A 57,671-nucleotide genomic window follows, 5' to 3' on the forward strand; every position below is an offset into this window, starting at 1 on the left:
GCACGTTGACCAGGCGGGTGTCGGCCGCGTGCCGATAGCCCCAGACCTGCTCAAGCAGCACCTCGCGGGTGAAGACCTGGCGCGGCTTGCGGGCGAGCGCGACCAGCAGGTCGAACTCCAGCGGAGTGAGGTTTATGGTCTCCTCCTCCCGCTTGACCGAGTGCCCGGCGACGTCGATGGTGATGTCGCCGATCTGCAGGATCTCCGGCGTCGGCTCGTCGGTGCGGCGCAGCCGGGCGCGGACGCGGGCCACCAGCTCCTTCGGCTTGAACGGCTTGACGATGTAGTCGTCGGCTCCGGACTCCAGGCCGAGCACCACGTCGATGGTGTCGCTCTTGGCCGTCAGCATGACGATCGGCACACCGGACTCGGCGCGGATGCGGCGGCACACGTCGATGCCGTCGGCGCCGGGCAGCATCAGGTCGAGCAGCACCAGGTCCGGCCGGGTGTCACGGAAGGCGTCGAGTGCCTTGTCCCCATCGGAGACGAAGGAAGGTTCGAAACCCTCCCCGCGCAGCACGATGCCGAGCATCTCGGCGAGAGCGGCGTCGTCGTCGACGACCAGCACGCGTCCTTTCATGGCCCCTCATTCGTTTTACGCAGTTTGGGAGTTTTCGGGGTAAGCGGCACGGTTGTCGAAGATTACCCTTGTCGAGCCACTGGATGACACAGCCCGACCAGCAGACATCCGAGTACCAGATTTTAGGCGCACACAACGTAAGGCTCGCAGGAGCACCCCCGCGCGGCCCCCTCCGGCCCCGGCGACTGCGGACGCCAAGCGGAGGTGGTCACGTTCCCAGTCTGAGGTAAACGACCGCGTCTCGGCCATCCCTCGGGGATCTCCGCCGGTCTCCCGGGGTGAAACCGCGCCGTGATCTCCCGATCAGCACAACCAGTGTGGCCACATGTCAGGATTGGGATATGTCAGACGGTCACGGCTCCACTCCCGACACGCCACCCGGCTGGGCGCCCAACCAACCTCCGCCGTACGGCGACGCTCCGGGTTCGCCGTGGACCGCCCCCGGCGCCGGTCCCGGCACTCCCCCGGCGCCGCCCCCGCCACCATCGCCGCCGCGGCAACCGCAGGGCGAGCAGCCTCCTCCGCCGTACCAGCACCATCCCCACAGCCCCTACGGTCCCTACGGCGGGCAGCCGCCGTACGGCTACCGCCCGCAGCCGCCCGTGCTGCGCCCCGGGATCATCCCGCTGCGCCCGCTCGGCCTCGGCGACATCCTCGACGGCGCGATCAAGTTGATCCGCTCCAATCCGAAGGCCGTCCTGGGCCTGTCGGCGATCGCCGCCGCGCTGAGCGCGATCCCGGTGGCGATCGGCCAGGCGATCACCCTGGGCAGAATGGGCACGGTCCTGAGCAGGGATCCGGCCGCGCTGGAGGGCAGCCCGCCGCAGGTGGGCTTCCTCGCCGAGTACGGCGCGCCCCTCGCCTCCTACGCGGTGCAGTTCGTCGCGGTGACCATGCTCACCGGTGTGCTGACCCGGATCCTGGGCCGCGCCGTCTTCGGCGGCCGGATGACGGTGGGCGAGGCCTGGCGGCTGACCCGCGGCAGGGTGCCCGCGCTGTTCGGGGTGGTACTCGCCCAGGTCCTGCTTCTGCTGATCCCCCTGGCCGTGGCGGTCGGGGTGATCTACACGCTGGTGGCGGTCGGCGCCGACATCGGGGTGGTGGTCGGCGTGGGGGTGCTGCTGACGCTGGCCTTCCTCGCCTACTCCCTGTCCGTCACCACCGGCCTGGCGCTCGCGGCTCCCGCGACGGTGCTGGAACGGCGCGGCGCCATCGCCTCCCTGAGCAGGTCCTGGTATCTGGTGAAGGGGGGTTTCTGGCGGACCCTCGGCATCCTGCTGCTGACCCAGCTCATCGCCGGACTGGTCGCCATGGTGCTCTCCATCCCGTTCACCATCGCCGGAGGCGTCGTCGGCGTCCTCGGGCAGGAGACCATCGGCTCGCAGATCGGCGCGGCCGTCCTGATCGCCATCGGCGGCACCATCGCGGCGATGATCACCTATCCGTTCCAGGCCGGGGTCAACGGACTTCTCTACGCCGACCGCAGGATGCGCGCCGAGGCGTTCGACCTGGTGCTGCAGACCGCGGCGATCGAGCAGCAGCGCCAGGGCTGGGTGCACGCGACGGCCGACGACCTGTGGGACCCGTCCGCCACGCCCGGCGGCCCCGGGCGGGGAGCCCCGTGGTCCGGTTCCTGACGGTTCTCCTCGACAGGGCGCCTCTCGACGCCACGGCGGCCCTCAACGCCGTGGTGTCCGCCGACGTCACGGTGCCGATCGACGTCGACCGCGGCCAGGCCCGGCGGGAGGCGGTCCTTGAGCTGCTCAGACCCGAGTACGCCAAGGAGTCCGCACTCGACCGCGTCACGCGGAACGTGAACCAGTTCATCGGCGACCTGCTGGACCAGGAGTCCGTGGGCGTCGTCGGCGGCGTGGCGGCGCGGATCGTGCTCGTCGCGCTGGTGATCGCCGCCGCCGTCGCCCTGGCCGTGGTCGCGCGACGGACGACGCGGGGCGGTACGGCACGGCAGGAGGGGATCTTCGGGAACGGCCGCCGCACCGCGGCCGAGCACCGTGACGCCGCCGAGGCTCTGGCCGCGGAGGGCCGGTGGGCCGAGGCGATCCGCGAACGGCTCAGGGCCGTCGCCCGTGATCTGGAGGATCGCGTCATCGTCGACTCCACGCCTGGCCGTACCGCGGGAGAACTCGCCGCCGAGGCCGGCCGCGCACTGCCCCGTCTGGCCGCCGAGCTGGCCTCGGCGGCCAGGGTGTTCGACGACGTGACCTACGGCGAGGTGCCGGGCACGGCCGCCGGCTACGAGGTCCTCCGCGACCTCGACGACCACCTGCGCGCCGCCCGCCCCACCCCCGCGCCCGCAGCGAAGGCGGTGTCACCGTGAGATCCCGCTCTCACCATGGAGGCGGACGTCACGCGAGGAGGCGTCCCCTCGGGAACCTCGCCGGACACGGCCGCTCGATGAGCCCGGCGCGCACCGCGCAGGCGGTCCCGTCGTGAGCCTCGGCGTCGCCCGGGGAGCGGAAACCCCGGGAGCGGGGCCGGGGACGGCCCCGCTGTCCGGTTCGACCTCCACCTCGCCGACCGCGAGAGGCGTCTGGCGCGGCGGCCGGGGCATCCTGCTGGTCGCGCTCATCGTGATCCTCGGCGCCGTCGCCGGCGTGCTGCTCAGCGGCGGATCCGGCGGGGGCAGGCCGCTCGACCCCGCCGACACCTCGCCCTCCGGCGGCAAGGGCCTGGCCCAGCTGCTCCGGGCCAACGGCGTGCGGGTCGTCCGGGTCACATCGGTCCAGGAGGCACAGGCCGCCAACCCGGGGAACAGCACGCTGCTGCTCACCGACACGTCCTTCCTCGGCGAGGAGGAGGCCAGGCTGCTCACCGCCATGTCGGCCGACCGGCTCGTGGTCGGCGCGCGGTCACACCTGGGGATCCTCGCCCCCGGGGTGATGCCCGGCCGGAGCGCACGGACCCGCTCACGCGAACCCGGGTGCGCGTTGCCGGCCGCGACCAGGGCGGGCAGCGCCTACCTGGGTGGCGTGCTCTTCGACGCGCCCGCCGGAGCGGCCCGCTGCTATCTCGCCGACGGCATGCCCAGCCTGGTCGGCTATACGGACGAGGGCCGGACCGTCACGGTCGTGGGTGACGGTCAGTTCATGACCAACCTGCGGCTCGCCGAGGACGGCAACGCCGCGCTGGCGATGAACCTGGCAGGGGCCAGGCCCACGCTGATCTGGCTGACCGCCCCGGAGACGGTTCCCGGCGCCACGGGCGGGAAGGGCCTCTACGACCTCGTTCCCCCGGGGGTCAAGTGGGCCGTGGCGCAACTGGCCCTCGCGGTGGTGCTGCTGGCGCTCTGGCAGGGCCGCAGGCTCGGCCCGGTGGTGACCGAGCGGCTGCCCGTGGTGGTCAGGGCCGCCGAGACCGTGGAGGGCCGGGCCCGGCTCTACCGGGCCAGACTTGCCCGCGACCGGGCCGCCGCCGCCCTCCGCACCGGTTTCGTCGACCGGATCACCCCCCGGCTCGGGCTGCCGTCGGCGGCCGGGCCGGACGCGAAGGTCGGCGCGATCGCCGAACGGACCGGACAGGCGGCCGCCTACGTGGGCGCCGCGCTGTACGGCCCGCCGCCGACCGACGAGGCGGGGCTGATAGCCCTGGCCGCATACCTGGACATGTTGGAAAGGCAGGTCAGAGAGTCGTGAGCGAGCGCAGCGAGCCGGCCGTCGGATACCCGGGGTCCGGGACCGGCGGAGGCGGCCTGGAGGGCACGCCACCGCGGAACAGCGGGCCGGCCGTACCGCCCTGGTCAGGTGGACCGGCCGGACCTGGCGACCCGGCGGAAACGGGGTTCGGCGGGGCCGTGCCCGGAGCGGACGGGGCCAGGGACGCGCTGGGCGCGCTGCGCGCCGAGGTCTCCAAGGCCGTCGTCGGCCAGGACTCGGTGGTCACCGGGCTGGTGATCGCCCTGCTCTGCCGGGGCCACGTCCTGCTCGAAGGCGTGCCGGGCGTCGCCAAGACCCTGCTGGTCAGGACGCTCTCGGCCGCGCTCTCCCTGGACTTCAAGCGGGTGCAGTTCACCCCGGACCTGATGCCGGGCGACATAACCGGCTCCCTGATCTACGACGCGAAGACCTCGGAGTTCGAGTTCCGCCAGGGCCCGGTCTTCACCAACCTGCTGCTGGCCGACGAGATCAACCGCACGCCGCCCAAGACCCAGGCGGCGCTGCTGGAGGCGATGGAGGAACGGCAGGTCAGCGTGGAGGGCAGCGCGCGCAAGCTGCCCGAGCCGTTCATCGTGGCCGCCACCCAGAACCCGGTCGAGTACGAGGGCACCTACCAGCTCCCCGAGGCGCAGCTTGACCGGTTCCTGCTCAAGCTGACCGTGCCGCTGCCGGAGCGCGCCCAGGAGATCACGGTGCTGGAGCGGCACGCATTGGGCTTCGACCCGCGCGACCTGTCCCGCGTCAGGCCCGTGGCCACCATCGAGGACCTGGACGCCGGGCGCGCGGCGGTCAGCCAGGTGCACGTCGGCCCCGAGGTGCTCGGCTACATCGTGGACATCGCCCGGGCCACCCGGCACTCGCCGTCGCTCCAGCTCGGTGTCTCACCGCGTGGCGCGACCGCGCTGCTGGCCGGGGCCAGAGCCTGGGCCTGGCTGTCCGGCCGCTCCTACGTGACCCCGGACGACGTCAAGGCGCTGGCCAGACCCGCGCTGAGGCACCGGATCCAGCTCCGTCCCGAGGCCGAGCTGGAGGGCGCGAACGCCGACGGCCTGATCGACGCCATCCTCGCCTCCGTCCCCGTCCCCCGCTGACCGATGGCACTGACAGGACGGGCCGCGCTGCTGGCCCTACTCGGCACGGTGGCCGTGCTGTTCGCGCCCAGCCCCGCACTGGCGACGGCGGGGGTGGCGCTGCTGCTCCTGGCCCTCGTCGCGGTGGATCTGCTGCTGGCCGGAGGCGTGCGCGGGCTGCGCTTCAGCCGCGCGGGCGACCGGCTGGTACGGCTCGGCGAGACCGCCACGGTCGAGCTGATCGTGGAGAACCCCGGCCCCCGCCGGGCCCGGGGCGTACTCAGAGACGCCTGGCCGCCCTCCGCCGGGGCCACGCCGCGGCGCCTGGCGCTGGACGTGCCCCCGGGGGAGCGCCGCCGCCTCGTCACCACGCTTACCCCCACCCGCAGGGGCGACCGCGAGGCGGTCACGGTCACCGTGCGCACGCTGGGCCCGCTGGGCGTCGCGGGCCGCCAGGGCTCCCACCGGGTGCCGTGGTCGGTCCGGGTGCTGCCGCCGTTCCTCAGCCGCAAACACCTGCCGGCCAAGCTGTCCAGGCTCAGGGAGCTGGAGGGCAGACATCCGTCGATGGTCCGGGGGCAGGGCACCGAGTTCGACTCGCTCCGTGAGTACGTGGTCGGCGACGACGTCCGGTCGATCGACTGGCGGGCCACCGCCCGCCGCAACGACGTCGTGGTGCGCACCTGGCGCCCCGAGCGCGATCGCCGGGTGCTGATCGTCCTGGACACCGGGCGCACCTCGGCCGGCCGGGTGGGCACCGCTCCGATCCCGCGGGCGGGAGAGCCCCCCAGAGGCGGGGACCTGTACGGCGGGGCGGCGGTCGTGCCGGGCTGGCCCCGGCTCGACTGGTCGATGGACGCGGCCCTGCTGCTGGCCGCGCTGGCCACCCGCGCCGGTGACCGGGTGGACTTCCTGGCCCACGACCGCGCGGTGCGGGCCTGGGTGTCCGGCGCCGGCCGTACCGAACTGCTGTCGACGCTGGTCAACACCATGGCCCCGATCGAGGCCGAGCTGATCGAGGCCGACTCGGCGAGCATGGTCGCGGCCGTCCTGGCCCGCGCCAAGCGGCGCTGCCTGGTCGTCGTGCTGACCGACCTGAACGCGGCGTCGCTGGAGGAGGGGCTGCTGCCGATCCTCCCCCGGCTCTCCTCCCGCCACCTGGTGCTCCTGGCGGCCGTCTCCGACCCCCAGGTCGCGGTGATGGCGGCCGGGCGCGGCACCTCCGAGCTGGTCTACAACGCCGCCGCGGCCGAGCGCCAGAACGCCGACCGGCGCAGGATCACCGCCCGGCTGCGTCGCCACGGTGTGGAGGTCGTGGACGCGGCCCCCGAGCAGATCGCCCCCGCTCTGGCGGACGCCTATCTGGCCCTGAAGGCCGCGGGCCGCCTCTGACCGTCGCACGCCCATGCCCCCTTCGAGCCCACGCCCCCTCCGCTCAGCACCCGGGGGAGCCTATCCGGCGCTCGGTGCGAGGTCGGGGGCCCGCTCAAGGTCACCGGTCTCCCTGGCGGCCAGGGCGCGGCGGCCGAAGAAGATCACATAGGCCAGGAACGCCGCCTCCGCGACCACCCCGATGCCGATGCGCGCCCAGGTGGGCAGGCCCGAGGGGGTGACCAGGCCCTCGATGAGCCCGGAGACGAACAGCACCACGACCAGGCCCAGCGCCACGCTCATCACCGCCCTGCCCTGCTCGGCGAGGGCCTCGGTGCGTTTGCGGGGGCCGGGGTTCACCGCCGTCCAGCCGAGGCGCATGCCGACGGCCGCGGCGAGGAAGACCGCGGTCAGCTCCAGCAGGCCGTGCGGGGTGATCAGGCCGAAGAAGATGTCCAGCTTGCCGCGTGAGGCCATCAGCCCGGCGGAGACGGCCACGTTGGCCGCGTTCTGCCACAGGATGTAGGGAATCGGCAGGCCGAGCAGGACGGCCATGGCGATGACCTGCATCGAGACCCAGGCGTTGTTGACCCAGACCTGACCGGCGAAGGAGGTCCCCGGGTGCTCCGAGTAGTAGTCGGCGAAGTCGTGGTCGACGAGCTGAGTGATCTCCTCCGGCGTGCCGACCGCGGCCTGGACCGCGGGATCACCCGCCACCCAGACGGCGACGACCGTGGAGACCAGGAGGAACGCGGCGGCGGTGGCGAGCCACCACCAGCGGGCCCGGTAGGCGACCACCGGGAAGGAGACCGTGAAGAAACGGATGAACTCCCGCCAGGCGGGGGTATGGGCACCGGTCACCGCCGAACGCGCACGGGCGACAAGCGCCGACAGACGTCCCACCAGGATCGGGTCGGCCTGCCCCGAACGCACGATGGACAGGTGCGTGGCGACCCGCTGGTAGAGGTCCACCAGCTCGTCGACCTCGGCGCCGTCCAGCGACCTGCGACGCCGGATCAACTCCTCCATACGATCCCAGGCCGGGCGGTGCGCGCTCACAAAGACGTCGATGTCCACCCGGAAAGCGTAGCCACATCCCCGATTTCCCCACTCCACCCGGACCGGGCCCGCCCGGCACCGGTCGACCAGGGCCGCGAATATCCCTGTTCCCGAATAGGTGGGGAACTCTCCGGGGCACCGGACGATGCCCTGGAGCCCACCTCCGCCGCCGGGCCGTCTTCGGGTGGATCATCGGGTCGAACACCCGGCGAACGGATGCCACCGGGAGGCGCTCACCGCATTCTCATCGTCAGGCCGCCCCCTTGGCCGCCACTGTCAGGGCGCGTAGTTCCCGGGCGGCGGGCAGGGTGCGGGCCTGCTCGGGGAGCGCCTCGATGACGTGACCGATGATCCGGCGCCGGTAGGGGGTGATCGGCGGCCCTTGAACGCCGGTGAGGGCATGGTCGAGGCCCTCGGAGACCTCGCGTTCACGGATCAGGCTGTGTGCCCGGATGAGCCGGAGATTGGCGATGCCGTGGACGAGCGCGGGCGAATAGAGGGCGTACGCGCGGTCCGCGGCGCGTACGGCCTCCCGTGTGTCGCCCAGCAGGGCGAACACCTCCGCCTCGGTGAAACGCAGCGCTCTTTCGGTGAAGCCCCAGTAGGTGAGCTCGTCGGCGGTGGCGCGGTCCGGCAGCCGGTCCCATGTCGTCCGGAGATCATCCAGCGCCGTACGGGCCGCCGCTCCGTCGCCTCCCCACTCGGCCGACTGCGCGGCGAGCATGGTCGCGCGGGCCGCGTAGGTACGTGCGAGCGCGGCGCTGGGCACGCCGCCCGAGATCCGTATGGCGTCATCGAGCAGACGGAGGCTGAGCTGGGGAGGGTAACCGGAGGCGAACGAGTTCCACGCCTCCGAGGCGCGCACCGACACCCGCAGATCACGATCCCCGGAGGCGTCGGCCGCACGACGGGCGGTCCGCTGCGATCGCCGCGCCTGGCTCGTGGCACGGATGTGGGTGAACTCCCCCGAAAGGGTCTGGGCGAGCGAGACGGTAACCCGCAGCAGCCCACTGTTCCTCATCGGGGTCCAGGGACCCCGCAACATGCCGGAGAACGCCTCGTCCTCATCCGTCACCTGTCCTCATCCGTCATCGGCGAGGACCCTTTTCGTCTCTCTCGGCCCACAAGGTCCCTGTTAGGTTGAGAGCGGAGCGCGAATCGTGGGAATCCGGTGGAAGCGATCGGCGACGGCCGACGCCACCGGGAAGGCGCGGCCTGACCGAGCAACCGAGCATAGGTAGGGTGCTGGTGTGTCCGATGTCGTAACCGGCGAGGCCGTTGTGGTCGAAGTCCGGATCGCCCAGCTGCCGAGCAGAGCCGCGGCACTGCTCATCGACATGCTGGTCCAGCTGGTGGCGCTGTTCGGCGCGTTCCTCCTGCTCGGCGCCCTCGCCCAGGACCTCGACATGGCGCTGACCACGATGATCTTCATCGTGTTCACCGTGCTCGTGATCGTCGGCTACCCCGTGATCTTCGAGACGCTCTCTCGGGGCCGCAGCCTGGGCAAACTCGCGCTCGGGTTACGGGTGGTCAGCGACGACGGAGGCCCCGAGCGCTTCCGGCAGGCCCTGTTCCGCGGACTGGCGGGCATGCTGGAGTTCTGGATGCTCAGCGGCGCCCCCGCGCTGATCAGTTCGTTGATCTCGGAGCGCGGCAAGCGGCTCGGCGACATCTTCGCGGGCACCATCGTGATCTCCGAGCGCGGTCCCCGGCGGTACGGCCCGCCGCTGGAGATGCCACCGCAGCTCGCCGCGTGGGCGGCGACGCTGGAGCTCTCCCGGCTGCCGGAGGGGGTGGCCGCCACCGCGAGGCAGTACCTCACCCGCTGGCACGATCTGTCGCCCACCGTCCAGCACGAGATGGGGGTGCGCATCTCCACCGAGATGTCGGCCTTCGTCTCCCCTCCCCCACCGGCCAGGGTGCCGCCGTTCGCCTACCTGACCGCCGTGCTGGCCGAGCGCCGCCGCCGCGATCACGTACGGCTGGCGCAGCAGACCGGCATGAGGCCGCCCGCCCAGCAGTGGCCCGGCCAACCGGCGCCCTACCCGCCGCGGCCCTACCCGCCCGGTCCCGTGACCGCGCCGCCCACGCCACCGTCACCGCCTCCCGCGCCGTCCCCCTCATCCGAGACGGCTCCGATCACCCCGGGCGGCTTCGCCCCGCCCGCCTGAGGTCCGGGCGCGCTCGGCGCCGAGGTCGGGGTTCACCGCGGACCAAGGGACGCTACGGGGTCACGCGCCGCGTCCGGCGAGTGCGGGTGAACGCCTCCGGTCAGGGCCGGCGGATCCCGTTGAGGACACCGTGGCCGGTCGGTCGACGGGCCGGATCCCACCGGGAGGCGCTCACCTTCGACATCACTGTCAGTCGTCGTGGCCGTGGTAGGACGCCTGGGTCTGCACGTTCAGCCGGTCCAGGTGAACCCGCCTGGCCGGGTCGGTACGGGGGTCACTGATCTTGAGGACGTCGAGTCCGTGGTGGAAGTCGCTGCCGTAGATGTAGCCGTTGTAGTAGTAGGCCGACCAGATGCCGCCCCTATTTCCGTTGGGCTCGGGGCCGCGCTCGAAGAAGCCGATCTCCTTCGGGTCGGCGGAGTCGGTGAAGTCGATGATGGAGACGCCGCCCTGGTACCACGCCTGGACCAGGATGTCGCGGCCCTTGACCGGGATCAGCGAGCCGTTGTGCGCGACGCAGTTCTCGGTGTCGGCCTGGTAGCGGGAGATCTTGAAGTAGCTCTTGAACACGAGCCCGCCGCCGGTGATGTCGTAGATGGCGTCGGCACCGCGGTTGGGCCCGGTGGTCTCGTTGCAGGTGGCCGCGCCGCCGCCCCCGAGCTCGTCGGTGAAGATGACCTTGGTGCCCTCGTTGTTGAACGTCGCCGAGTGCCAGAAGGCGAAGTTCGGGTCGGTGACGTGGGCCGTGACCACCGGATTGGCCCGGTCGGAGATGTCGAACAGCACACCGTCACCCATGCAGGCGCCGGCCGCGACGTCCCTCTCCGCGTAGACGGTGATGTCGTGGCAGCCGCTGGTGGGTATCAGCAGGCCGGGCTGGGTCTCGTTGCCGCCGTCGGGGAAGACGACCGGGGTGCTGACGACCGCGGCGTCGGTCGGGGTGCGGAGCGGTACCTTGATGATCGAGATCTTGTCGTGTGGCGGCGCGCAGTCGGGGAACGTCGCGTTCGGGTTGTAGGAGGAGACGTACAGGTAGACGTTCCGCCGGTCCCTGCCCTTGCCGGGAACGAGGGTCAGGGTGTGCGAGCCGCAGTTGGTCTCGACGGACTTGATGTACTTCGGACTCTTCTTGTCGGTGATGTCGAAGATCCGGACACCCTCCCACGACTCCTTGATCGACGCGCTCTGCGAGGTGCTGCTGCAGGAGTCGTTGTTACGGGAGGAGTCGACCGCGGTGAACAGCAGGTTCCCGTAGACCGACACGTCCATCTGGGAGCCGGGGCAGATGACGGCGCTGACGGCCTTGGCCTGCTTCGGGTTCTCGATGTCGTAGATCGAGAACCCGCCGTAGTTGCCGACATAGGCGTAGTCGCCCTGGAAGGCGATGTCGGAGTTGATCGTGCTTCCCAGCCCGATGGGCTTGGGCACGTTGGTCACGTGCGACACGTTCGGGCTGGTGACGACCTGTCCCGGCGGCGGGATGTCGGCGGCCTGGGCGGGCGCCGTGGCCAACGCCATCGCCACCGCCACCGCCGTCGCGACCGCGCCCATGACCGGGAACCGGCCCCCCAGGCCCTTCCCGAGAGGAGATACCACTACGAGCCTCCTTCCCTATGTGCCACAAAGGTCACATAAACGACTAAATGGTTCACCTCAACGGAAGATCAGACAAGCTGTCATAGTGTCAGTAAATTTTTCCGATATGCGGCCTTTACCGGGTTTCCCGGAGAAGGTTAAGGTCTTCTCTCACCGGAGTGTGAAAAAGGAGGCCTGGTGCGCGTAGCGCCCGTTCTTGTCGTCCTGGCCGGCCTGTCCCTCAGCGCGTGCACCGCCGACCCGGCGCCGCCCTCCGCGGGCTCCATCGCCCCTGTCATCGCGCCCGGGAGGCCGGGCGAGCCGGCCAGGACGATCGGTCCGAGCGAGGCCGCCACGGCCGTGCCGACCCCCACGGCCAACGCGGCGGACGTGAGATACGTACAGGACATGATCGTCCATCACCGGCAGGCCCTCGACATGGCGATCCTGGCTCCGGCGCGCGCCGGCACCCCGAGGCTGAAAAGCCTGGCCTCGCGCATCAAGGACTCCCAGCTACCGGAGGTCCAGGTCATGACCTCCTGGCTGCGGGAGCAGGGCCAGCGCCTGCCGGACCATCACGCGGGCCACGCCGGCATGCCCGGTATGGCCACCCCCGAGCAGATGGAGGCCCTCGCCGCCGCCTCGGGAGGGGAGTTCGACCGGCTCTTCCTCCAACTGATGATCGCCCATCACCGGGGCGCGCTGACGATGTCCGAGCAGGTGCTGACCGCCGGCTCACACCTGAGGATCGAGGAACTGGCCAACGAGATCGCCGCCACCCAGGCCGGTGAGATCCGCCGGATGCTGGAGATGCGGACGGCCGCCTGAGGGCGGGAGAGGACGTCAGGAGCCCAGGCGCCAGGAGCGGAGGTAGCCCTCCTGCTCGGAGGTCAGGCTGTCCACCTCGATGCCCGCGGCGGCCAGTTTGAGCCGCGCCACCTCCACGTCGACCTCCTCCGGCACGTCGTAGACCCCCGGGGCCAGCCTCAGGCGCTCGCGGGCCAGCCAGGCCACCGCGAGCGCCTGGGCGGAGAAGGACATGTCCATCACGGCGGCCGGATGCCCCTCGGCGGCCGTCAGGTTCACCAGGCGGCCCTCTGCCAGCAGCAGAAGCCTGCGGCCGTCGGCCAGGACGTACTCGTCGGTGTTGGGGCGCACCCCCGGGTGCATGGCCCCGGCCAGCTCGTCCAGCGCCCTGACGTCGATCTCGACGTCGAAGTGACCGGCGTTGGCCAGGATCGCGCCGTCCTTCATCAGCGTCAGATGCTCGCCCCTGATGACGTCGCGGTTGCCGGTGACGGTGACGAACACGTCCCCCACCCGGGCCGCCCTCGCCATCGGCTGGACGTCGTACCCCTGGAGCGAGGCGTCCAGCGCCTTGACCGGGTCGATCTCGGTGATCACCACCCGGGCGCCCAGGCCCCTGGCCCGCTCGGCCACGCCCCGGCCGCAGAAGCCGAACCCGGCGACCACCACGGTCTTGCCCGCCAGCAGGGTGTTGGTGGCGCGCATGATGCCGTCGAGGGTGGACTGGCCCGTGCCGTACCGGTTGTCGAACATCCGCTTGGTCCGGGTGTCGTTGACGGCGACGACCGGGAAGCGCAGGGCGTGCTCGGCGGCCATCTGCCGGAGCCTGATGATCCCGGTCGTGGTCTCCTCACAGCCTCCGGAGACCGTCTCCAGCAACTCGGTCCGCTCGGTGTGCAGGATGTTGACCAGGTCGCAGCCGTCGTCGACGACGAGGTCGGGGGAGATGTCGAGCGCCCGGTGGATGTGCCGGTAGTAGGTCTCCCGGTCCACCCCGGCCCTGGCGTGCACGGCGATGCCGTGGCCGCTCAGCGCCTCGGCGACGTCGTCCTGGGTGGAGAGCGGGTTGGAGGCGGCCAGCGCGATCTCGGCGCCGCCCGCCTTCAGCGCGCCCATGAGCACGGCGGTCTCGGCGGTCACATGCAGGCACGCGGCGACGCGCAGCCCGTCCAGCGGACGCTCGGCCGCGAACCGCTCCCCGATCGCGGTGAGCACCGGCATCGCCCGGGCCGCCCATCCGATCCGCCGCTCACCGGCGGCGGTCAGCGCGCTGTCCACGTCTCTCCCCGGATTGCCCGAGGGCCCCCGCGGAGCTCGCGGGGGCCCGGTGGAACGGTCGGTCAGTAACGGTAGTGGTCGGGCTTGTAGGGGCCCTCGACGTCCACGCCGATGTACTCGGCCTGGGCCTTGGTGAGCGTGGTGAGCTTCACGCCGAGCGCGTCGAGGTGGAGCCGGGCGACCTTCTCGTCCAGGTGCTTGGGCAGCACGTAGACGCCGACCGGGTACTGCTCGGTCTTGGCGAACAGCTCGATCTGGGCGATCACCTGGTTGGTGAAGGAGTTGGACATGACGAACGAGGGGTGGCCGGTGGCGCAGCCCAGGTTCATCAGGCGGCCCTCGGCGAGCAGGATGATGGCGTGGCCGTCGGGGAAGGTCCAGGTGTGGACCTGCGGCTTGACCTCCTGCTTCACGATGCCGGGGGTCTTCGCCAGGCCGGTGATGTCGATCTCGTTGTCGAAGTGGCCGATGTTGGACACGATCGCGTTGTGCTTCATCCTCGCCATGTGGTCGGCGGTGATGATGTCGAAGTTGCCGGTCGTGGTGACGAAGATGTCGGCGATGCCGACGACGTCGTCCAGCGTGGTGACCTGGAAGCCGTCCATGGCCGCCTGGAGCGCGCAGATCGGGTCGATCTCGGTGACGATGACCCGGGCGCCCTGGCCCCTGAGGGCGTCGGCGCAGCCCTTGCCGACGTCGCCGTAGCCGGCCACGACCGCGACCTTGCCGCCGATCAGCACGTCGGTGGCGCGGTTGAGGCCGTCGATGACCGAGTGGCGGCAGCCGTACTTGTTGTCGAACTTCGACTTGGTCACCGAGTCGTTGACGTTGATCGCCGGGAAGAGCAGCGAGCCGGCCTTGAACATCTCGTAGAGGCGGTGGACGCCGGTGGTCGTCTCCTCGGTGACGCCCTTGATCCGGGAGGCGATCTCGGTCCACTTCTTCTCGTCGGTGACGGTACGGCGGAGCAGGTCGAGGATGACCTTCCACTCCTCGGCGTCGTCCTCGGCGGCGGTGGGGACGGCGCCGGCCTTCTCGTACTCGACGCCCTTGTGGACGAGCAGGGTGGCGTCGCCGCCGTCGTCGAGGATCATGTTGGGGCCGTCACCGCCGGGCCAGAGCAGCGCCTGCTCGGTGCACCACCAGTACTCCTCCAGGGTCTCGCCCTTCCAGGCGAAGACCGGAACGCCCTGCGGGTCGTCCTCGGTGCCCGCCGGGCCGACGACGACGGCCGCGGCGGCGTGGTCCTGGGTGGAGAAGATGTTGCAGCTCACCCAGCGGACCTCGGCGCCGAGCGCGACCAGCGTCTCGATGAGCACGGCTGTCTGGATGGTCATGTGCAACGAGCCCATGATCTTCGCCCCGGCCAGCGGCCGGGCCTCGGCGTACTCCTTGCGGATGGCCATCAGACCCGGCATCTCGTGCTCGGCGAGCTGAATCTCCCTGCGCCCGAAGGCCGCAAGGGAAAGGTCGGCGACCTTGAAGTCCATGAATTTACCCCTCTGGTTGATGGTCTCGCTCGCCTCGCGCCCTCGCCGATCTCACGATCCTGCTTCGCTCCCGGGCAAGGCGGCCACTCCACCGGAAAAGTCGACGGTGTGAGTTTAGGTGGCCGACGCGGCGCGGCGCACCTTACGAACCGCTAATCTGACACAAGAATGTAAGATTCATCGGAAAGGCCGGAGAATGCGGATCACCGAGGCCGCCAGGCGGCTGGGCATGTCCCCCCGGATGCTCCGCTACCGCGAGGCGCTCGGCCTGCTCCCGCCGGTCAGGAGCCGGGGGGCGCACCGGCGGTTCGGCCCCGAGGAGCTCGCGGCCGTGGCCCAGAGCATGGAGCTGGAGAAGCGGTTCGACATCTCCCCCGCCGAGCTGTCCTTCGCGCTGCGGGTGCTGAGCGAGCCCTCGGTGGCGCAGGCCGTACGGGATCTGGGGCTGCGGATCGGCCGCATCCAGGCCCCGCGCCGGGCGCTGGACTTCGAGAAGGAGAAGGCGCTGCGCCTGCTCCAAGGTCGCTCCTAGGAGTGACGACGCCGTATCCCCCTGATCGAGACAATTCCTCCCATGGATGTCACCACCACGTTGAGCCGGGCCGAGAGGCGAATCTCGGCCTTCGACCTCCGGCGGGTCATCGAATCACCCCTCACGGACATCGTCGTCGCCGCCCTGCTCGCGGGCTTCGCCGTGCTGGAGACCGCCGGCATGCGCCACGGCACGATCGCCGTCCTGCCCGCGCTGCTGGCCACCGCGCCGCAGGCCGTCCGCCGCCGGCACCCCTGGCCGGCCCTCCTGCTGACCCTGCTCGGCGCCGGGCTGGGGGTGATCAACATAGGTCCGCCCAGCCTCCCCCTGGCCGTCGCCCTCTCGGGCGTGCTGTCCTTCTACACGCTCCTGCGCCGGCTCGGACGGAGAGGCGCATGGGCCCTGACGGCGCTCATCTCCGTCCTCGTCGTACTGTTCGACAGGGCGGTCGGTCTCCTGCTCGACAGGGCGATCGGTCTCCACTCCGGGGGCGGCGTCGTCGCGGTGTTCCTCGGCGTGATGATCGCGACCGCCCTGCTCGCGGACGTACGGCGGAGCCGCACCGAGATCAAGGAGGTGCGCGCCGACAACCTGGAGACCCTCAGGGAGCGGGCCGCGATGGCCGAGCGGGCCAGGATCGCCCGGGAGATGCACGACATCGTGGCCCACTCGGTGTCGTTGATCGCCGTCCAGGCCGAGACCGCGCCCTACACGCTCGACGACCTCGACGACCGGACCAGGCGGGAGTTCGCCGAGATCGCGACCTCCGCCCGCACCACGCTCACCGAGATGCGCCGCCTGCTCGGCGTGCTCCGCGCCGACGTCCCCACCGCCCCGGAGACCGCGCCACAACCGGGGCTGGCGCGGCTTCCCGAGCTGGTCGGGCGGCACGACGGCGAGGTGGACCTGGACGTGGTCGGCGAGCAGGTGCCGGTCCCGCAGGCCGTGGACGTCTCGGCCTACCGGATCGTCCAGGAGGCGCTGACCAACGCCCGCGTCCACGCCCCCGGCGCCCGGGTCTCGATCGAGCTCACCTACCGCCCCGCCCTGCTGGTGCTGCGGATCGTCGACAACGGCCCCGGCCCCGCCGCGGACCCGCCGGACGGGCATGCCGGTCGGCACGGCCTGGTCGGCATGCGCGAGCGCGCCCTGGCCCTCGGCGGCTGGTTCAACGCGGGTCCCGGCCCCACCGGGGGCTTCCTCATCCAGGCCGGCCTACCTCTGGACTGATCTCCGCCATGTCCCCCGTCACCCCCTCCCCCGGCACACCGGACACGCCGGACGCGCCTCAGGGAGGCCACCCCGGCGAGCCCGTCTCCTCCAACCGGCCCCGGCGGCCCCGGCGGGCCGGCCCCCCGCCCACCGCGGCACCGGACGGACGGATCCGCGTGCTGGTCGCCGACGACCAGCCGATCGTGCTCCGCGGGTTCTCCGCCGTACTCGACGCGCAGCCCGACCTCACCGTCGTGGGCACCGCCCCGGACGGCGCGCGGGCGGTCCGGCTGGCCGGGGAGACCCACCCGGACGTCGCGCTCCTCGACATCCGGATGCCGGAGATGAACGGGATCGAGGCGGCCCGCCGGATCCTGGAGAACGAGACGACCAGGGTCATCATGATCACCACATTCGACCTGGACGACTACGTGTACGACGCGCTCACCGCGGGGGCGAGCGGGTTCCTGCTCAAGGACGTCCGGGCGAACGACCTGGCCGACGCGGTCCGGACGGTGGCGCGCGGCGACGCGCTGCTCGCCCCGAAGATCACCAGGCGGCTGATCGCGGAGTTCTCCCGCCGGCGCCGCCCGGCACCGCCCGGCCCGCTGACCCCTCGCGAGACGGAGGTGCTGCGCCTGATCGCCCGGGGCCTGTCCAACGCCGAGATCGCGGCGCACCTCGTGGTCACCGAGCACACCGTCAAGACCCACGTGGCCCGGCTGCTGGCCAAGCTCGGGCTGCGCGACCGCACCCAGGCCGTCATCCACGCCTACGAGTCGGGGCTGATCGTCCCGCACACCTGAGACGCCCCGCACGCCGGCCGTCGCGGACCGCCTCCCCATGGGAGGACCCCGGGGACACGGACGTCCCCGGGGTCCTCGGGAACCTCAGAGGGAGCCGTTGACCCTGCTCTTGTCCAGATCCGGCTCCAGGTAGATGACGCGGGCCGCCGGCACGGCGGCGCGGATGCGCTGCTCGGCCTCGTCGATGCCCCGGGCCACCTCGGCCGCCGTCTCGTCGTGATCCACCGCGATCTTGGCGGCGACCAGGATCTCCTCCGGTCCCAGGTGGAGGGTGCGCATGTGGATGACCCTGGCCACCTCCGGCACGCCCTGGAGCGCGGTGACGATCTGCCTCTCGACCTCGGGGCCCGCGCTCTCACCGATCAGCAGCGACTTGGTCTCGACCGCGAGGATGACCGCGATGATCGCGAGCAGGACGCCGATCGCCATCGTGCCGACGCCGTCCCAGACACCGTCACCGGTGATCACGGCCACCGTCACGCCGAGCAGCGCGAGGATCAGGCCGACCAGGGCGCCAAGGTCCTCCAGCACGATGACCGGCAGCTCGGGCGACTTGGACCGCCGGATGAACTGGACCCAGGACTGGTCGCCGCGGACCGCGTTGGACTCCCTGATCGCGGTACGGAAGGAGAAGCTCTCCGCGACGATCGCGAAGATCAGCACCCCGAAGGCCACGATCGGCGTCTCCACCGGGCGCGGGTCGTGGATCTTTTCCCAGCCCTCGTAGAGGGAGAAGAGCGCGCCGATGGTGAACAGCACCACCGCCACCACGAAGGCGTAGAAGTAGCGCTCCCGGCCGTAGCCGAACGGGTGCTCGGCCGTCCGCTCCCGCTCCGCGCGCTTCCCGCCGACCAGCAGCAGCACCTGGTTGCCCGAGTCGGCCAGGGAGTGGATCGACTCGGCGAGCATCGACGACGAGGTCGTGACCAGATAGGCGCCGAACTTGGCCACCGCGATCGCGAGGTTCGCGGCCAGAGCCGCGATGATCGCTTTAGTACCGCCGCCCGCGCTCACGGCAGCCTCCACTCATATAGCGATAAAAGACGAGACAGGATACTAATGTGAAATTCTCGCCTTGAGTTCGGTGATGGCCGAAACCGGGGTCGGGTCGACCCCGTACCCGATGGCGAGGTATGTACTCGCGTAGTCGCCCAACTCTATGAGGGTCGCGAGCCGCTCCAGCGGATGCACCCCCTCCGCGACGATCTGGGTGACCGGAACGCCCCGGTCCTCGGCCAGCCGTACGGACGCCTCGCGGCGCCGTACCACCTGGGGGTGCTCGTCCACGTCGCGCAGCACGAACAGCCGCAGCGACCGCCCCGCCTCGTCGGCGAAGATGTCCCGCCTGGCCAGCGGGCCGTCGAACGCCACCACCTGATTGTGGTTGGCCTCCGGGATCTCCCCCCAGATCGCGGGATACTTACCGTTCTCGTTGAGCTGGCAGGCCCACCGGTAGGCGGCGACGGCGGCCGGCGAGGAGGAGCCCCAGATCATCGGCACCGTCTCGGCCAGCTCCATGGCCAGCGACTTGCCCGGGTTGATGAAGGACTCGCTCGTCGGGCGGCACCGGTGGGCGACGTCCTCCAGACGCTCCGCCGTGGCCTCGAACACCTCGTCGTCCACCTGGATCAGGCCCAGCTCGGCGGCGGCGACCACCAGCGGGACCGAGAGCGCCCAGACTGCGGTACGCGGCTGCCCTCGGGTGACGACCGGCACGAAGGCCGCACCCGACTGCCGGGCGACCGCGTGCAGCGGCGAGTCGGGCGCGCCCAGCACGAGCAGGCGGCACCCCCTGCGGACGGCCTCCATCGCCACCGCGAGCGTCTCCTCGGTCTTTCCCGAGCAGGACACCGCGATCACCAGGTCGGTCCCGCCGACCCAGCCGGGCAGCCGGTAGGAGCGCACGGTCACGATCGGCAGCGGGACACCGTGACCGCACACCGCGTTGAGGATGTCACCGGCGATGCCGGAGCCGCCCATACCGGCGACCACGATGGACCGCGGCCGGCCCCCCTTGGCCAGCGACCCGAGGCCCGCCTCACGCGCGGCCCGGTGGGAGGTGCGGACCTGCGCCGCCGAGGCCGCCACCGCGCGGAGCATGCCCGACGGGTCGCCGTCGGCCAACCGACCCTGATCGTCGAGCCGATCGGGCTCCCAGCTCACGACTTCCGCGCCTCGTCGACCAGCAGCACCGGGATGTCGTCCCGGACCGGATACACCAGGCCGCAGGAGGCCGAGGTGCACGACAGCTCGTCCGTCTCCGGCTCGGCGCGGAGCGGGGACTTACAGTGCGGACAGGCCAGGATCTCCAGCAGCCAGTCGTCGATCTTCACTCGCTCAGCTCCTCACGACAGCGAGAACTTCGTCCCTGATCGCTGCCATCTGAATCTCGTCGGCCGCCTCGGCGTTCAGCCTGAGCAGCGGCTCGGTGTTGGACGGACGAAGATTGAACCACCATCCGGGGCCGGAGACGGTCATGCCGTCCAGCTCGTCGAAGGTGACGCCGTCACGACCGGCGAACCTCCCGCGGACCCGCGCCGTCGCGGCGGCCTGGTCGGCGACGGTGCTGTTGATCTCCCCGGAGGCCGCGTAACGGGCGTAGTCCGCGAGGAGCTCCGACAGCGGCCGATCCTGCTCTCCGAGCGCGGCCAGCACGTGCAGCGCGGCCAGCATGCCGGTGTCGGCGGACCAGAAGTCCTTGAAGTAGTAGTGCGCGGAGTGCTCACCGCCGAAGATCGCACCGGTCCTGGCCATCTCCGCCTTGATGAAGGAGTGGCCCACCCGGGTGCGGATCGGGCGGCCCCCGTGCTCGGCGACGATCTCCGGAACGCCCCGCGAGGTGATCAGATTGTGGATGATCGCGGCGCCGGGGTGCTTGGCCAGCTCGCGGGCCGCGACCAGCGCGGTGATGGTGGACGGCGAGACCGACTCGCCGCGCTCGTCGACCACCCAGCAGCGGTCGGCGTCGCCGTCGAAGGCCAGGCCGATGTCGGCGCCGACGTCGAGCACGGCCTTCTGCAGGTCGCGGAGGTTCTCCGGCTCGATCGGGTTGGCCTCGTGGTTGGGGAAGGTGCCGTCCAGCTCGAAGTAGAGGGCGGTCAGCTCCAGGGGAAGCCCCTCGAACACCACGGGCACGGTGTGCCCGCCCATGCCGTTGCCAGCGTCCACCACGACCCGCAGCGGCCGGATCCCGGAGAGGTCCACCAGCGTGCGCAGGTGGTCGGCGTAGCCGCGCAGCAGGTCGCGCCCGGAGACGGTCCCGCCACCGTCACCACCGTCACCGCCCGCGCCGGACGCGAGCAGCGCGGCAGCCCGGTCGCGGATCTCGGCCAGCCCGGTGTCGCCGCCGATGGGCACGGCACCGGCCCGGCACATCTTCATGCCGTTGTAACGGGCCGGGTTGTGGCTGGCGGTGAACATCACGCCGGGCAGGCCCAGGCTGCCGCTGGCGTAGTAGAGCATGTCGGTGGAGCCAAGACCCACGTTGATCACATCGGCGCCGCGCGAGGTCGCCCCCCGGGCGAAGGCCGCCGCCAGTGGCCCGGACGAGGCGCGCATGTCGTGCGCCGTCACCGTGGTCCGCGCCCCGGTCACCTCCACGAAGGCCGCGCCGACCGCCTCGGCGGTCTCCTCGTCCAGTTCATCCGGTACGACACCGCGCACGTCGTACGCCTTGAAGATCTTGGCGAGGTCGCCCACTCCAGCTCCGCCCCTTTTTGTCGTCTCTGCTGGGCACAGCCTAGCCGGGTCAGCGGTCGCGCTGGGGCTGAGCGGAACGGAGCACCCGCAGATGCCCGCGGCGCCCAACCTCGACCCCCTGCCCCACCGGCTCGGTGCCGTTCGTCGGGGCGGGTCTGGCGGCCTCGCGAACCGCGTTGGCGAGGGCTTCGAGATCGTCGGTGCTGGGTGATACGCCGTCTGTGGGAAGCCGGACGACCTCCCAGCCGCGGGGTGCGGTGAGCCGCTCGGCATGCTCGGCGCACAGGTCGTAACAGTGCGGCTCGGCGTACGTCGCCAAGGGCCCGAGAACGGCGGTCGAATCGGCGTAGACGTACGTGAGCGTGAATACGGCGGGCTGACTACACGCGGTGCGGGAACAGCGGCGGACGGGGCTCACGGTGGGACCGTATCCGGTAAGCGTCCGAGGCGCCACTATCTGAGCGCTCTTAACGAGCGTGTCGCCACAATTCGGACACGTGTCCCGGCTTTGACCCGCCTGTACGGCTTACACCCGCCTGTAACGGCCCCTTCACACCTTCGCTCCGGGCGCGTCTAAGCTTGGCCCGTGAGCTCGGCATCCGGTAGACCTCGTCCCCCCCGCAGGCGCGACCGGCACGGTCGCGGTATGCGGGGTCCGCTGGCGCCCTCTCACGTGCCGATCGCCAAGTCTCGCAGCGAGCGCTTCGACGATCTCGTGCTGGACGCGGTGGACCGGCTCAGACCCCGCTGGAGCGACCAGCTCGCGGCCGTGGAGTTCGCGGTCGAGGACGTGCCCCCGATCATCGACCTGGGCGACGGCCCCGGACTGCTCAGCGGTGGGCCCATCCCGTTCGGCCGGGCCGAGCCCGCCGCCGGAAAGCGCCCCGCCGTCGTGATCATCTACCGCCGTCCCCTGGAGGCCAGGGCCCGCGACCGCGATCAGCTCGGCGCGATGGTGCACGACGCCGTGGTGGAGCAGATCGCCGGGCTGCTGGGGTTGTCCCCCGAGTCGGTGGACCCGGGATACGACGGGGACGACTGACCCCCGACCCGCACGCCCGAGCCCCCTCCCCGACTCCCGGTCCCGGTCCCGGGTTTCCGGCTCGCGGGACCCGGGAACACCGTACCCATCCACGAGATCCCGGGCTCGCCGACCCCGCCCCGTCCGGCCCCTCACGCCCGAGGGCGGCACGGTGGTCGCGGACTCCGCACACACGGGTCCCGTCCCCGCCCCGCGCATCGCGACTCAGGGCAGCACGGTGGCCGCGGACTCGGTCATCGGCGGGACCAGCGCCCAGATTCGGGCGGCGGCCAGCGGCTGGACGGTCAGCGCCAGCCCGCGCTTGATCCGCTCGTCCATCACCCGCCCGCCGTACACCGGGCCGGAGCCGGGGAGCGGCAGCACCGTCACCGCGAAGGCGCCGTCCACCTTGGGCAGGCTGACCTGCCGGGTGCGCGCGGCGGCGATCTCCACCTCGAACGGCTCCGGCGCCGCCCCCTCGCGCGGCACCACCCGTACGCTCACCTTCCCCGCGCCCTCCGGCGCGGTCAGCAGCAGCCGGGAGCTCTTCTCCCCGCCGGTGCGGTTGTCGGCGACCACACTGCCCAGGTCGATGGGGTCCGCCCCCGAGGTGAACGCCACATCGCTCTTCTTACCGGTCCCGGTGACGACCAGCCCGGCCACGATCGGGGCCTCCGAGGTGAGCATGAGCGCGGCGGGCCGATCGGCGAGAGCCTTCGACAGGTCGAGGACGGCGACGGACCCCGCGGGCACCTCGACCAGTTCCCGCCCCTTGAGCGCGTAGGTCCCGTCCGAGGTGAGCGCCTTGACCTCCACCAGGGTGCCGGCCTCGGTGACGGAGGCGACCAGCAGTTCGCGCCTGCCTCCGCCGCCGGGGACGCCCGGGACCACGACGCGGGTGGCCGGGGCCGCGGAGGCCGGCAGCCAGTCGACGCCCCGCCCGCCGTACATGATCGCCCGAGCCGCCGCGGTGACCCGGCCGGAGCCGGTGCGCACCTCGACCGCCATGACGAGCGGCGACGGGGCCAGGTCCTTGAGATCGATCGTACGACTCTCGCCCGGTCTGAGGATGATCGTGCCGCCGGAGTCGCCGACCACCATGCCCTCCCCGCCGTAGATCGTGATGTCCACGGCGGCCGGGGCCAGGTCGGGGTTGGCGAGATGGAGCGTGACGTCGGCGGCGGCGGGGCCCGGCCCGACCAGCCAGGTGCTCGCGGCCGGTTCCACACACCGCACCCCGGCCAGTCCCCGGTGTCTGCCCGAGGTCTCCCTGCGGGTCTGCGCCGACTCCAGGCCCGCCGCCATGCTCCCGGTGGCGGTGAGGACGAGCGACCCCGATCCGGCGGGAACCTTCTCCCGCCGGAGGACACCCGGGCTCTCCAGGGTGGTGAGGGTCCTGCCACCGGCGGCGAGCGTCGCGACACCCCGGCCGCCGTTGCCCGGCGGGGTGACGACACCGACGGTGGTGTGGCCGGAGTCGGGGCAGACGGCCGTCACGGAGGCGACGGGCACCTTCCGCAGCCCGGGGGCGGGGTCGGGCAGGGGCTCGGGCCTGGTCACGGAGGCCACGCCGTAACAGGCGAGCAGGGCCGCCAGGACCGGTCCGAGGAGACCGAACCGGTTCTCGGTCAGGAATTTCATCGGGTGGCGGGCTCCCTCACGGAGTCGGGCGTCTCGGACGGGGCACGGCCGTCGGCGTCGGCCCGCGAGCCGGGCGCGGCCAGTACCGAGACGATCAGCACCATCACGGCCTGGGCCCAGAGCCAGCGGCCGTGCCAGGGGTCGTCCGGGGCCGCCGACGCCGCCGAGGACCCCGGGACCGCCGGAAAGGCCGGGGCCGTCGGGAAGGTCGGAGCCGTCGGGGAGGCCGAGGGCGCCGGAAAGGCCGGGGGCGCCGAGGACACCGGGGCCGCCGGAGATACCGGAATCGCCGGGGACGCAGGGACCGGCTGGGTCAGTCGCCACACGCCCAGGGCGCGGGACAGGCTCATCCTGGCCAGGGCCGGCTGGGAGTCCAGCGCGCGGCTGATCTCCGGGGTGACCGGCGGGCTCACCACGACGAACCGCACGCCGTAGGAGGCCAGCACCCGCGCGTCGTCACCGCCCCGCCCCGAGACCAGCCCACCCGCCGCGACGGCGACCCGCTCGCGGTCCTGTGGCGGCGTGAGGATGTCGGCTTCGCCGATCAGCGGGGTACGGCCGCGCAGCACGGCGAAGCCGAAGCCGCTCTCCCCGGCGCGCAGGAGCAGGGTCCGCTCACCCCCGGAGGAGTTGACCGTCACCAGCGCCGGCAGCGCGTCGGGCACGTTCCCGCTGATCGGCCCCGCGACCCCCTCCCTGACCCAGCCGGCCGCCGCGAGAAGCGGCGTGGCGAGGGCGACCCCCACCACGGCGAACGCGGCGATCCTCCGCATTCCGCCGGCCGCCCGGAACTCGGCGACCCGGCCGGCTCCGAGCGCGGCGACCACGAGCAGGCCGACGGCGGCGAAGGCCAGCGGCACGCCCGGCCAGGCGGGAGCCTGTGCGTCGCCGTTCGGCGAGGTGACCGGGGTCCGGCTGACCAGGATCGCCACCAGCAGGCCGAAGATCGCGACCCCCCAGCCGATGGCGATGATCATGCGGTTGCCGCGCATCGGCAGCGTGGCCAGGCAGGCGGCGACGAGCCCGGCGGTCACCCAGAGCGGCGGCATGCCGGGGCCGCCGGGGCTGAGCATCAGCAGCGAGGGGACCGGCAGCGCGGCGTCGACCAGACCGGGCCGGTGCAGCCCGGCCTCCAGCAGCAGCCGGCCCGGACTGCCGACCACCTGGACCAGCCAGGGGAACAGCAGCGCCACCGGGACCCCGAACGCGACGATCACCGAGACGGCGAGGCCCCTGCGGGGGAGGGCCAGTACGGCCAGCGCGCCGAGGGTCAGGGCGAGCGGGTACACGAGCGGGGCGAAGGCCGTGCCGACGGCCAGGAGCAGTCCGAGACTCCAGGCGGCGCGGCGCCCCCGGCGGCCGCCCGTGAGCACCGCGACGGCCAGCGCCGCGTACCCCGGCAGCAGGACGAAGACCACGGCGGTGCCGAGCCGTCCGGCGGCGACCGCCCCGGCGCCGACCGGGAGGAGGGCGTAGCAGGAGGCCAGCCAGACGCGGGTCCACCGGCCGGGAACGATCGACCGGGTCGCCGCGTAGACGGAGAGCCCGGCCAGCGGCACGCAGCCGAGCAGAAGCACCCAGACCGCGAGCCAGGTCTTGCCGAACAGGACCGTGGAGAGCGCGGCGAGCACCGCGACGTACGGCGGGGCCCACCCGTCACCGCCCAGCCCCGCCGGATGGTGGTCGGCGACGTAGAGGTCCCACAGGTCGGAGGAGCCGCCGATCACCGGGACGAGCGCGCCACCGCCCAGCCGCGCGCCACCGAGAAGGCTCCGTTCGGCGACCAGCGTGACCACGGTCAGGGCCAGGAAGAGCAGCGTCCCCGGATTGCCGAGGAGGCGCCGCACCGCTCCCGTGTCGGTGAGGAGTTCCTCGCCGTCCTCCTGCGGGGAGGTCACCGCGTGGTGCCGCCCGGCGGATTCCGCGAAACCGCTTCCGGCCAGGTAGCTCTGGAACCGGTTGATCAGCCGCCGGTAGCCCGCGCCCGGTGGGGTGAGCAGCCTCGCGACCTCCGCGCGGTCCTGTCCGCGGCCCCCGGCGCGGGCCCTGCGAGCCTTGAGCAGCCGGACGGGGTGGCCGAGCACCGAGCCGAGCGCGACGATCTCGTCCAGCGCGTCGGCGGGCTGCTTGGCGATCAGGAACAGCAGGGTGCGCAGCAGCGAGCCGGCGAGGTTGCGGACCAGCGCCCAGGGCAGCGACCTGAGCGGCAGGTTCGCCATGACCACGAAGACGGCGTTGCGGCGGTCCAGACGGCGGGGGTGGTCGCCGCTGACGGTGATGCGGCGCCGCCGCCGGGCGGCCGCCTCGGCGTGCCGGGCGGCCGCCCCGGTGACGTTCCACACCCGGTATCCGGCGGCCCTGACGCGCCAGCACAGGTCGAGGTCGTCGCGGAAGATCGCCAGGAACGGGTCGAGTCCGCCCACCTCCTCCCAGACGTCCCTGCGGACCAGCATCCCCGCTGTGGAGACCGAGAGCACGTCCCTGACTCCGTCGTCGTGCTGGCCGTGGTCGAGCTCGCGCGCCTCCAGCCCGGTGTCCCTGCGGCCCGTCCGGCCGACGGTGACACCGACTTCGAGCAGGAACCGCGGGTCCAGCCAGTCACGGAGCTTGGGGCCGAGCACCGCGGCCTTGGGATCCCGGTCCGCGGCCCGCAGCAGGGCCTCCAGGGCGCCGTCGTCCGGCGCGCAGTCGTCGTGGAGCAGCCAGATCCACTCCTGTCCCCCGGTGGGCCTCAGCCGGTCGAGGACCTCGGCGACGGCCTGGCCGAAGCTCGTCGAGCGCGGGAGGGTGAGCACGGCGTTGGGGCCGAACCTGCCGGTCAGCAGCGCGGCGCTGTCGTCACGGCTGCCGTTGTCCACCCCGACGATCCGGTCCGCCGACCGGGTCTGCCGAAGGAGCGCGTCAAGGGTCTCCCCCAGCCAGCGGGCGCCGTCGTGGGACACGACGATCGCGGTGACGGTGGGAGGGGGGTGCGGGGAGTCGGTGCTGGACATACGTCCCGTGTTCAGGAAGGGCTGTTGATCGGCGACAACGATACGGCACCCTATGTCGGACTATGTCCGATGCACGAAAAATGGGTCACGTGACCGTCGGTCACGTGACCCATCGATATATGTTCAGGCGCCCTCAGTGGGCGCCCTGGACTGCCTTCTCAGATTCGTCAGACCGCCTCACGCTTGATCCTGCGGCGCTCCCGCTCCGAGAGCCCACCCCAGATGCCGAATCGCTCATCGTGTTCGAGCGCGTACTCAAGGCATTCGGCACGCACCTCGCATGAGCGACACACCTTCTTGGCCTCACGAGTGGACCCCCCCTTCTCCGGGAAGAACGCCTCCGGGTCGGTCTGCGCGCAGAGCGCGCGTTCCTGCCAGCCAAGCTGCTCTTCAGCGATGCTGTCCTGTGCGATGACCAGGTCGGCCACTGCACACCTCCCTGCCGCCCGCCCGCAAATGGAGCCCCCCTATGAACGCCCCCCTCTTACCCACGCCAGAGGAAGGCGTAACAACACGTGTGTAATTACACGCGCGTGGCCTGTGTGACGTCAAGCGGCATGCCGGTATCCGGGGAAAGACCTGCTCTCCCCGGTTCTGGGTCGTGTGCCTGCCATGGTGGCGATCGCCCGGACTCCCGTGACGATCACCTGGCCCGTTCAGTGCTCCCGGCGGTCGGAACCGTACCAGGACATGTTCTGCTCCTGACCGGGACCCACCCTCTCTCTATCCGGAGTTTCCTCCCCCGTGACCTGAGCCGAGCGCTCGGGCTTGTATATCGCGGTGGGGTCGATGGGCTGGGAGTCCCACGGTCTCGCGACGGGGCTGGGCCCGCTGAGCGGGTCTCCCCGGTAGGCGCTCGTGTCCAGCCGGGGCGCCGTCTCGGCCAGCGAATCCCACCGGTGGTCGCCCTGCTGGTACGGCTGCTGCGCCGGAGGCGTCTGCGGATGGCCGAACGGGTCGTCGTAGGAGCCGCCCGGCTGCGAACCGGTGTACTCCGGCCTCAGCTGCGGATCGGTGCCCTGTGACTGCTGCTGGTAGCTCTCCGCCTGCTGGTATGCCTGCGCCATCTGCTGGGAACGGGGGTCCACCGGGTCAGGCGCGGGCGCGGGCGCGGGCGCGGAGTAGCGCAGGTTCGGCTCGGTCTGGCGGCCGTACTCCGAGCCGGGGTAGCCCGTGGGCGGCTGGCCGTAGTCGTCGGGCGGAGGGGGGAAGGCGTGCTGCGCCTGGCTGTCGAAGGACAGAGGCGGATGGCTGTCGACCGACGCGTACGGCGACGCCACCGGGGCCTCCGGCTGCGATCCGTAGAACGACCCCTGCTGCTCCGGCTGCGGCGACTGCGGGAAGGAGTGCTGCGCCTGGCTGTCGAAGGACGGTTGCGGCCGGCTGTCGGCCGACGCGTACGGCGAGGCCGCCGGCTGCGTCCCGTAGAAGGAGGTCGGCTGCTCCGACTGGTGCGAGTAGCCGGTCAGCCGGGAGTCGGCCGGCTGGACGTAGGCGGGAGGCGACGGCTCGGCGTAGACCGCCGGGTCGGCGTAGACCGACGACTGGGAGCGTTCGGAGTAGATCGGCGGGTCGTAGACGGAAGGCGGCGGGTCGTACAGCGTGGCCTGAGCCTGCCCAGGGGCCTGGGGCTGAGCATGGGGCTGGGGCTGAGCGTCGGCCGGAACGTAGGAGCCCGGGGGGTAGGAGCCCGAGTTGTACACCTCGGTCGCGGCCGCGGGAGCCTGGTGGGCGGGCTGCGCCGGGGACTGGGCATGGGAGCCGGACCAGCCGCCGTAGGGCTGGCTCTCGGCCGGCTGCCCGTAGGGCGCGCCGTACACGTCGCCCGACGGCGCGGGGTAGCCGTGGGCCTGCTGCGGGCCGCCGTGCCCCTCGGCAGAGGAGGAGGCGGGGGCGGGAGGGAGCGCCGGCGGGCTGTAGGGCAGCTGAGGAACGGGCTGGAACTGCTGCTGAGGGTAGGCGTGCCCACCCTGCGTGGCCCGCTCATGCTGCTGGAAGCCCTGCGGGGCGCCCTGCTCCGGAGAGGGGAAGCCCTGCTGCGGCGTCTGCTCCGGGGAGCGGAGACCCTGCTGCGGCGTCTGCTCCTGGGCGTGGAAGCCCTGCTGCGGCGCCTGGTCATGTGACGGGAAGCCCTGTGGGGCGGCCTGCTCATGCTGCTGGAAGCCCTGCGGGGCGCCCTGCTCCGGAGAGCGGAGCCCCTGCTGCGGCGTCTGCTCCTGCGAGTAGGCGGGGCCGCCCTGCGCGGGGTCCTGCGGGTGGAAGCCCTGCGGCGACTGGCCGCCCTGGGGGTGGACGGGCGCACTTTGGGGGTGGACGGGCGCGCCATGCGGGAGGTGCCCGTGCGCGGCGCCGTACTGCTCCAGGGACCGCTGCTCCTGCGAACGGGGCTCCTGACGGGGCTCCTGGAAGCGGGGCTCCTGGGGGCGCTGCTGGCGGGATCGCCGGGAGCCGGTGTCGGCCCGGAGGTCGCCCGACGAGAGGGCGTCGCCCTGGGAGCCGGCCAGGGCCGCCTTCGGCAGCAGGTAGAACAGGGCGATCGCGGTCAGCGCGAGAGCCGGGAGGCTGCCGACCAGGAATTCCGCCTTCTCCCGCAGGACCGTCTCTCCGGCGAACAGGCCGCCGAACAGGCCGACCGTGCCGAACAGCACCGCCAGCCCGAGCGTGCCCACGGCCACCTGGATCGTGAGCCTCAGCCGTTCGATGGCCGGCCCGGCGTGCCCGGCCAGCAGCACGGCGCCGACGAGCAGCGCGGGGATCACCGGCGAGGTGAGGTCCTCCACGTGTCCGGCCGCGCGGAGCGCGAAGGAGGCGTCTTTGAGGGACGGCGTGCCGAACAGCAGACGCTCGATGCCGATGAGAACGCGCGTGGACGCCACGGCGACCATGAGCCACGCCGCCGGTTCTCGGAGCCGGTCAGCCTCGACATTGATCACAACTACCCCCAAAGGGTTCTTAGGTAAACCCGGGCCAAGTTTTGCACATGCCTGACTTAGGTGTCGGTCACCCCAGGAACCCTACGAATCTCATAAGTGCTTCATTGCATACTATTGACACATATTTCGGGCAGCCCGACAGGCACTCCTGCCAGCGGAGACGTCCCTCATAACGATCAAGACAAGGCGCTCCCGGCACACCGTCGATAGATCGCGAAGAAGAGGGAGGGAAGGCACGAGGAAGATCGGAGCACAGAGGTGACCGACGCGTTTCCCCACCACCCCGTCCCGCTGGAAACAGCCCCGCCTCCCCGAAACGGCCCCGTTCCGGAAACACCCGGGCTGTTCGGAGACCGCCACCCCGCGGCGACGGCTTGTCCGGCCACGGACCCTACCGTGACGGCCTCGTCTCCTCACCGATCCCCCGCCGGGGGCGAATCCACCGTCCGCCACCCGCGAGGCGCGGCTCGGACTCCGGGTCGAGGACCTCCCCGTGGCGCCAATCCCCTCAGCCCGGACGACCTGCGCGGTCACGTGGCCGACGGCCCGGCCCCTCACCCGCGACGCGCGGCTCGGACGAGGGCTTCACCGTCGGCGGCTGCCAGCGCGTGACCGGCGCCGGCGCCGTCCGCACGGGCGACGATCCGACCGGCCGCCACCCTCTGGGAAGAGCGTCCGATCACGACGTCTGGAGGGTGCCGCCCAACCAATCGGCCGGTCTGCCGGAGAACGTCCGGCGGGCACGGGCCTGGGGCGGGGCCTTCGAAGCATCGCGGGCGGAGCAATGAAAGACTGGGCGGCATGCGCATCGTGTCCCTCGCCGGTGGAATCGGCGGCGCCCGCTTCCTGCGCGGCCTGCTCAGCGCCGCCCCCGACTCCGAAATCACCGTCATCGGTAACACCGGTGACGACATCACCCTCTACGGCCTGCAGATCTGCCCCGACCTGGACACCGTGATGTACACCCTGGGCGGCGGCATCGACGAGGAACAGGGCTGGGGCAGGCAGAAGGAGTCGCACGTCGTCAAGGAGGAGCTGGCCGCCTACGGCATGGAGCCGCAGTGGTTCGGCCTGGGCGACCGTGACATCGCCACCCACATCGTGCGCACCCAGATGCTCGCGGCCGGATACCCGCTGTCGGCGGTTACCGAGGCGCTGTGCGCCCGCTGGCAGCCGGGCGTGCGGCTGATCCCGATGAGCGACGACCGGACCGAGACCCACGTGGTCGTCTCCGACGAGCGGGGCCGCCGGGCCATCCACTTCCAGGAGTGGTGGGTACGGCTGCGCGCCTCCGTCCCGGCCGAGCAGATCATCCTGGTCGGCGCGGACGCCGCCCGCCCCGCCCCCGGCGTGCTCCAGGCCATCGCCGACGCGGACGTGGTGATCCTGCCGCCGTCCAACCCGGTGGTCAGCATCGGCACGATCCTGCAGATCAAGGGCGTCCGCGAGGCCCTGGAGCCCAAGACGGTCGTCGGCGTCTCCCCCATCGTCGGCGGCGCCCCGGTCCGCGGCATGGCCGACGCCTGCCTGCGCGCGGTCGGCGCGGAGAGCTCCGCCCAGGCAGTGCTCGAACTGTACGGCTCGCCGCTGATCGACGGCTGGCTGGTCGCCGAGGAGGACGCCGGAGTCCGCCTCGACGGCGTGCGCGTCCAGGCGCGCCCCCTGATCATGCATGACGCCGAGTCCACCGCGGCCATCGCCCGCACGGCCCTCACCCTGGCCAAGGATCTCGCCGCGTCCCGGAACACCGGGCCCCAGAGCACCTTCCGGATGGGGGATGCCCGATGAGCGGCATCCGCCGCGGGCCGAGCAGCCGGAGCGACACTCCGCTGGAGGTCTTCCCCGTCGCCGGGATCGGAGAGGTCCGGGAGGGCGACGACGTCGGGGAGCTGATCGCCGAGGCCGCGCCGTACCTGCGTGACGGCGACATCCTCGTCGTCACCTCCAAAATCGCGAGCAAGGCGGAGGGCCGGGTCCGCCGGGACGTCGGCCGCGACGAGGCGATCGCGGCCGAGACCACCAGGGTCGTCGCCCGCCGGGGCGAGACGGTGATCGCGCAGACCGCGCACGGATTCGTCATGGCCGCCGCCGGGGTGGACGCCTCCAACACCGAGCCCGGCACCGTCGTGCTGCTCCCGGTCGATCCGGACGCCTCCGCCTCGGCCGTCCGGGCGCGTGTCAGGGAACGGCTCGGCGTCTCGGTCGGCGTGATCCTCTCCGACACCTTCGGCCGTCCCTGGCGCAACGGCCAGACCGACATGGCCGTCGGCGTGGCCGGGGTGACGCCCGTGCTCGACTATCGGGGCATGGCCGACGACCACGGCAACGCGCTGGAGGTGACCGTGACCGCGGTGGCCGACGAGTTCGCCGCCGCCGGGGACCTGGTCAAGGGCAAGCTCGCGCAGACCCCGGTGGCGGTGATCCGGGGCGCGGCCGAGTACACCACCGAGGCCGACGGCCCCGGTGTCGGCGAGCTGGTCCGGCGGTCCGAGGACGACATGTTCCGGTACGGCTCGCGCGACGTGCTCTTCGCCCGCAGGACCGTCCGTGAGTTCTCCGCCGAGCCGGTGGACGGCGACGCGGTCCGCCGGGCGGTGGAGGCCGCGATCGCCGCGCCGGCCCCGCACCACACGACCCCGTGGCGGTTCGTGCTGCTGGAGTCGCCCGAGGCCCGCCGGAGGCTGCTCGACGCCATGCGTGAGGCGTGGATCGCCGACCTGCGCGGCGACGGCTTCTCCGCGGAGTCGATCACCCGGCGGGTCAGGCGTGGGGACGTGCTGCGCGCCGCGCCGTACCTGGTGGTGCCCTGCCTGGTCGCCGAGGGCTCGCACACCTACCGCGACGACCGGCGCAACGCGGCGGAGCGGGAGATGTTCGTGGTCGCCGCGGGCGCCGGGGTCCAGAACCTCCTGGTCCAGCTGGCGGTGGAGGGCCTGGGTTCGGCCTGGGTGTCGTCCACCATGTTCTGCCGCGACGTGGTCCGAGAGGTGCTCGACCTGCCTCCGGACTGGGACCCGATGGGCGCCGTCGCCATCGGCCACCCGGCCGCCCCGCCCCGCGACCGCGCCCCGAGAAAGGCCGCCGACTTCATCGTCACCCGTTAGCCGGGAGTTGCGCGGCGGTCGGCGGCCGCGCGAGCCGGGCCGTCTCCGGCCCGCCCGCGGATCGGGCGCCTCGGCGAGACGGCCGACGCTCACCCAACCCGCCTGTCACGAACCCCCTGTGACGGCCGGGGCTGTCAGCTGTGGCGGATCGCGTTGGTCAGAACCGCGAACAGGACCAGCGCCCCCAGGCCGACCACGATCATGCCCCGGAGCGCGGCCCAGGCCGTCGCCTTCGCCCCCGGGATCTTCGCCGTCGCGTCCGCCGCCGCCTTGATCGCCTTGCCCCACCCCGCCCAGATGTCCACGGTCCGCTGGAAGCGCCGTCCGACGAGGAACAGGACCGTCGCGAGCACGATGACGACGAGAACCCGGCCGTTCGAGCTGTCCATGGACACACTCCTACCTTGAGGGAAGCGGAATTTCGCCACTCAGGGTAGTTCAACGACTACGTAAAGAAAGGGAAACGATCCGGAAACCCATGCCCACCCCTGCTACCGATCTACCTGCTTCATCCGCTGCCGCTGGAGAGCGTCGAGCGGTTCTGGCCCGTACCGCTGGCCGTGCCGCTGGATCTGCGGCTGGTGGCTCTGGCGGGCGTGATGGGGGCGCTGTTCGGGCTCAGCGCGCTGACATGGCGTTTCGTGGAGGCTCCGGCGCAACGGCTGGGCAGGCGCCTCATCTCACGAGGGGGACGTCGGACTTGTTGACCGGGGTGGGGCGCGGGAGCCGCCCGCCGCCGTCGTCGAGCCTGGCGAGTTCGGCCTACGGGTCCTGCGGGCCCGTCGCCGCTCGGTAGGGGCACGCCACGACCGCGCTCGCGTGCCTTCGGGCGGCGCGAGCGCGGCCTACGGCCGGTCGAAGAGGAGCGGGCGGCACGGCGTGCCCGCCTACGGCGTCGCCGTCAGTCGAGGTGACCGGTCTTGATGGCGGCGGTGAGAGCCGACCAGGCGTCGGCGGTGAGAACAAGCGCCGGGCCGGTGCGGTCCTTGGTGTCACGGACAGCACGACGACCGTCGGAAAGGGCGGCGACTTCGACGCAATTACTTCCATCGCCGCCGGACAGGCTGGACTTGCGCCACTGAGCGGTGGGGAGTTCCCTGGTCAAGTCGTCCATTTGCGCATCGTCTCCTTAATCAGGCTGAGTGACTCGCGCCGGGACAGGGCGTCGGCCCTGATCACGCCGTGCCTGCATACTAAGGCTTTCGCCTCCTCTGACCGATCGCTTACTCGGTCCTCCGTGCTCTGGGAGTCGATGTAGGCCACGGGCGGGCCCCTCTCGGCATCTCCGCGATGACGAAGCTGCCGAGCAGCCCCACCGTGCTGTAAGCCTCATAGGGAAGCATCTGAAGCAGGATGTGGGGCCTTTCCCCCAGCTTCAAAAGATGCTGAAACTGGTTTTTCATCACCTCCGGACCGCCTACGGGCCTGTGCAGGATGCTTTCGTCCAGCACCACCCACATCATCGGCGGCTTGGTCCGGTTGAGAATGTTCTGCCGTTCCAGCCGAGCCGTCAGGCGCTCCTCCGCCTGCTCCTCGGTGACCCCGGGCTCGTTGCCGATCAACGCCCGCGCGTACTCCTCGGTCTGGAACAGGCCGGGGACCATCGACAGTTCCCAGACGTGCAGCGACTCCGCCTCGCGCTCGAAGTCCAGCCAGGGGCGGAACCAGCGGGGCAGCTGGTCCGCCGCGCGGTTCAGCCAGTCGAGCAGGTCGGTCAGCTCCCTGTCCCTGCCGAGAACCACGTCCACCTTGCGGGCCAGGTCCGGGGTGGGGGCCCGGCGGCCGTTCTCGATCATGCTGAGGTGGCTGACCGACGTGTGGATGAGATCGCCCAGCCTGCGCTGGCTCAGCCCCGACAGAAGCCGCACCTTACGCAGTTCCGCACCGAATCGAATGCGCGGGGACGCGGATGGATCCGGCTCCGGGAAAACGCTCATCTCCGGGCTCCTCTCGCCGTTTGGGGCTGTTTTCCTGGACATTACCTCCGGGGCGCATTGGAAATGGAGAGGGTTCACACGCTGTGAACACATTGAGAACCCGGCCGGCACCATTCAACGGAGAATCCCCCTCTGGACCTGGAAGCCGCCCTATCCGAACTTCAGCCCCCTTTCCCTCTGTACCGTCGGCGGTTAAGTCCGAACTCATCCGACATAACACGTTATGCGGGAGGGGTAAATTCTTCCGAATACATCAGGAAATTCAATATTCATCCTTGAGGGCCGCGGCGTGTCCGGCATACGGGAGGGAAACGTCTCGCGAAAAGCGGCCCGAGACGCCTTTCCACATCGAACGCGGCCCGGGGGCGGACCGCGCGGAGTGCGGAGACTCGGCGAGGTTCACGCGCTCGGGCCGCGTTCAACGTCCGGTGAGCGGGAGCCCGTCACACCTGTTCGAGCGGTAGCAGGCCCCGTACGCTGCCGCAGACGCCGTCGCTGGCCGCCGACGCGGTCAGCCGCTCGGCGTCCGGCACGCCGTAGGAGGTGGTCCGCTGCCGGATCCGCCGCCCGGTCGGGGCGACCATGGCCGCCATGTCGGTGATCGTTTTGAAGGAGCCGTTCTCCGACCCGGCCATCCGGCTGATCGTCTCCTCCATCAGCGTGCCGCCGAGGTCGTTGACCCCGCCCTGGAGCACCTGCCGGCACAGATCGTCCTGAAGCTTGACCCAGGAGCACTGGATGTTCGCGATCGCGCCGTGCAGGAGGATGCGGGCCAGCGCGTGCACGGCCCGGTTCTCCCGGGCCGTCGGGCCGGGCCTGGCGATCCCGGCCAGGTAGATGGGCGCGCTGTGGTGGACGAACGGCAGCAGCACGAACTCCGAGAACCCGCCGGTGTCCTCCTGGATGCGGCGGATCAGCCGGAGGTGCTGGACCCAGTGGGCGTGGGTGTCCACGTGGCCGTACATCATCGTGGAGGTCGTCGGGATGCCGACCCGGTGGGCGGTGGAGATCACCTCGACCCACTCCCTGGTGGGCAGCTTGCCCTTGGTCAGCACCCAGCGCACGTCGTCGTCGAGGATCTCGGCCGCGGTGCCGGGCAGCGAGTCGACGCCCGCCTCCCTGGCCGCTACCAGCCAGTCCTCAATGGACAGGTTGGTACGGCTGGCGCCGTTGATCACCTCCATCGGGGAGAAGGCGTGGACGTGCATCCGAGGCACCCTGGCCTTGACCGCCCTGGCGATGTCGAAGTAGGCGTCGCCAGGCAGGTCCGGGTGGATGCCGCCCTGCATGCACACCTCGGTCGCCCCCGCCTGCCAGCCCTCCCAGGCCCGGTCGGCGACCTGCTCCAGGCTCAGCGTGTAGGCGTCCGCGTCGGTGCGGCGCTGCGCGAAGGCACAGAAGCGGCAGCCGGTGTAGCAGACGTTGGTGAAGTTGATGTTCCGGTTCACCACGTAGGTCACGTCGTCACCGGCCGCCTCGGCGCGGAGGTCGTCGGCGATCCGGCAGAGCTCCTCCAGCGCCGCGTCGTCGGCCCCCGCGCCGTGCTGGTCGCCGGCCGTGTCGAGGAGGGCGAGCGCCTGGGCGTCGGTCAGCGCCGCCGGGTCGTCGGCGGCCTGCCGCAGCGCCCGCCGGACCTCGCCCAGGAGCGCGGCGGGCGTGCCGGCGCCGGGCGGAGCCGGGGCCGGCAGCCGCTCCCTGAGGGCGTCCCAGTCGCCGTAGACGTTGTCGAAGTCGTCGCGCCGGTCGGCGGCGCGGCCCTCGGTGTCCACGGCGGTGTGCAGGTCGGTACGGCCCGAGGCGGCGAAGCCGCCGTCCGGCTCCTGCCAGGGACGGCCGACGAGGACGGCGTCCTCGCGGGCGAGACCGGTCCGGGGGTCGGCGAGGGCGGCCACGTGGGCGCGGAGGCGCGGGTCGAGCCAGGGCTCACCGGCCAGCACGAACTCGGGGTAGATGGTCAGCCTCTCGCGCAGGGTGAACCCGGCGGCGGCCGTGCGGGCGGCGAGGTCCTCGATCTGCGGCCAGGGGCGTTCGGGGTTGACGTGGTCGGGCGTCAGCGGGGACACGCCGCCCCAGTCGTCGATGCCCGCCCTGATCATCAGCTCGTACTCGGAGTCGACCAGGTTCGGCGGGGCCTGCACCCGCATGCGGGGCCCCATGACCAGCCGGGTCACCGCGATCATGGCGGCCAGCTCCTGCAGGTCGGCGTCGGGCATGCCGCGCATCGCGGTGTCCGGCTTGGCGCGGAAGTTCTGGACGATGACCTCCTGGAGCCCGCCGTACTCGCGCGCCACCCTGCGCAGCGCGAACAGCGACTCGGCCCGCTCCTCGGCCGTCTCCCCGATGCCGATGAGGATTCCGCTGGTGAAGGGCACGTTCGTCCGCCCCGCGTCCTCCAGCACGCGCAACCGTACCGCGGGGTCCTTGTCCGGTGAGCCGTAGTGCGGCATGCCCTTGATCTCGAAGAGCCGCCGTGAGGTCGTCTCCAGCATCATGCCCATCGACGGCGCGACCGGTTTGAGCCGCTGGAGGTCGCGCCAGGTCATGACCCCCGGGTTGAGGTGGGGCAGCAGCCCGGTCTCCTCCAGCACCCTGACCGCCATCGCGCGGACGTAGGACAGCGTGTCGTCGTAGCCGTGCGCGTCCAGCCACTCGCGGGCCTGGGGCCAGCGGTCCTCCGGCCGGTCGCCCAGGGTGAACAGCGCCTCCTTGCACCCCAGCGCCGCCCCCTGCCCGGCGATCTCCAGCACCTCGTCGGGGCCCAGGAACATGCTCTCCAGCTTGTGCGGGGCGGTGGCGAACGTGCAGTACCCACATCGGTCGCGACAGAGCCGGGTCAGCGGGATGAAGACCTTGCGGCTGTAGGTGACGATCCCCTGCCGCCCCACGGCCTCCAGGCCCGCGTCACGGACCCGTCCGGCGTGTTCGAGCAGGGTGGCGAGATGCTCGTCTCTCGCGTGCAGCAGGACGGTGGCCTCGGTCAGATCAAGAGCTTTGCCGTCGCGAGCTCGGGCCAGAGACCGGCGCAGCGCGGTATCGGTGGGGTTGACGCTCATGACGGCACATTACGACCCGTCTGTCACCGATGCGGCGCTGGGTACCGTATCGACGATGTCGACAGTTCAGAGATGCTTAAGCACATCGTCAAGCAAGTTTCAATAGACGTAAATGCTTGCGCCTGCATACACTGGAGAGGCCTCCGGGAAAACCCCCGGGACATCCCCAGGAGCCGAAAATGATCTGGTTTCTTCTCGCCCTCGCCGCCGTCTCCGCCCTGGCGCCGCTGATCGGGGCGGACACCCGCGACGGCCGCGACTGGAGGTCCGAAGACCCCCTCCTCGCCGGGCCTCCGGTTCAGAACGCGCGATAGTCGCGTGCCCGCATCCGCGGCCCGCGAGCCGGTGGCCGCTCACCGCTCAGCCCCAGCAGCCTGCTGACCCGGTGGCGGTGCCCCCGGTAAGGGGCCAGCAGCCGCAGCATGCCCGCGTCGTCGGTCCTCCGGCCGGTCAGCGACCAGCCGACCAGCGCGGGGAGATGAAAGTCCCCCACCGAGACCGCGTCCGCGTCGCCGTGCGAGCGCTGCCGCACCTCCGCCGACGTCCACGCCCCGACCCCCGGCAGCGCCCGCAACAGCCGATCGGTCTCGGCGCTGTCACCGGCCGCCTCCAGCTTGGCGGCGTGCCGGGCGGCGTTCACGATCGTCCTGGCCCGTACGGCCTCCGCCCCCGCCCGGTGCCAGTCCCACGACGGGATCGACCGCCACACCTCGGGCTCGGGGAAGACCCGCATCCCCTCGGGCGCGGGTCCCGGCGCGGGCTCGCCGTACCGGTGAAGCAGCCACCGCCACGCCCGCCACGCCTCGTCGCACATGACCTTCTGCTCCAGCACGGCGGGCACCAGGGCCTCCATCACCAGGGAGGTCCGCCCGATCCGGAGCCCCGCGTGACGCCTGGCCGCGCGCCGGAGCGCGTCGTGCTCCGGGACGAACCCCGAGAGGTCGTCGTCGGCCCCGAGCAGCGCGGGCAGCGTCTCCAGCAGCCAGCCGGCGCCAGGTCCCCAGGCCGCGCCGACGACGGCGCCGCCGACGGGGCCGATGGCCGCACCGGCGAACGGGCCGAGGCCGTCGCCGATCCCCCGACCGGCGACGGAGCGGGGGGTCTGTCCGTCCCGCAGCGCCACCCGCAGCGTCCCCGGCCCCTCCGGGGTCCGCGAGGTGCGCCAGACGGCGCCGTCGGCCGTTCTCCGCCAGGTGGGATCCCCGCCGCCACGCCGGTGCGGTTCGAGGGTCGCCCAGAGGTCGAGCGGCCCACCGGGCCGCCACTCACGCTCCCTCACCACACCCTCGCCCCGGGCACGCGGCGGAGGTCAGATGTCGCTGGAGAAGCGGACGGCGCACTCGGGAAGCACCACGCCGGGCCACACCCGGCCGCCCCCCAGGAGCTCGTTGCCGGGGCCGATCACCGCGTGATCACCGATCACCACGTCGCGCAGGACCGCGCCGGAGGCGATCTCGGCTCCGGGGCCGACCACCGAGTCCGCCACCGAGGCCCCCGCGCGGATCACGCAGTCGTCCCCGAGCACGCTGCCGGAGACCTGGGCGCCGGACTCCACGACCGCCCTGGCGCCGACCACCGAGCCGCCGTCGACCTTGGCCTCTGCCGAGACCGTCGCGCCCGGCAGCACCAGGAGGTCGCCGGGGGGGCCGGGCAGGGCGGGCGAGGCGAGACGGCCCAGCACCAGGTCGCGGGAGCCCCGCACGAAGGCGGCGGGCGTGCCCACGTCGAGCCAGTACGAGGCGTCGGCGTATCCCAGCACCAGGGCGCCGTCCTCGATCAGGCCGGGAAAGGTCTCGCGCTCGACCGAGACGACCTCGCCGGCCGGGATCGCGTCGATCACCGAGCGGGTGAAGACGTAGCAGCCGGCGTTGATCCGGTTGGTGACCGGGTTGGGGGTCTTCTCCAGGAACGCGGTCACCCTGCCGTCGGCGTCGGTCGGCACGCAGCCGAACCGCGAGGGGTCCTCGACCTCGGTCAGGTGCAGCGTGACCGCGGCCCGCCTGGCGACGTGCCTGGCGACCTGGTCGCCGATGTCGTGGCCGGACAGGATGTCGCCGTTGAGCACCAGCACCGGCGCGTCAGGACCGCAGGTCAGCGCCTCGGCGGCGTTCCTGATGGCGCCGCCGGTGCCGAGCGGGGTCTCCTCGGTCATGTATTCGAGACGGAGCCCGAACGCCGAGCCGTCCCCGAACGCCTCGGAGAACATCTCCGCCCGGTAGGACGTGGCGAACACGACGCGCCGCACCCCGAACGAGCGGGCCCTGGCGAGCTGGTGGGCCAGGAAGGGAACCCCGGCCGTGGGCAGCAGCGGCTTCGGCGTGCCGAGGGTCAGCGGACGCAGCCGCGTCCCCCGCCCCCCGACCAGGAGAATCGCCTCAAGCTCCGGTAAAGGTGTCTCCGTCATCCCGAGAGGTTAACTCACTGTTCGAGGGCGCGCTGATAGGACACCAGATGCGCCTCGGCCGAGGCCTCCCAGGTGAACTCCTTGGCACGGACGAGACCGGCCTCGGAGAGGACCTCCCGGCGCTCGGGCGACGACAGCAGTGTGAGCAGCGCCTCGGCGATGTCGGCGTCGTCGGGCTCGGTGTAGGCGACCGCGTCGCCGCCCACCTCGGGCAGCGAGGTGCGGTGCGTGGTGAGCACCGGCGCGCCGCAGGCCATGGCCTCCAGCACCGGCAGCCCGAAGCCCTCGCCCCGCGAGGGGAAGGCCGCCACGAGGGCGCCGCCGAGGAAGCCGGACAGGTCCGAGAAGGCGAGGTAACCCGGGCAGATCACCCGGACGGCCGAGGGCGCCTCGGCCACCGCGGCCTCCACTCCGGCGTCGGGGACGCCTCCGGCCAGCACCAGGGCCGGAGGGGACGGAAGGTCCCGGACGGCGCGGGTGAAGCCCCGGATCAGACTCGGCAGGTTCTTACGAGGCTCCATCGGGCCGAGGAAGGCCACGTACGGGGTGCCGTGCAGGCCGAGCCGGTCGGCCGCGTGCTTGACCTCCTGCGGCGACGGCCGGTGGAACAGCTGCGGGTCCACGCCGTGGTAGGCGACGTCGATCCGGGTCGGGTCGGCCGCCAGCACCCGGATCAGCTCGTCCCTGGTCGCCTTGGAGGGCACGATCACCCTGGAGGCGTGCCGGGCGGCCGTACGGGTCGCCGAGCGGAAGAACGACGCCTTGACCGTGCTGTTCTGTGACGACTCGGTGAACCAGGTGACGTCGTGCACGGTCACCACGGTCGGCAGGCCGGAGCGGAGTGGCATCGAGTAATAGGGGGCGTGGATGACCTGGGCGCCGACCTGCCGGGCGAGGAGCGGGACCCCGGTCTGCTCCCAGACGAGCCTGGCGGCCCGGTTGACGATGCCGGTCGGCCCCGGCAGGATCCGGGCCGAGGGGGCCAGCGCCCCGTACCGCTCGACGTCGGCGCGCTGACAGACGACCGCCACATCGGCGCCCGCCCGGTCCAGTGCGGCGACGAGTCCGTCGACATACCTGATCAGGGCACCGCGATCAGCCGGAACCGCGGCCGCGTCGACGAGCACTCGGGGCGTCAAGAACGATCACTCCCCTCAAAGTCCACGCGGGACGGTTGTCTTATCTGCTCCTCACTCTATTGGGCGAGCGTGCGCAGGGGTGGGGTAAATCACACGGGTTTTCCGGTTGTTTGATCGTGCGTGGGACCGACGTCGCGGCGGGCGGCGACCCCGGCCGCGCCCGCGCAGACGAGATCACCGAGGATGATCACGATCCTGGAGCAGAGCGCCACGGTGATCGCCGGCCCCTCCCCCAGCACGGGTGCCAGCACGACCACCATGGCGACCTCCCGGACCCCCGCCCCGGCCGGGACCACGAACGTCATGATGCCCAGGCACCAGGACAGCGCGAACGCCCCGACCGAGAACGGGATCAGGGACGCGCCGGAGAGGCCGAAGTCGTGGACGATCGCCGCCAGGTGCAGGCCGTACGCGGTCCAGCCGAGCAGCGCCCAGCCCAGCGCGGTGAGCATGCCCGCGCGGGTGAGGGGCCGCTCCAGCGGCTCCCGCCCCAGCCTCCGCAGCCCGAACGTGAGGAGCGCGTTGATCACACGCGGCTCGAACACCACCGCGAGCACCGGGATCAGCAGGAACACCCAGGCGTACGGCGCGGCGGACCCCGGCAGGGAGGCCAGCAGCGTCACCCCGGAGATCACCAGCCCGCTGCCGAGCTGCACCGGCAGGGTCAGGAAGAACGCCGCCGCGCTCCGCGACCTGGGCACCCCCAGCTCCCGGCCCATCTCCATCTGGGCGAGCACCGGCCAGAGCGAGCCGGGGATGTACTTGCCGAGCTGGCCGACGAAGAAGACCTTCGCCGCCGGGCGGAACGGCAGCGGCGAGCCGAGGTCGGCCAGGAGCGACCGCCACGTCATCATCCCGCCGCACAGCGCCGCGACCACGGCGACCAGCGACAGCGCGAGCGCCTGCCAGGACAGCTGGGCGAACCCGGCGCGGATCCCGTCCCACTTGCTCACCACCGCCCACGCGCCGAACCCGAGCGCGACGAGCAGGAAACCGATGCGGATCAGCCGCTTCACCGGACCGGCCGTTTCACCACTGACCGTTCCGCCGTCGGCCGCTCCGCCGTCAGCCGTTTCACGCCCGCGCGTTTCACCACCGGTCGTTTCACACCCGGCCGTTTCGCCACCGGCCGTCTCACAGCGGAGGGACCGGGTCGGGGGGCTGGGGCAGGGCCGCCCCCGCCGGGCGGCGGGTGCTCTTGGTGGCCACCCACAGGTAGGTCGGCACCACCGGCAGCAGCCCGCGCAGGACGGCGCGGGGCAGCCGGGAGAGCACGCCCTCGGCGGCCCGTCCGACCGCGCCGGGGAACAGCTCGGACCCGGCGAAGGCGGCCGGGGTGGCGAGCACCGGGAAGGTGTAGTCCCACACCCGCAGGCCACGCACCATCCTGCGCAGGCCGCGCCGGGTCCGGTAGCGCTCGTAGTAGCTGTCGGCCCGGCCGGAGAGCCGGACGTAGCGGTCGGCCAGAGACGGCGGCAGGTAGGACAGGAACGGGAGCCCGTAGTGCGGCTCCATCACCCCGAGCCGGTTGCCGAGCCCCAGGTAGAGCACGCCGTCGTCGGCGAGCACCCGGCGCATCTCGGCCATGATCGCGTCGGGGTCCACCACGTGCTCGTAGATGTGGTTGAAGACCAGCACGTCGATGGAGCGGTCGGGGAAGGGCAGCGCGGTGCCGTCGGCGCAGACGAACTCGACCCGACCTCCGAACCGTCCGGCCGCCTTGCGCAGGCCGGGCACGTCGATGTCCACGCCGAACGTCCGGCGGGCGCCCGCGGCGGCCAGCTCGTCGGCGATGAACCCGGCCGAGCAGCCGATGTCGGCGACCGTCAGGCCCTCCAGGACGTTCTCGTCCCGCCCGAGGAAGTGACCGAGCACCGCCACGATCTTGGCGGCCTTACGGCGGCGCTTCTCCTCGTCCAGCATGGCAGCCTGGAACTCGGAGTACTCCAGCTGCGCCACCCGTCTGCCGTCGCCCATCGCCCGCCCACCACTCCTCGCTGACTCCGCGACTCCTCGTTGACTCCGCGACGCCCAAGAGTACCGGCGAGCCCGCCCCCCGCCGCCGGGCAACGCCTCTCCCGGCGGCGACCCGGAATCTCGGATCCGCTCCCGGCTCAAGACCCCGCCCCGGACCACACCCGTTCCCAGGCCGGTCTCCTTCCCGGACCGCGCCCCCGCCGGACCTCACTCCGGGATCAGGGCCGCGAGGTAGGAGGCCCAGTAGGGCTCGGGGTCCACGGCCTTGACCCCGGCGCGGAGCCGGCCGGGCTCACCCGGCCGGTAGAACGCGGTCAGCGCCGCGCGCAGCCCCTCCACCGAACCGGGCTCGACCAGCAGCCCGTCCACCCCGTCGGTGACGTGGTCGCCGAGCGTCCCCACCCGGCTGGCGATCACCGGCACCCCGTGCTCGTGGCCGAGCCACACCTGCTGGCTGGCCGTCCCGCTCCGGTACGGCAGGACCAGCGCGTCCACATCCGCGAACAGCCCCGGCACGTCCCCGTCGGCCACGTAGCCGGGCCGCAGCTCCACCCTGCCGGTCAGGCCGAGCTCGGCGACCAACGCCTCCGTCTCCTCAAGACCGCCCCAGAACTCCCCCGCCACCCGGAGCGAGACCCCCTCGGGCAGCGCGCGGATCAGCAGGTCCAGCCCCTTGTACGGCCGGACCAGGCCGAAGAAGAGCAGCCGGTTGGCCACCGTCCGGGCGCCCTTGTCCCGGGATCTGAGCCCGGCCGGCAGGTGCGGCGCCATCTCGGCCACCGTCACCGGGGCGGGTCCCAGCCCACGGGCGAGCGCGGCCTGCCGCTCCGAGTGGACGAGCACCCCGTCCACCCTGCGCAGCAGCGCCCTCATCAGCGGCGTGTCGTACGGCTTGCGCTCGTGGGGCAGCACGTTGTGGCAGAGCGCGACCACCCGGGTCCGGCGGCGCAGGCCGTACAGCAGCCCCAGGTAGGGCGGCACCTGCACCGGGCTGAGCAGCACGAGGATCACCAGGTCGGCGGCGGCCAGCCGCCGGCCGCAGCGGACCCAGCCGTCCGGGCGGCGCCAGTCGAGGTCGCGGCGGACGTTCGGAAACGGCGCCCCGTCCGGGGTGTCCACGGTCTGCGTGCCGGGATAGAGAAAGGAGGGGTACTGCGCCCGCCACGACTCGATCACCACGTCGTGCCCGGCGCCCAGCAGGCGGTGGGCCAGCTCGGTGGTGTGCGCGACCCCGCCGCCCTTGTAGGGGTGGGCCGGTCCGACGATCGCGATCCGCATCTACTCGCTCCTGGAGCGCACGATGAGGTCGGCCAGCAGGGCCAGTGAGCCGATGAGCAGGCCGGACAGGAAGATCACGATGGTGTTGCTGGTGAGGTAGAACCCGTAGCGGACCATGTCCACGACGCCCTTGACCAGGCCGATGCCGACCAGCCAGAGCGCGGGCGGCATGAGCACCTTGAGCGGGTTGAAGTACATGACCATCCGCAGCACCTGCAGGATGTAGCGGTAGGCGTCGGAGATGAAGCTGAACTTGGACTTCCCGGCCCGCTTGCTGTACTCGATCGGCAGGTAGAAGACGTCGTGCTGGTTGGACAGGAACGACAGCGTGATCGTGGTCACGCAGGAGAACCCCGGGGGCAGCAGCCGCAGGTACGGCCGCGCGACCGACTTGCGGAAGGCCCGCAGCCCGCTGTTGAGGTCGGGGATGCGCTGACCGGCCAGCCGCTCGGCCACCTTCCGGATGAACCACTTGGCCGGCACCCGCAGAAACTTGTGGGAGCCCTCCTCGGTGGTCCGCGCGCCCACCACCTGGTCGATCGTCTGATCCTTCTCCAGGATCGCGACCAGCTCGGGGATGCGCTCGTTGGGATACGTCATGTCCGCGTCGGTCCACACGACGATCTCGCCGCGCGCCTCCTGGGTGCCGATCCTGCGCACCGTGCCGGAGCCGCCGTTGCGGTGGAACGCCCGGATTCGCATGTTCGGAAAGCGCGGCGCGGCCTCGGTGAGCCTGGCCAGGGTCTGGTCTGTGGAGAAGTCGTCCACGGCCACGAGCTCGTAGGTGTAGCCGCTGCGGTCCATGGCCTCGCAGATGCGCTCGACCTCGTCGATCACATGGTCCTGTTCGTTGTAACAGGGCAGGACGATCGTGACGTACGGCGTTGCGTCCACAGCTGATTCACTCTCGGAAGTCTCGGGCGTGCTCACGTCGGGCGAGGATACTCTGCCCGGATGGGGGCCGGACCCACATTCAGGCGCCGAAAAGCGCTTCTCGCCCGGTTTCCCCTGGATCTTTCCCTGCTTTTCCCCTCCGTGAGGGCGTTCTCCTCCGGGGAACGGAACGTCAGGGAACGGCCATCCAGGTGTCGACGGCCATCGACCAGGTGCCGTTGGGGGCGTCGACCAGGGAGCGCTCATCCTGGCGGGTGCGGAGTTTCATGACCTGGACCGGCTCGCCGTACAGGGCCAGCTGGTCCGCCCTGACGGCGAGCAGGACCGGGACGCGGCCGGCGGCGCGGACGCGGCGGATCAGCCGGGTGACGTCGGCCGACCCCGGGACGTCGCCCTGCCGGAGGACGACCCGGGCGGTGGGCACGTCGCAGGTGTTCCGGACGACCGGGGTGAGCCGGTCACCGGTGACCCGCTCCACGATCAGCACCGAGGCGCGGGCCGGGAGTGCCGCGCACATCGCCTCGACCGCGGCGCGCTCACCGCGCTCAACCGGGGTGAAGGCCGTCCCGGCCGAGGTGACCACCGGCGGGACGAGGAGCAGCAGCGCGCCGGCGGCGGCGACGCCGTTCTGGACGGACCGGCCGTAACCCATGCCGCGGGCCCGGTCGCACAGCCATCGCACCCCCCAGACCGCGAGCAGGATCAGGCCGGGGATGACGACGGGGACCAGCCGCCGGGAGGCCCACGGCTGGTCGGGGGTGATGGAGGGGAGATAGAGCGTGGCGACCGTGGTCCAGCCGACGACGGCCAGCGGCGGCAGCCAGCCGGGCTCCCGCCCCCTGACCAGCCTGCGGGTGAGCAGGGCCGCGGCCAGCGTGGCCAGCACCACCGCGGGGGCCCCGACGTACCAGATCACCCAGTGGAGCGACTCCTCGTAGTAGAGCCGGGAGCCGTCCATCGGCAGCCCGTTCGCCCGCTGGGTCCGCTCGATGAATCCGTAGGTCAGCCGGTCGTCCGGGGTGAGCGGCCACCGGATCACAGTCTGCAGCCACGGCCGGACCGCGAAGGCCGCCATGACCACCACCACCAGGCCCGCGGCGAGATCGGGCAGCCGCCGGATCCCGGCGAGACGCCGCAGCGGGGACACCAGCCTCGGGGCGAGGGCCGCGGCGGCCAGGGTGAGGAGCAGGACCGCGCCGCAGATGGCCAGCAGCGGCCTGAGTGAGCCCGACAGGTAGTTCAGGTACGGCCTGGCCAGGAGATAGGCGGCCACCAGCCCCAGCCCGGCGCCCACGGCCAGGCCGCAGAGCAGCGGAACGCCCAGCCCGCCCCCGGCGCGGTCACCGATCCGGCGCAGGGCGATCAGCAGCCCGGCGTAGGCGAGAATCGGAAGCACGTCCCTCAGGCCGTCGATCCTGACCAGGACGGCCAGTCCGAAGACCAGACCGGCCAGGGCCGCCACGGCGGCGTCGGAGCGGGGCCCGAACCGGGCGTCGTGCAGCAGGGCGAGACCGCCGAAGAGCAGGATCAGGGACGGGATCTCGCTGAAGGTGGCACGCGAGGTGTAGAGGATCGGGAGGCTGACCGCGAACGCCAGGGCGGCGAGCGGAGCCCAGCGGGCGCCGGCCAGCCGGGCGACGAGCCCCGCCAGGACCGGCACCGCCGCGGCCCCCAGCAGCGCCGGGACCAGCAGCAGCCCGGGAACACCTCCCAGCCAGTAACCCACCGCCTGGATCATCGGCGGCCCCGGCATGAACTGCGGCACGACGGCGCCGCCGAAGTCGTAGAAGCCCATGCTGCCGAAACGCAGCGCCGGATCCGCGCCGCCGAAGGCCGCCTCCTGGTACGGGATCGGCAGCGAGCCGTGGCGGGCCAGCCAGACGGCGTACTGCGCGTAGGTCGCGGGATCACGGCGGACGATCAGCTGCTCGCTGCCGAGCAGGCCGTTGAAGATCCCCGAGGCCAGGGCCACGGCGACCACCCCGCCCGTCTGCCGGGCGGACGCCTCGACCGTCGCCGGCAGGCGGCGCAGGCCGTACCGGCACAGGAGCACGGCGGCCGTCAGGCCGAGCGGCAGGGCGACGGCGGGGCGAAACCAGCCGAGCAGCAGCAGCGGCAGCGCGACGAGCAGCCAACCGGCCAGCGCGAGCGCGGGCACGGTCGACAGCACGGCGAGCACCCTGCCCGCCGAGGGCCCGCGCCTCCGATCCCACCGGCCGATCCTCATAGCTGGCCCCGAGCGTAGCGGCAGCCCCCGGTGGAGGCGACGAGGGCGCGCATCGGCCCGGCGCGACCCGGTAGCGTACGCGCAGCATGCGGAGGGACGGCAGGGGCGTGCGCCGATCTGGCGCGACCCGGTCGCGTACGCGCGGCACACGGGGGATCGGCCTCGGCGGAACGGCCGGGGCGTCGGACCCTGTCGCGTACGCGCGGCACACGGAGGGGGCGAAGAGTGATCGGGTGGGCGCGGCGGCACCGGTGGTTCCTGGGCGTGCTGGGCGCCGGGGCCGTCCTGAGGGTGATCACCATGCTCGGCTACCGGCCGGCGCTCTGGTTCCCCGACTCCTACACCTACGTGGTCACCGCGCTGAGACCCCGGCCCGACCTGGTCCGCCCGGCCGGATACTCGATGTTCCTGCGCCTGCTCGAACCGTTTCACAGCTTCGCGCTCGTCGCGGCGGTCCAGCACCTGCTGGGGCTCGGGGTCGGCGTGCTGGTCTATGTCACCGCCCGGCGGCTGCGCGCCCCCGGCTGGGCCGCGGTCCTCGCCTCCGTCCCCGCGCTGCTGGACGCCTACCAGATCGAGCTGGAGCACCTGCTGGTCTCCGACACCCTGTTCGCCGCGCTGGTGACGGCCGCGGTCTGCCTCGCCGTCTCACCGGCCGGGGGGAGACGGGCGGCGGCCGGGATCGGCCTGCTGCTCGCGGCGGCGACGCTGACCAGGACGGTCGGGCTGCCGCTGGTCGTGGTCTTCGCGGGCTGGCTGATCTACCGGGCGCGGGGGCGGGTGGCCACGGCCGCCGTCATGCTGGCCGCGGCGGCGCTGCCGATCCTGGGGTACGGGGCCTGGTTCCACGCGACCTACCACCGGATCGGCCTCGTGGGCGCGAACGGCGTCTTCCTCTACGCCAAGACGATGACCTTCGCCGACTGCGCGGTGATGAGGCCGCCCGCGGACCTGGCCGTGCTCTGCGATCCCCGCCCGCCCGGGGAGCGGCCCCCCGCCCAGGAGTATGTCTGGAGCCAGGACTCACCGCTGGTCAGGTTGCCCGGCATCACCTTCACCCGGGAGAACGACACGCTGGCCGGGCGGTTCGCGTCGCTGGCCGTCCGCAGTCAGCCACTCGACTACCTGGGCTCGGTGACCTCGGAGCTGGCCCGCTCGTTCACCCTGGGCCGTCCGGTCTACCCGGATCAGGAGATCTACGACTACTACGAGTTCCCCGCGGAGCCGCCGGCACCGCCCGGCCGCTATCCCGCCATGGTGGGCGCCGGGTTCGCCCAGCGCTACCAGCGGGGCCCGATCGACACCCGGATCGTCGAGCCCTACGCGGGCTGGATGCGGGCCTACCAGCGGGTGGCCCACCTGCCCGGCGCGGCGGTGCTGGTGATCCTGCTTCTTCCCCCGGTGGCGGCCGGTGTCCGGCGGTTCCGCCCGGCCTCCACGGCGTGGCTGCCGCCCTGGACGACGGCGACGGTGCTGCTCGTCATGCCGGCGGCGGTGGCGGAGTTCGACTACCGGTACGTGCTGCCCGCCGTACCGGTCGCGTGCCTCGCGGCGGCGCTTGCGTTGAGTAAACCCTCCTTCACTAACATACCAATAAATGTCCGTATTTGAGTATGCTGGGCGGCCGGATCATCACGGAGGCTGCGGGGGGCGGTCATGACCAAATTCGCACCATCACGACTCCCGGCACTCGCCCCGTGACCTACTCTTTGGGCGCGATGAGCGAGCTGAAACAGCCCCGGACGTTGCCGCCGAGCGAGGAGATCGCATGAGCGACCACCGGCACGTCGCCGTAAGCGCTCGGAACACCGCACCGGCCATCCCCGGCCGCCGGGGCTCCAGGCACGCGGGCCACGACGGTGGATCACCACCCGAGAACCCCACCCCGCAGGGCGATCCCCCCCGGCACGGCGGTTCCGGGGGCCACGGCAGGCCGGGCGGCACCGGTGGCAAGGCCAGGCGGCTGAGCGCGGGGGCCTGGGTCAGCATCGCGCTGACCGGCGTCATGGTCGTCGGCACCCTCACCGGCTACAAGTTCTACCGGGACATCGAGGGCAACATCAAGCGCGAGGACGTCGAGGGCATGCTCAGCGCGAACCGCCCGCCGGAGACCGGCGCGCTCAACGTGCTCGTCGTCGGCTCCGACAGCCGCGACGGCGCGGGCAACAAGAAGTACGGCCAGCACCTGCAGGGGCAGGGCGAGCGGACCGACACGATCATCCTCCTGCACATCTCCCCGAACCGCGACAAGGCGACCCTGGTCAGCTTCCCGCGCGACTCGATGGTCCAGGCGCCCCAGTGCCAGAACCCCAGGACCAAGGCGATCATTCCCCCCGGTCTCCGGCAGATCAACGCGACCTTCAACGACGGCGGCATCGTCTGCACGTGGGACACGATCGAGGCGCTGACCCAGATCCACATCAACCACTTCGTCAAGGTCGACTTCTCCGGGTTCAAGGGCATCGTCGACGCCCTCGGCGGCATCGAGATCTGCCTGCCCAAGGACGTGGTGGACAAGAAGGCCAAGCTCGACCTGACCAAGGGCAAGCACACGGTGCAGGGCGAGACCGCCCTGGCCTACGTCCGCGCCCGCTACCAGCTCGGCGACGGCAGCGACATCAGCCGGATCAAACGCCAGCAGGTCTTCCTCACCCAGGTGATGAAGAAGGCGACCAGCTCCGACCTCCTCACCGACCTCGGCAAGCTGACCGCCTTCCTTGAGGCCGCCACCTCCTCCGTGACGATGGACCGCAACCTCACCACCGCGCGACTCCTGGAGATCGCGCAGAGCGCGAAGTCTCTGACCGCCAAGGGGCTGAAGTCGGTCACCGTGCCGTGGAGGCCCTACGCGCCCGACCCCGGCCGGGTCGAGTGGGCCCAGCCGCAGGCCGACCAGCTGTTCGCCGCGATCCGCAGCGACATCGAGGTGCAGCCGACCGCGACGCCCAAGCCCTCCGGCACCGGTACCGGCAAGGAGACCGAGGCCCCGGCCAAGCCCGCGATCAAACCCGCCCAGGTCAGGGTCCAGGTGCTCAACGGCACGAACACCTCGGGCAGGGCCGTGGAGGTCGCCGAAGCGCTGACGGCGCAGGGCTTCACGGTGGTCGAGGTGGGCAACGCCCAGCTGCCCACCGGCGCCGACCAGCCGAAGACGAAGGTGCTGTACGCCAAGAACGCCGAGGACGGGGCGGACTACGCCCAGCCCGTGGCCGCCAAGCTGCTGCACCAGGAGAAGATCGTCCCCGCCGCGGGCAAGATCAAGCCCAACACCGTGGAGCCCTACAAGCCCGCCGCCACATCCACCCCGGGCACGGGCGCCACTCCCCCCGCCACCGGTACGGCGGGCACCGCCGCCGGCGGACCGGTGATCCAGCTCGTCATCGGCGCCGACTGGAAGGGCGTCGCCTCCCCCATCAAGATCCCGGACAGCATCAAGGAGAACGTCGTCGACGCCAACACCAACCCCTGCCTCTGACGAAGGCGCGGTTCCCCCTTCACCAGACGGCGTGCGTAAGCCTTCCAGGAGAACCATCTCGCCGTACGCGGGATGCCATAACCGGGTTCTCCTGGCCGGTCAGCCGGCCAGGCGCTGTTCCCGTGCCATGACCCAGCGCTCCGACAGGATCGGGATGGGCCGTTCGCATGCGGCCGGCCTCCCGCTGTTCTATGCGGGGACACGAAGTTCCTGACGTACACGGTGGCGAAACTCCCGCACGCAGGTCTCGGCGTTCCACGGGTTCAACGCTTCGAGGAAGTGCCTGACGTAGGTAAGGGAGCGGGTGGAGGCGACGTGGGACAGGATGTCCACGGCGCGGCGCCCGTGCTGCAAGCCTTCGTCGAGACGGCGGGCCTGGAGATGGGCGGATCCGACGATGGCGTTGCGCATGCCGCAGGAGCGTGTGTAGGTGTCGGCGGGCATGGTGGCCAGATTCTCGAACCGCATCACCATGTGCGGCATCCGAAGGTCGCGGTGGATCTCGGTGGCGTCAGCGGCCAGCCGTGCGTGGGTGAAGAAGTCGATCCAGTCGGGGTCGGGGTCGCCGGGGCGGGCCTGGCTGAGCAGTGTCTCGGATCGGGCCAGTGCCAGCCCCGCGGCCCGGCCGACGTGAGCGCGTCCGTGCAGGCGTGCGGCGCGGGCGTGTGCACGGGCCTCGACCAGCTTGAAGAACGCCAGGGTGCGGGAGGTCGCGCAGTGCCGGGCGCGCTCGTATGCGCCCTGGGCCATGTCCACCGCTTCCTCGCAGAAGTCGTTGAGCCCGGCCTGGAGCGACATGGAGGCCAGCACGTAGCCGCCGAGCGCAACGTCGCCGGCGGCGCGGGCCAGTCGCAGGGCCTGGACGTAGTGCCGCTGGGCGCGCGCCTGATCGCCGATATCCCAAGCCGAGTAGCCCGCCAGGCGGCCGAGCTGGGCGGTGACGGCGAACAGGTCGCGGCCTACGGCGTCGCAGTAGGTGCCCGACAGCAGGGGGACTACGCGGTCGCGCAGGCACGCGCCCACCATGGACGCGCCGTAGGCGCCGCCGCCGTACTTGGAGTCGAGACGGCGGGCGTGTTCGGCGGCCTCGTGAAGCTCGGTGATGTCGGCGGCGCCGACGCGGCGGGCCCTTGGTCGGGGGAGTTCGGTGGCGGCATTGTCGTCGGCGGGTTGGACGAGCCACCGGGTGGTGGGCATGGTGAAGGCAGCGGCGGCGAACGCCAGGTGGCTGAACTCGCGGCGGTTCACCTGATCTCCCAGGGTCCACCAGACGGTGGCGGTGTCGATGGCGCACGAAAGCTCACGAGGGAAATCCAACGCGATCTCGGGGGCGGTTGTCGACGGTTGCGGCATGCCGATCTCGGCGACGCTGACGGGACGGCTGAGTCGTTCGGCCAGGGCTGCGGCGATCGCCTGTGGGGCGGGCCGGCGCGGGGTCATCCTGGAGATCCAGTTGGCGACGGAGGTGTGGGTGTAACTGGTGGGCTTCCCCAGTGCCTGACAGTGCTGGTTCACCCGCGCGGCCAGTGCTTTGTGGCTGGCGCCCGAGGCGACGATCAGCTTCTCCAGCGCCAGGTTCGGGCGGTGTCCGGACGCGTGGGGCACGTCGGTGATGTGTACGGCCACGAGACCTCCTGGAGGCTCGGCGGTGGACCCGCGAAGTGAACTCACCGTAACGCCGCGGGGGCTGGGCGTGAACCTGGTCCGTGATTTGTGAGCCCCCTCGTGAGCCCTCCCGGGGCACTGGTCACGTCGGCTTCGGTGGAAGGGCACGAACCGGCCTCCTCCGTACCGGGGGCGGGCGCCATCCCAGAAGGAGATGTGAGCGCACAATGTCCCTGAAACAACTCGCGGGCATGAGAGTGCTGGTCACTGGAGCCGGAGGCCTGATCGGCAGCCGCCTGACGGCCCAGCTGCGCCGGATCGGCGCGCGACCGGTGTCAGTGTGCAAGATCGACGCTTACCCCCGGAAGGTCTACCACGACCACTTCGGGATCAGCCTGGACGACAGGGACTTCCACGTCGCCGACATCGCCGCCGACCCCGACATGGTCCACACGCTGATCGACGGGTGCGACTACGTTATCCACGCTGCGGCCTTGGCGGACGTGGCAGCGTGCACCCGTCATCCGCTGGACGCCATCAAGGCCAACATCATTGGCACGCAACACATGCTGGCAGCCGCCGCGGCGGCACCGAGCGTACGGCGTGTGGTGTTCGTGTCCTCCGCCAGCGTCTACGGCAACCAGGCCGTGCACGCCGGCGGGCTCGCCGAGTACGCCTGCGCCTTCGGCGGTGTTCTGCAATGACCGCACAGACCCGCCACCTGGTGGAGGTGCCGTGGAGCTGGCCATCCCTGGGAGAAGAAGAGATCGCCGAGGTCACCGACACGCTGCGATCGGGCTGGCTGACCCACGGTCCTAAGGCGACCAGGCTGGAGCAGGCCGTTCGCGATGATCTCGGCGTGCAAGACGCCTTCGCCGTCTCCTCCTGCACCGCCGCCCTGCACCTGGCGCTGCTGGCGGCCGGGATCGGCGACGGGAAGGAGGTGATCACCCCGAGCCTGACGTTCTGCGCCGCGCCGAACGCGATGCGGCAGGTGGGGGCACGGCCGGTCTTCGTCGATGTCGAACCCGACACCTACAACGTCTGCCCCAAGCAGACCGAGGCCGCGATCACCGCCGCCACCAAGGCCATCGTGGTCATGCACTACGGCGGCCACCCCTGCGATCTGGCCGCCTTCCGCGACCTGGCCGACCGGCACGGGCTTCTCCTGATCGAGGACGCCGCTCACGCGCTGCTGGCCCGCCGCGATGGGCTGCGCGCCGGGACGGTCGGGGACCTGGCCACGTTCAGTTTCTACGCCAACAAGGTGATCACCACCGGCGAGGGTGGCATGTTGGTCGGCCGCCACGACCTCGTTCACCGGGCTAGGCTGCTGGGCCGGCACGGCATCGACGCCTCGGTATGGCAGCGCCACAACGGACGCCGCACCGCCGACTACGAGGTCACCATACCAGGCCTCAAATACGTCATGTCCGATCTGGCCGCCGCGGTCGGGCTCCCGCAATGGCGGAAGCTACCGGCCTTCACCGCGCGCCGAGCCGAGATCGCCGACGCCTACACCCGAGCCCTGGCCGGGCTGCCCGGCCTTGCCACACCGATCGTCCTGCCCGGCGTCGAGCCCGGCTGGTTCCTCTACTCAATCTTCATTGATCCCGCCCACGCCCCGCTCACCCGCGACCAGACGGCCGAACGCCTGCGCACCCAGCACATCGCGACCAGCCAGCACTTCCGCCCCGTGCACACCCTGCAGCTCTACTCCGGCGGCACCGCCCAGCCCCTGCCGGTCACCGAGGCCGCCGCCGCCCGGCGGTTATCGCTGCCCTGCTACCCCGCCATGACCGATCCCCAGATCGACCAGGTGATCACAACGATTCGCGCGCTGTGGGAACGCTGACGACGACAGGTGGCGCGACGCGCTGCCTGAATCGGCACCCTCTGGCCGTCACCGGCTACCAAGGTGGACTGTCCGTAGTGCGTTGATCCTCAGATCAGGGGCGGGCGCCCCAACCGGGTCATGCGCCACACAGTGGCCCACTTCATGGGCTTGCGCTCGCCGCAGTCAGTGCGCATCCCCTCCAAAAGTCCTGCAGCCCACGTCTTCAGTCCGGAAGCGGAGTGAGTTCGAAAGAGAGTGAGCAAGATCCATACGCCAAGATAGACCGGAACCAAGGGACGAGGCAGACGCCGCCTCGCGAGCCAAACACGATTCCGGGCGGTCAACCGGTAATACATCGCATGCCGGGTCGGGGACGTCTTGGGGTGTTGGAGAACCAGGCTGGGCTCATAAATAATCTTCCATCCAGCGTCGAGCGCCCGCCAAGCCAGGTCCGTTTCCTCATGCCCGAAGAAGAACTGCCCAGGCCAGCCGCCGATCTCGTTGAGCATCGGCACCGACAGGGCATGCGCACCACCGAGGAAGGCGGTCACAGGGCCACCGCGCATCGGGTCGCCGGCACGCAACCGCGGGACGTGTCGGCGTTGAGTCTCACCTTGCTCATCCGCGATCCGGAAGGAGACGATCCCCAGGGCTGGATCTGAGGCATAGAGCTGCCGGATCTTGCTGAACACGTCGTCGGCGATGAGCAATCCGTCGTCGTCCAACTCGACGATGACGTCGACCTCACCGGACTCGCACAGAAGCTCCAGGCCGACGTTGCGGCCTCCTGGGCAGCCGAGGTTTTCCTTCAGCGAGACCTTGGTCACGTCCTCCGAAACCTCGGTCAGCGGGGTCGCGTTGCCGATCAGCACCACTCGCTCAGGAGGCACATTCTGATTGGCCACCGAAGCAAGAAGAGCGTCCAATTCCCGAGGGCGAGTGCCCATCGTCACGATGACAACTCCGATACGCGGCAACGTCACAGTGGCAACTCCAGTAGTCGACGAGCAGTCGAACGGGTGATGAAGATGCTAGCGGCCTAAGGCGATTCATCTCGCTACGTCGCACAACGTGTTACTCCAGTTCAGGAGCCATCTGACTCACGCAAGGGCCGGAAAACTCGACGGCATCGACCTGGCCTGGCGGCGCTCCGCGCCTCCCCGCCCAGGCTCACCGAAGGGTTATGACGATCACGAGCGCCGCGTGTGGCTTATCGCCTGAGAAGCCTCCAGGGCAACATCACCGCGCTGAGGAGTCCGAGTATCGCCGCGGCCATGAGCGCCGATCGGAGGCCCCATTGGGCGGCCAGCAGGCCACCCGCCGCGATGCACGCCGGTTGCACCACCTTGGCCGAGGCCGACCAGGCCGAGGTGACCCTCGTGATCAGATCGGTGGGACACACGCGCAGCCGGGTGGTGGCGAATCCCGGATTGAAGACTCCCGCCGCGAACAGCAGCGCGCACTGCGAGACGAGCACGATCGCGAGTGCCGGGTGGGGTGCCGCCGGAACGAACACCAGGGGCAACAGGCAGGGGCCGCGTAACGCGCCGAAGACCAGCAGCGCGCGGTCGCCGCCCAGCCGCCGGTTGATCGCCTGGGCGCTCAACGCGCCGGCCAGACCGGCCGCCGCGGGAAGGCCGAGGGACAGACCGTACTGCCAGGGGGGCAGGTGAAGTTCGCGGAGCATCAGGAGCGCGAGCAGGGGGGACGCCATCAGGAGGCCGCCGCCCAGTGTCATGGCGTTGAGGTAGAGAGCCCGGAGCGTCGGGGTCCGCCAGATATGCCGCAGGCCCCCGCCACGGGGTGAGGGTGAGGATCCGTCCGGGGTGGGAGCCTCCACCGGTGCCGGTCCGTTCACCCGGGCCAGGCCCAGTGCGGCGGCCAGGAAGCTGACCGCGTCGACGGCCACGGACACGAAGACGCCGAGGGCGCTGACGAGGGCTCCGCCGACGATCGGTCCGATGGTCTGCGTCGACCAGTTGGTCGCCTCCACACGAGAGTTGGCGTCGATGAACTCCTCATCGCGCAGAACGAGCTTCATGTGCAGGCTGAACCCCGCGGCGTAGACGATGTGGCCCACGGTCTGCGACGTCGCGACGGCCACCAGGTGGACGAAGGTCAGACCGCCGAGGGCTGCGGCCACCAGTAGCGAGGCCATCATGAGGAACTGGGCTGTCTCGACGAGCCGGAGCACCCTGACGACCGGAAAGCGGCCGAACACCCGTGATCCCCAGGTCGCGATCACGCCACCGGCGACGGCGGAGACGGCGGCCATCGCCGTGACATCGGCCGGGGAAGCGTTCAACTCCACGATCGCGATGATCGGGAAGATCCCGGTCGCGACGGCCGTGCCCGCGGCGCTGACGGAGTACGAGCCCCAGACGCGATTCCACTGCCGCCTCCCGGCGCCCGTGCCCACGGCGATTCCTCCTCCGCTCACCTGCTGATCGCCTCCAGCACACGCGTATGGACACGCATCCAGTTGTCAGGGCCGATGATCCCGTGCCCCTCGTCCTCCAACACGATCAGTTCCGAGTCCGTGCCCGCGTCAGGAGTGCACGGCCGCATCCATCCTGCTCTACGCGGCGGGCTCCCGGCTCCTCTTAGGCCGGACCGGGTGGTGTCAAGGGCGGGCATCGGGCGCTTCACCGGAGTTCCCGTCCCACGGCCGGGCGGGAAGGGTCTCGCCCGGCGAACCCCCAGCCCGCAGCCGGGGAACAGGGGTGGGAGCGGCGGGGATCCGTCGTCCGGTGAAGATCACGATTCGCCGGGAACCATGGGAAACACGTGACACGTGTGCGACACCGACCCCATGAACACTTAAGGTGG

The 57,671-nt window shown here is 71.5% G+C and carries 48 protein-coding genes (1 of these 48 only partly in view); 18 read left to right on the top strand and 30 right to left on the bottom strand.

The window, feature by feature from the left end:
* A protein-coding gene (mtrA, locus tag ACWEF2_RS15885; protein WP_355591967.1) for an MtrAB system response regulator MtrA crosses the window boundary here: on the bottom strand, positions 1 to 580 show its 5' portion. The gene continues 98 nt to the left of window position 1, outside the view; the window shows 580 of its 678 coding nt (coding positions 1-580); it begins with the start codon at positions 578 to 580; its stop codon lies off the left edge, out of view.
* A gap of 341 nt (positions 581 to 921) precedes the next feature.
* Between mtrA and ACWEF2_RS15890 the strand changes: the two genes are divergently transcribed.
* From ACWEF2_RS15890 to ACWEF2_RS15910, 5 genes are all read left to right on the top strand, one after another.
* Positions 922 to 2,217, top strand: a complete 1,296-nt coding sequence (locus ACWEF2_RS15890; protein WP_453815771.1) for a hypothetical protein — start codon at positions 922 to 924, stop codon at positions 2,215 to 2,217.
* Entirely contained in the window at positions 2,202 to 2,918 is a 717-nt protein-coding gene (locus tag ACWEF2_RS15895) for a DUF4129 domain-containing protein (protein ID WP_453815773.1), read from the top strand. The genes ACWEF2_RS15890 and ACWEF2_RS15895 overlap by 16 nt, the downstream gene beginning before the upstream one ends.
* A 112-nt stretch (positions 2,919 to 3,030) precedes the next feature.
* Positions 3,031 to 4,233: a DUF4350 domain-containing protein gene (locus ACWEF2_RS15900; protein ID WP_453815775.1), complete on the top strand. Its 1,203-nt coding sequence runs from the start codon at positions 3,031 to 3,033 to the stop codon at positions 4,231 to 4,233.
* Positions 4,234 to 4,391: 158 nt separating this feature from the next.
* A complete protein-coding gene (locus ACWEF2_RS15905; protein WP_453815895.1) occupies positions 4,392 to 5,345 on the top strand; it encodes an AAA family ATPase in 954 nt (317 codons plus the stop codon).
* A 3-nt stretch (positions 5,346 to 5,348) separates the two neighbouring features.
* Positions 5,349 to 6,716: a DUF58 domain-containing protein gene (locus ACWEF2_RS15910; RefSeq protein ID WP_453815777.1), complete on the top strand. Its 1,368-nt coding sequence runs from the start codon at positions 5,349 to 5,351 to the stop codon at positions 6,714 to 6,716.
* A gap of 60 nt (positions 6,717 to 6,776) precedes the next feature.
* Here the strand turns inward: ACWEF2_RS15910 and ACWEF2_RS15915 are convergent, their stop codons facing one another.
* Both ACWEF2_RS15915 and ACWEF2_RS15920 read right to left on the bottom strand, forming a co-directional pair.
* Entirely contained in the window at positions 6,777 to 7,772 is a 996-nt protein-coding gene (locus tag ACWEF2_RS15915; RefSeq protein WP_453815778.1) for a stage II sporulation protein M, read from the bottom strand.
* Between the two features lie 232 nt (positions 7,773 to 8,004).
* The gene (locus ACWEF2_RS15920; protein ID WP_453815780.1) at positions 8,005 to 8,829 is read right to left on the bottom strand and encodes an XRE family transcriptional regulator; all 825 of its coding nucleotides are present in this window, start codon (positions 8,827 to 8,829) and stop codon (positions 8,005 to 8,007) included.
* 175 nt (positions 8,830 to 9,004) lie between these two features.
* Between ACWEF2_RS15920 and ACWEF2_RS15925 the strand changes: the two genes are divergently transcribed.
* Positions 9,005 to 9,925, top strand: coding sequence for an RDD family protein (locus tag ACWEF2_RS15925; protein WP_453815781.1), 921 nt, complete (start codon positions 9,005 to 9,007; stop codon positions 9,923 to 9,925).
* Between the two features lie 189 nt (positions 9,926 to 10,114).
* Here the strand turns inward: ACWEF2_RS15925 and ACWEF2_RS15930 are convergent, their stop codons facing one another.
* Positions 10,115 to 11,476 carry an LVIVD repeat-containing protein gene (locus tag ACWEF2_RS15930; protein WP_453815897.1) on the bottom strand — a complete coding sequence of 454 codons (1,362 nt, stop codon included), beginning with the start codon at positions 11,474 to 11,476 and terminating at the stop codon, positions 10,115 to 10,117.
* Positions 11,477 to 11,698: 222 nt separating this feature from the next.
* On the opposite strand from ACWEF2_RS15930, the gene ACWEF2_RS15935 reads away from it, so the two are divergent.
* Positions 11,699 to 12,328: a DUF305 domain-containing protein gene (locus ACWEF2_RS15935; RefSeq protein ID WP_453815783.1), complete on the top strand. Its 630-nt coding sequence runs from the start codon at positions 11,699 to 11,701 to the stop codon at positions 12,326 to 12,328.
* Between the two features lie 15 nt (positions 12,329 to 12,343).
* On the opposite strand, the gene ACWEF2_RS15940 is transcribed toward ACWEF2_RS15935, so the two are convergent.
* A complete protein-coding gene (locus ACWEF2_RS15940; protein ID WP_453815785.1) occupies positions 12,344 to 13,585 on the bottom strand; it encodes an adenosylhomocysteinase in 1,242 nt (413 codons plus the stop codon).
* Between the two features lie 62 nt (positions 13,586 to 13,647).
* Complete coding sequence (gene ahcY / locus ACWEF2_RS15945; RefSeq protein WP_453815787.1) at positions 13,648 to 15,075, bottom strand: adenosylhomocysteinase; 1,428 nt, start codon at positions 15,073 to 15,075, stop codon at positions 13,648 to 13,650.
* 196 nt (positions 15,076 to 15,271) lie between these two features.
* Here ahcY and ACWEF2_RS15950 point away from each other — a divergent pair, with 196 nt between their 5' ends.
* Genes ACWEF2_RS15950 through ACWEF2_RS15960 form a run of 3 tightly spaced genes read left to right on the top strand, consistent with a single transcriptional unit; the run spans position 15,272 to position 17,625 of the window.
* The gene (locus tag ACWEF2_RS15950; RefSeq protein WP_453815789.1) at positions 15,272 to 15,607 is read left to right on the top strand and encodes a MerR family DNA-binding transcriptional regulator; all 336 of its coding nucleotides are present in this window, start codon (positions 15,272 to 15,274) and stop codon (positions 15,605 to 15,607) included.
* A gap of 42 nt (positions 15,608 to 15,649) precedes the next feature.
* A complete protein-coding gene (locus tag ACWEF2_RS15955; RefSeq protein WP_453815791.1) occupies positions 15,650 to 16,837 on the top strand; it encodes a sensor histidine kinase in 1,188 nt (395 codons plus the stop codon).
* An 8-nt stretch (positions 16,838 to 16,845) separates the two neighbouring features.
* Complete coding sequence (locus ACWEF2_RS15960; RefSeq protein WP_453815793.1) at positions 16,846 to 17,625, top strand: response regulator; 780 nt, start codon at positions 16,846 to 16,848, stop codon at positions 17,623 to 17,625.
* 84 nt (positions 17,626 to 17,709) lie between these two features.
* On the opposite strand, the gene ACWEF2_RS15965 is transcribed toward ACWEF2_RS15960, so the two are convergent.
* The 5 genes from ACWEF2_RS15965 to ACWEF2_RS15985 are packed head-to-tail and all read right to left on the bottom strand — an operon-like array spanning position 17,710 to position 21,742.
* Positions 17,710 to 18,639: a cation diffusion facilitator family transporter gene (locus tag ACWEF2_RS15965; RefSeq protein WP_453815795.1), complete on the bottom strand. Its 930-nt coding sequence runs from the start codon at positions 18,637 to 18,639 to the stop codon at positions 17,710 to 17,712.
* Positions 18,640 to 18,681: 42 nt separating this feature from the next.
* Entirely contained in the window at positions 18,682 to 19,788 is a 1,107-nt protein-coding gene (locus ACWEF2_RS15970) for a bifunctional phosphoglucose/phosphomannose isomerase (protein ID WP_453815797.1), read from the bottom strand.
* Positions 19,785 to 19,958, bottom strand: coding sequence for a Trm112 family protein (locus tag ACWEF2_RS15975; protein ID WP_453815799.1), 174 nt, complete (start codon positions 19,956 to 19,958; stop codon positions 19,785 to 19,787). Before ACWEF2_RS15975 ends, ACWEF2_RS15970 begins: the two co-directional genes overlap by 4 nt.
* Positions 19,959 to 19,962: 4 nt before the next feature.
* Complete coding sequence (locus tag ACWEF2_RS15980) at positions 19,963 to 21,324, bottom strand: phosphomannomutase/phosphoglucomutase (protein ID WP_453815801.1); 1,362 nt, start codon at positions 21,322 to 21,324, stop codon at positions 19,963 to 19,965.
* A 49-nt stretch (positions 21,325 to 21,373) separates the two neighbouring features.
* Positions 21,374 to 21,742 (bottom strand): DUF3499 domain-containing protein, encoded by a 369-nt coding sequence (locus ACWEF2_RS15985; protein ID WP_355591931.1) that lies wholly within the window; start codon positions 21,740 to 21,742, stop codon positions 21,374 to 21,376.
* Between the two features lie 228 nt (positions 21,743 to 21,970).
* On the opposite strand from ACWEF2_RS15985, the gene ACWEF2_RS15990 reads away from it, so the two are divergent.
* Positions 21,971 to 22,366 carry a metallopeptidase family protein gene (locus tag ACWEF2_RS15990; protein ID WP_355591928.1) on the top strand — a complete coding sequence of 132 codons (396 nt, stop codon included), beginning with the start codon at positions 21,971 to 21,973 and terminating at the stop codon, positions 22,364 to 22,366.
* Positions 22,367 to 22,570: 204 nt separating this feature from the next.
* Here the strand turns inward: ACWEF2_RS15990 and ACWEF2_RS15995 are convergent, their stop codons facing one another.
* The 4 genes from ACWEF2_RS15995 to ACWEF2_RS16010 all read right to left on the bottom strand — a co-directional run bounded on the left by ACWEF2_RS15995 (position 22,571) and on the right by ACWEF2_RS16010 (position 29,912).
* The gene (locus ACWEF2_RS15995; RefSeq protein ID WP_453815804.1) at positions 22,571 to 23,986 is read right to left on the bottom strand and encodes a DUF5719 family protein; all 1,416 of its coding nucleotides are present in this window, start codon (positions 23,984 to 23,986) and stop codon (positions 22,571 to 22,573) included.
* A complete protein-coding gene (locus tag ACWEF2_RS16000) occupies positions 23,983 to 26,979 on the bottom strand; it encodes a glycosyltransferase (protein ID WP_453815805.1) in 2,997 nt (998 codons plus the stop codon). The genes ACWEF2_RS15995 and ACWEF2_RS16000 overlap by 4 nt, the downstream gene beginning before the upstream one ends.
* Positions 26,980 to 27,146: 167 nt before the next feature.
* Positions 27,147 to 27,407 carry a WhiB family transcriptional regulator gene (locus ACWEF2_RS16005; protein WP_012888122.1) on the bottom strand — a complete coding sequence of 87 codons (261 nt, stop codon included), beginning with the start codon at positions 27,405 to 27,407 and terminating at the stop codon, positions 27,147 to 27,149.
* 228 nt (positions 27,408 to 27,635) lie between these two features.
* Positions 27,636 to 29,912, bottom strand: a complete 2,277-nt coding sequence (locus ACWEF2_RS16010) for a hypothetical protein (RefSeq protein ID WP_453815807.1) — start codon at positions 29,910 to 29,912, stop codon at positions 27,636 to 27,638.
* An 801-nt stretch (positions 29,913 to 30,713) separates the two neighbouring features.
* On the opposite strand from ACWEF2_RS16010, the gene cofD reads away from it, so the two are divergent.
* Positions 30,714 to 31,700 carry a 2-phospho-L-lactate transferase gene (gene cofD / locus ACWEF2_RS16015; protein ID WP_453815809.1) on the top strand — a complete coding sequence of 329 codons (987 nt, stop codon included), beginning with the start codon at positions 30,714 to 30,716 and terminating at the stop codon, positions 31,698 to 31,700.
* Positions 31,697 to 33,016, top strand: coding sequence for a coenzyme F420-0:L-glutamate ligase (locus ACWEF2_RS16020; RefSeq protein WP_453815811.1), 1,320 nt, complete (start codon positions 31,697 to 31,699; stop codon positions 33,014 to 33,016). Before cofD ends, ACWEF2_RS16020 begins: the two co-directional genes overlap by 4 nt.
* Before the next feature lie 134 nt (positions 33,017 to 33,150).
* Here the strand turns inward: ACWEF2_RS16020 and ACWEF2_RS16025 are convergent, their stop codons facing one another.
* The 4 genes from ACWEF2_RS16025 to ACWEF2_RS16040 form a co-directional block, all read right to left on the bottom strand.
* The gene (locus ACWEF2_RS16025; RefSeq protein WP_453815813.1) at positions 33,151 to 33,405 is read right to left on the bottom strand and encodes a hypothetical protein; all 255 of its coding nucleotides are present in this window, start codon (positions 33,403 to 33,405) and stop codon (positions 33,151 to 33,153) included.
* Between the two features lie 512 nt (positions 33,406 to 33,917).
* Positions 33,918 to 34,130: a DUF397 domain-containing protein gene (locus tag ACWEF2_RS16030; protein WP_453815815.1), complete on the bottom strand. Its 213-nt coding sequence runs from the start codon at positions 34,128 to 34,130 to the stop codon at positions 33,918 to 33,920.
* A 109-nt stretch (positions 34,131 to 34,239) separates the two neighbouring features.
* Positions 34,240 to 34,953 (bottom strand): helix-turn-helix domain-containing protein, encoded by a 714-nt coding sequence (locus ACWEF2_RS16035; RefSeq protein ID WP_453815817.1) that lies wholly within the window; start codon positions 34,951 to 34,953, stop codon positions 34,240 to 34,242.
* A gap of 443 nt (positions 34,954 to 35,396) precedes the next feature.
* Complete coding sequence (locus ACWEF2_RS16040; protein ID WP_453815819.1) at positions 35,397 to 38,006, bottom strand: bifunctional FO biosynthesis protein CofGH; 2,610 nt, start codon at positions 38,004 to 38,006, stop codon at positions 35,397 to 35,399.
* 179 nt (positions 38,007 to 38,185) lie between these two features.
* Between ACWEF2_RS16040 and ACWEF2_RS16045 the strand changes: the two genes are divergently transcribed.
* Positions 38,186 to 38,320, top strand: a complete 135-nt coding sequence (locus ACWEF2_RS16045) for a hypothetical protein (RefSeq protein ID WP_453815821.1) — start codon at positions 38,186 to 38,188, stop codon at positions 38,318 to 38,320.
* On the opposite strand, the gene ACWEF2_RS16050 is transcribed toward ACWEF2_RS16045, so the two are convergent.
* The 8 genes from ACWEF2_RS16050 to ACWEF2_RS16085 all read right to left on the bottom strand — a co-directional run bounded on the left by ACWEF2_RS16050 (position 38,305) and on the right by ACWEF2_RS16085 (position 47,925).
* Positions 38,305 to 39,285, bottom strand: a complete 981-nt coding sequence (locus ACWEF2_RS16050) for a DNA-3-methyladenine glycosylase family protein (protein ID WP_453815823.1) — start codon at positions 39,283 to 39,285, stop codon at positions 38,305 to 38,307. The two genes, ACWEF2_RS16045 and ACWEF2_RS16050, sit on opposite strands and share 16 nt — an antisense overlap.
* Positions 39,286 to 39,315: 30 nt before the next feature.
* Positions 39,316 to 40,410: a sugar phosphate nucleotidyltransferase gene (locus tag ACWEF2_RS16055; RefSeq protein WP_453815825.1), complete on the bottom strand. Its 1,095-nt coding sequence runs from the start codon at positions 40,408 to 40,410 to the stop codon at positions 39,316 to 39,318.
* A 14-nt stretch (positions 40,411 to 40,424) separates the two neighbouring features.
* On the bottom strand, positions 40,425 to 41,549 hold the full coding sequence (locus ACWEF2_RS16060; protein ID WP_453815827.1) for a glycosyltransferase family 4 protein: 1,125 nt from the start codon (positions 41,547 to 41,549) through the stop codon (positions 40,425 to 40,427).
* 89 nt (positions 41,550 to 41,638) lie between these two features.
* Positions 41,639 to 42,565 (bottom strand): lysylphosphatidylglycerol synthase domain-containing protein, encoded by a 927-nt coding sequence (locus ACWEF2_RS16065; RefSeq protein ID WP_453815829.1) that lies wholly within the window; start codon positions 42,563 to 42,565, stop codon positions 41,639 to 41,641.
* Positions 42,566 to 42,683: 118 nt separating this feature from the next.
* A complete protein-coding gene (locus ACWEF2_RS16070) occupies positions 42,684 to 43,526 on the bottom strand; it encodes a class I SAM-dependent methyltransferase (RefSeq protein ID WP_453815831.1) in 843 nt (280 codons plus the stop codon).
* A 207-nt stretch (positions 43,527 to 43,733) separates the two neighbouring features.
* Complete coding sequence (locus ACWEF2_RS16075; protein ID WP_453815833.1) at positions 43,734 to 44,804, bottom strand: glycosyltransferase family 4 protein; 1,071 nt, start codon at positions 44,802 to 44,804, stop codon at positions 43,734 to 43,736.
* Complete coding sequence (locus ACWEF2_RS16080) at positions 44,805 to 45,734, bottom strand: glycosyltransferase family 2 protein (protein WP_453815835.1); 930 nt, start codon at positions 45,732 to 45,734, stop codon at positions 44,805 to 44,807. It lies immediately after the preceding gene.
* A 136-nt stretch (positions 45,735 to 45,870) separates the two neighbouring features.
* The gene (locus tag ACWEF2_RS16085; RefSeq protein ID WP_453815837.1) at positions 45,871 to 47,925 is read right to left on the bottom strand and encodes a hypothetical protein; all 2,055 of its coding nucleotides are present in this window, start codon (positions 47,923 to 47,925) and stop codon (positions 45,871 to 45,873) included.
* Between the two features lie 225 nt (positions 47,926 to 48,150).
* Between ACWEF2_RS16085 and ACWEF2_RS16090 the strand changes: the two genes are divergently transcribed.
* Both ACWEF2_RS16090 and ACWEF2_RS16095 read left to right on the top strand, forming a co-directional pair.
* A complete protein-coding gene (locus ACWEF2_RS16090; RefSeq protein WP_453815839.1) occupies positions 48,151 to 49,536 on the top strand; it encodes a hypothetical protein in 1,386 nt (461 codons plus the stop codon).
* A gap of 157 nt (positions 49,537 to 49,693) precedes the next feature.
* A complete protein-coding gene (locus ACWEF2_RS16095; protein WP_453815840.1) occupies positions 49,694 to 51,400 on the top strand; it encodes an LCP family protein in 1,707 nt (568 codons plus the stop codon).
* Positions 51,401 to 51,589: 189 nt separating this feature from the next.
* On the opposite strand, the gene ACWEF2_RS16100 is transcribed toward ACWEF2_RS16095, so the two are convergent.
* Positions 51,590 to 53,026 carry a hypothetical protein gene (locus tag ACWEF2_RS16100; RefSeq protein ID WP_453815842.1) on the bottom strand — a complete coding sequence of 479 codons (1,437 nt, stop codon included), beginning with the start codon at positions 53,024 to 53,026 and terminating at the stop codon, positions 51,590 to 51,592.
* A gap of 206 nt (positions 53,027 to 53,232) precedes the next feature.
* Between ACWEF2_RS16100 and ACWEF2_RS16105 the strand changes: the two genes are divergently transcribed.
* Positions 53,233 to 53,709, top strand: coding sequence for an NAD-dependent epimerase/dehydratase family protein (locus ACWEF2_RS16105; RefSeq protein WP_453815844.1), 477 nt, complete (start codon positions 53,233 to 53,235; stop codon positions 53,707 to 53,709).
* A complete protein-coding gene (locus ACWEF2_RS16110) occupies positions 53,706 to 54,860 on the top strand; it encodes a DegT/DnrJ/EryC1/StrS family aminotransferase (RefSeq protein ID WP_453815846.1) in 1,155 nt (384 codons plus the stop codon). The genes ACWEF2_RS16105 and ACWEF2_RS16110 overlap by 4 nt, the downstream gene beginning before the upstream one ends.
* An 89-nt stretch (positions 54,861 to 54,949) precedes the next feature.
* Here the strand turns inward: ACWEF2_RS16110 and ACWEF2_RS16115 are convergent, their stop codons facing one another.
* Together ACWEF2_RS16115 and ACWEF2_RS16120 are read right to left on the bottom strand one after the other, a co-directional pair.
* Entirely contained in the window at positions 54,950 to 55,717 is a 768-nt protein-coding gene (locus tag ACWEF2_RS16115) for a glycosyltransferase family 2 protein (RefSeq protein ID WP_453815848.1), read from the bottom strand.
* A gap of 335 nt (positions 55,718 to 56,052) precedes the next feature.
* A complete protein-coding gene (locus tag ACWEF2_RS16120) occupies positions 56,053 to 57,282 on the bottom strand; it encodes an MFS transporter (protein WP_453815850.1) in 1,230 nt (409 codons plus the stop codon).
* Between the last annotated feature and the right edge of the window lie 389 nt (positions 57,283 to 57,671).

The sequence above is a fragment of the Streptosporangium sp. NPDC004631 genome, assembly GCF_053601935.1.

Coding starts and splice junctions, on each gene's coding strand:
- ACWEF2_RS15930 (WP_453815897.1), bottom strand. CDS start 11,476: ATGGGCGCGGTCGCGACGGCGGTGGCGGTGGCGATGGCGTTGGCCACG.
- ACWEF2_RS15960 (WP_453815793.1), top strand. CDS start 16,846: ATGTCCCCCGTCACCCCCTCCCCCGGCACACCGGACACGCCGGACGCG.
- ACWEF2_RS16000 (WP_453815805.1), bottom strand. CDS start 26,979: ATGTCCAGCACCGACTCCCCGCACCCCCCTCCCACCGTCACCGCGATC.
- ACWEF2_RS16025 (WP_453815813.1), bottom strand. CDS start 33,405: ATGGACAGCTCGAACGGCCGGGTTCTCGTCGTCATCGTGCTCGCGACG.
- ACWEF2_RS16085 (WP_453815837.1), bottom strand. CDS start 47,925: ATGAGGATCGGCCGGTGGGATCGGAGGCGCGGGCCCTCGGCGGGCAGG.
- ACWEF2_RS15950 (WP_453815789.1), top strand. CDS start 15,272: ATGCGGATCACCGAGGCCGCCAGGCGGCTGGGCATGTCCCCCCGGATG.
- ACWEF2_RS15910 (WP_453815777.1), top strand. CDS start 5,349: ATGGCACTGACAGGACGGGCCGCGCTGCTGGCCCTACTCGGCACGGTG.
- ACWEF2_RS16035 (WP_453815817.1), bottom strand. CDS start 34,953: ATGAGCGTTTTCCCGGAGCCGGATCCATCCGCGTCCCCGCGCATTCGA.
- ACWEF2_RS15995 (WP_453815804.1), bottom strand. CDS start 23,986: ATGAAATTCCTGACCGAGAACCGGTTCGGTCTCCTCGGACCGGTCCTG.
- ACWEF2_RS16040 (WP_453815819.1), bottom strand. CDS start 38,006: ATGAGCGTCAACCCCACCGATACCGCGCTGCGCCGGTCTCTGGCCCGA.
- ACWEF2_RS15890 (WP_453815771.1), top strand. CDS start 922: ATGTCAGACGGTCACGGCTCCACTCCCGACACGCCACCCGGCTGGGCG.
- ACWEF2_RS16110 (WP_453815846.1), top strand. CDS start 53,706: ATGACCGCACAGACCCGCCACCTGGTGGAGGTGCCGTGGAGCTGGCCA.
- ACWEF2_RS16020 (WP_453815811.1), top strand. CDS start 31,697: ATGAGCGGCATCCGCCGCGGGCCGAGCAGCCGGAGCGACACTCCGCTG.
- ACWEF2_RS16055 (WP_453815825.1), bottom strand. CDS start 40,410: ATGACGGAGACACCTTTACCGGAGCTTGAGGCGATTCTCCTGGTCGGG.
- ACWEF2_RS16105 (WP_453815844.1), top strand. CDS start 53,233: ATGTCCCTGAAACAACTCGCGGGCATGAGAGTGCTGGTCACTGGAGCC.
- ACWEF2_RS15990 (WP_355591928.1), top strand. CDS start 21,971: ATGCGGGGTCCGCTGGCGCCCTCTCACGTGCCGATCGCCAAGTCTCGC.
- ahcY (WP_453815787.1), bottom strand. CDS start 15,075: ATGGACTTCAAGGTCGCCGACCTTTCCCTTGCGGCCTTCGGGCGCAGG.
- ACWEF2_RS16070 (WP_453815831.1), bottom strand. CDS start 43,526: ATGGGCGACGGCAGACGGGTGGCGCAGCTGGAGTACTCCGAGTTCCAG.
- ACWEF2_RS15955 (WP_453815791.1), top strand. CDS start 15,650: ATGGATGTCACCACCACGTTGAGCCGGGCCGAGAGGCGAATCTCGGCC.
- ACWEF2_RS16095 (WP_453815840.1), top strand. CDS start 49,694: ATGAGCGACCACCGGCACGTCGCCGTAAGCGCTCGGAACACCGCACCG.
- ACWEF2_RS16075 (WP_453815833.1), bottom strand. CDS start 44,804: ATGCGGATCGCGATCGTCGGACCGGCCCACCCCTACAAGGGCGGCGGG.
- cofD (WP_453815809.1), top strand. CDS start 30,714: ATGCGCATCGTGTCCCTCGCCGGTGGAATCGGCGGCGCCCGCTTCCTG.
- ACWEF2_RS16030 (WP_453815815.1), bottom strand. CDS start 34,130: ATGGACGACTTGACCAGGGAACTCCCCACCGCTCAGTGGCGCAAGTCC.
- ACWEF2_RS16045 (WP_453815821.1), top strand. CDS start 38,186: ATGATCTGGTTTCTTCTCGCCCTCGCCGCCGTCTCCGCCCTGGCGCCG.